A 55,976-nucleotide genomic window follows, 5' to 3' on the forward strand; every position below is an offset into this window, starting at 1 on the left:
GGGCCCGGAACGGCTGGTGACGATCGGAACCCTGCTGGTCGGCGCTTCGGCGCTCGCCCTCCTCGCCTATGCCCTCGCGGGCGGTTCCAGCGTCGTCGTCCTGCTCCTGATCATGCTGCCGGTGACGGCGGGGCTCGGCCTGCGCGGCGGTGTCGGCTTCGTCAAGTCGCTGGCTGCCTCCGCGCCCGACGAGGCGCGCGGCTCGGCGGCGCTGATGCTCGCCATCACGCTGCTGCCGACGATCGGCACCGCGCTGGTCGCGCCGTTCATACAGTACGGCCTGCCGGCGCTCGCGGTCGCCTTCGCGCTGATCACGCTGCCGGCCGTCGCCTGCATCTACCTGCTGCCGCGCTTCGAGGGCGCGACGAGCGCGAGCAGCGCCGCCGCCGTGCATCTCGGCTGATCTCCGGCGAGCGCAACCTTCCGCTGCGTGACCCGCATCACATCCGGCCGGCCCGATTTCTCCTATCAAGCCGACGTCGGCCATCACGGCCGAAGCCTGGAGAGGAGAACACCATGTCCCGGAACACGAACGGCCTGACCCGCTGGTGGCGCCAACGCCAGGCGCGCAACAGCCTGCTATCGATGGACGACCGCATGCTGCGCGACATCGGCGTCTCGCGCGGCGATATCGACGCCTATGTCAGCGGCGCGCGGCAGCGCTGATGGGCCAGCCGCTCCGCCCGCCTGATCAGAAGCCGCCCGAGGCGAAGGCGCGGCCCGCATCCAGAATGGCAGCGTCGGTCCCGAGCGCGGTCGTAACGCTGCCCCCCTTCTCGCTGTAAGGGGCGCCCTTGTAGCGGGGATCCCGCCACGGTCCGGTCGTGATCGTGATGCCGCGGAACACCAGCTCGCCATTGACTCGCGAGAGGTGCATGCCGCCGGACGAAGCGCCCGTCGCGTCGCAATCCGTGCGGAAGAACGAGGTCGCCGCCGCCGAGCGCGACTTGTCGATGGAGCGCCGCACGCGGCAGCCCTGCGCGACGGGAATGTCCTTGTCGACTTCCTTTTCCATGTCGGCCGGATGCGCGCTGATGACGACCAGCTTGTCGCCGTTTCGGACCGGCACGTCGGGCGCGACCGGGAACGGCACGGCGCCGGCCACCGGCTCGGCCAGCCGCACGATCGCCCAGTCATTGTTCGATCCCGCCTTCGGCCGCTTCGACCCGAATTTCGTGCCGTCGTCGACGACGAGGTCGATCATCGGCCCGCCGGGGCTCTGCGGCCGGAAGAAGCATTTCCAGCGCCGCTTGCCCGACGGCTCGAAGAAGACATGGGCGGCGGTCAGGATCTGCTGGTTGGTCAGGAACAGTGCGCCCGAGCCGACCGAAGGCGACGGCGACAGGCAGCCGACATAGCCCGAGACCTGTCGGATCCGGCTCATCTCGCCGCGCGACAGGCCGAGCGACAGCCCGATCACGGGGAGCGAATCGCGGTCATCCTTGCCGTCGATGATGTTGACCGGCGTGAGGTAGGGCGGCGTTCCGGCGACGGGGCCGGCGACCAGGGCCCGCCCGGCGGAAACCCCGAGATCGAGAGCCTGGGACGGCAAGGGAAGGCAGAGGGCGAGGCAGAAAAGGAGGGTGCGCATGGCGCGACATTGCCATGCCGCCCCGCCTGCGTCACCAGCGATGCACGCCTCGATCACCTTGCGTAAACATATTTGCAGCGAGTTTCGGTTCGCCACTTGTGGTCCAGCCGTTAAGCTGGCTCAATTCATGGGAGCATCTTTCCGACGCGTATCGAGACTGGGTTTTTGAAATGCAGTTGAGACCGGTCACCTACTATTCCGATTTCGTCATCTATCCGGTCACCCTGGCCGGCCTGGTCGCGGCGGCGATCTTCTGGCAGGGGTCGATCAGTCCATTGACCTGGATCGCCGCCTATGCGGTCGGACTGTCTGTCTGGACGCTGGCGGAATACCTGATCCATCGCGGCGTGCTGCACAACGTCGTCTATTTCCGAGAATTGCACGACCAACACCACGCGGCGCCGACCGACCTGATCGGCACGCCGATCTGGCTCAGCTTCGTCGTCATCGCGGCGGTCGTCTTCTGGCCGAGCTGGTATCTGTTCGGGCTCGGCATCGCCAGCGGCTTCACCGCCGGCGTCGTCACCGGCTATGTCGGCTACAGCTTCGTCCACCACGTGCTGCATCACTGGCATCCGCCGCATGGCAGCTACCTGTACAAGGTGAAGCGCCGCCACGCCCTGCACCACCACAACGACGTGGAGGGCAATTTCGGCGTCACGACCCTGTTCTGGGACCACGTCTTCGGCACGGCGATCCCCGACCGCCCCGGCCAGGCGGCTCGCGCCCGGCGCTGAGGCGTCGGAAGCCCGATCAGCCGTCGTTGGCGGAGCTCAGCTCCTCGGGCCGCTTGCCCTCGTCGCGCTGGGCGCGGCGAAGGCGGACGCCCGGACCGCCCTCGACCAGCTGCCCGTCATCCTCGAAGATCACGCCGGCGGCCGTGAGCGTCTCGCGGAGCAGGAGATCGACGCGGGGGCCGACCGTTTCGCCGCCCTCAAAGCGTTGCACCACGTCGAGCGAAACGCCGGACTTGAGCGCGAGGTCCTCGACACTCCAGCCCAGGCCTGCTCGCGCCATCCTGCATTGAACCACGTTCATGTCGCTGCACCATCGGGAGGCTTTTGGGAAAACCAGTAGACCACCGACGCGGGGGAACGGCAATGCGCCGGCTTGCCGTCCGCCCGGCCACGAGGCGTCACCGCGCTGCCGCGGCCGGTTGCGACGGCGCGGCGCGCGCGCCATGATGGAAGCCAGCCAGGAGGATCCATGTTCGAGCCCCCCTTTCTGACCGGTCGCCTGATCGCTGCGGCACGCGCGCTGACCGGCGTCAGCCTCGAGGTCCTGGCGCGCCGCGCCGGTCTCGACGTCGAGCACATGCGCCTCGCCGAGGACAGCGGCAGCGCGCTGCTCGAATCGGCGACGGACTCCGAGGCGATCCTCCATGCGCTGGAGCATTTCGGCGCGGTCCTCCTCCCCGAGGCAGATGGGTTCGGCGCCGGCGTCCGGCTGAAATTCACCCGCCAGGACGCCAAGCAGATCGCCCGCCTCGAAGGCGAAGGCGGCCCGGCTGGGGACGACGACGCGATCTAGGCAGCGTCATCCGCAGGTACCGTGCTAGATCGGGGCTCCCAGGCAGGAAATATCGAGGCAAGGTCGTGTGGAGATTCGGACGGAAGCCCCGCCTCCTTCTGCATGTTGGAACGCACAAGACCGGCACCACCAGCATCCAGAAGGTGCTGCACGATCATCGCCCCTATGACCGCGAGCGCGGCCTGTTCTATCCCGTGCCGCCGCGAGCGCTGATACCGTCCAGCCACCCCCATCACGATCTCGCGCATTGCCTTGCCGGCGACAGACCCGAGGAACGCGCGCGGGCAGCCATATTCCGTACCTACGTTCGCAAGGCCGCGCATCCGCAGGATCGCATCGTGATCAGCTCGGAACCGCTCTATCGCCATGTCCTCGGAATGGACTGGACCTCGGCATCCTGGTCGGATTCGTCCGCGTACTGGCCGGCGCGGGAGGCTTATCTGAAGCGCCTGCGCCGCTGGCTGTCGCCGTTTGACGTTTCCGTTCTGATGTTCGTCCGGGAGAAGCGCGCGTTTGCCATCTCGCTCGCGGCCGAAATGGCCCGCAAGCAGACCCTGTCGGTCAGCGCCGACGAGTTGATGACCATGCACAGCCCGCAACTCTTCGACTACGAGCGCCAGATCGCGCTCCTGTCGCGGCATGTCGGCCCGGTCAGCGTCGTCGACTATGACGATTCGGTCGCGCGCGGAGGAAGCGTCGTCGCCTTCTATGCGGCGCTCGGCCTCGAGCCGCCCCCGGGATCCGCGATGTTCGCGTGCGGGTGACGAACGAACTCGATGCCCCTGTCGCGGCCGACACGCAGGTCTAGGACCGGCGGAACGCCCTTAGCATCACGGTCGTGATCCCGAGACTGCCCGCCATCAGGAAGCCGATGGCCAGCAACGGACAGGCAACAGCGACCGCCTGCCACCAGGGCCAGCCCCAGCCATGGACCATCCCGTAGATCGCGACAACGATCATGGCGAACGAACCGAGCTGTCCTGCAAGGACCGCCACCACGAAGGCAAGGATCGAGGCGGCCGTTCCGAGGCCGAACCAGGCATCCAGGCCTTCAAAGAAGGCGAACGCCTGAAAGAGAAGCAGGCAGCCCCAAAGCCCGAAAACAACGATCCCGCCTATGACCTGCATGCTGCCCCCGTTGCGAATCGGCTGCGGGTCGCGCGCTCCCCTCATTGCGGGTTTCGCGGGTCGCATGCCCCAATTGCGCTCTGAAACGAAAAAGGCCGCCGGTTCGATGAACCAGGCGGCCTTTTGAAGTGGTGGGTGCACTAGGGATCGAACCTAGGACAAGCTGATTAAGAGTCAGCTGCTCTACCAACTGAGCTATGCACCCGAAAGCGACGCGGCGGGACCGATCTTTATAGATCTGCGGCTCGCCTGCCGAAATCGGTGGTGGGTGCACTAGGGATCGAACCTAGGACAAGCTGATTAAGAGTCAGCTGCTCTACCAACTGAGCTATGCACCCATCGTCTGGCGGCGTCGCAACCTGCGCTGCGGCGCCCCGGAACGAGGCGGTATGTAGCAAAGCGCTCCCGGCCTGTCCAGCCGCCCGTTCAACGGACTGTGGAAATCTTCCCGAATGCCGGCGCGGGACGGCATGAAACTGTCACGCAACCGTCATCCCGACGTCATCGGCCGCCGCTCTATTGCGCCGCGATCCAGGCGTCCGCGCCTCAGAGGGCCATGAAATGATTGGGGAAATCATGTTGAAGCCGATCCTGCGCGGCGCGCTCGCCGCCTCTCTCCTCGCCGGCACCGCGCTCGCCTCGAACGCCGCCGAGATGTTCAACCGCATCAGCACGTTCCACGTCGTCGACAATCTGCCCGGCGATGCCGATGCCGCCAAGGAGACCGTCGCCGAGATCATCACCGCGACCGAGGACGGCCAGACGCTGGTCTATACCGACAGCCCCGGCCAGCGCATCGGCCTGATCGACATCACCGACCCGAAGGCGCCGAAGCACGCCGGCACGGTGGCGCTCGACGGCGAGCCGACCTCGACCGTCGTGATCGGCGGCCGCGCCTATGTCGGCGTCGTCACGTCGAAGTCGAAGAGCGAGCCCTCGGGCCATCTCGCTGTCATCGACCTCGCCTCGAAGACGGTCAAGGCGACCTGCGACCTCGCCGGCCAGCCGGACTCGCTCGCCAGGAGCCCGGACGGCAAGTTCCTCGCCATCGCGATCGAGAACGAGCGTGACGAGGACATCCATGACGGCGCCATCCCGCAGCTGCCCGGTGGCTCGCTGCTGAGCTTCGCCGTCGGCGCCGACGGCGTCGATTGCGCCGCCAAGGCGACGATCGACGTGGCCGGCCTCGCCGCGATCGCGCCGGAGGATCCGGAGCCCGAATTCGTCGACATCAACGACCAGAACCAGGTCGTCCTGACGCTTCAGGAAAACAACCACATCGTCATCGCCGACCTCGCCACCGGCAAGGTCGTGAACCACTTCTCCGCCGGCGCCGTCGACCTCGACGGCATCGACGTGAAGAAGGACGGCGTGATCGACCTCTCCGGCAAAATGGAAAAGGTCGCCCGCGAGCCGGACGGCGTGCAGTGGATCGACGCGGAGCGCTTCGTCACCGCCAATGAGGGCGACTGGAAGGGCGGCTCGCGCGGCTTCACCATCTTCAGGACCGACGGCACCGTCGACTACGAGAGCGGCACCGCGCTCGAATACGAGACCGCCCGCCTCGGCCACTATCCGGAAAAGCGCAACAAGAAGGGCAACGAGCCGGAAGGCGCCGAAGTCGCCAGCTTCGGCGACGATCATCTGATCTTCGTCGGCTCCGAGCGCGCCTCGCTGGTCGGCGTCTACAAGGACGAGGGGGCCGGCAAGGCGCCGACGCTGCTGCAGGCGCTGCCGGGCGGCATCGGCCCCGAGGGCCTGCTCGCCATCCCCGCGCGCAAGCTCTTCGTCACGGCGTCCGAGAACGACCTGCGCGAGGACGGCCTGATCGGCTCCGTCGTGACGATCTACGAGCGCAGCGACGCGCCGGCCGCCTACCCGACCATCACCTCGGCCGACAAGGACGGCAAGCCGATCGCCTGGGCGGCGCTCTCCGGCACCGTCGCGGACGCCAGGGAAGCCGGCAAGCTCTACGCCGTCATCGACAGCGCCCAGTCGATCGGCCGCATCCTGACGATCGACGCCACCAACACCCCGGCGCTGATCACCGAGGAGATCACCGTCACCAAGGACGGCAAGCCGGTCGAGAAGCTCGACCTCGAGGGCATCGCGCTCTCGAGCGACGGCGGCTTCTGGCTCGCCTCGGAAGGCAATCCCGAGCGCGAAAAGAACAAGACCCAGTCCTCGCTCGTCCGCGTCGACGCCAAGGGCGTCGTGCAGGAGGAGATCGCGCTTCCCGAGGCGCTCGCGGCCCATGCCACGCGCTTCGGCTTCGAGGGCGTGACGGTGACCGGTTCCGGTGCCGACGAGACCGTCTGGGTCGCCGTGCAGCGTGAGTGGAAGGACGATCCGAAGGGCTTCACCAAGCTCCTCGCCTACAAGCCCGCGTCGAAGGAATGGGGCGCCGTGCACTATCCGCTCGACAAGGCGGAAAAGGGCTGGGTCGGCCTCTCCGAGCTCACCGCGGTGCCGGGCGGCCTCGTCGCCATCGAGCGCGACAACCAGATCGGCCGCGACGCGAAGATCAAGAAGCTGACCTTCGTCTCGCTCGACGGCGTCACCGCTGCCCCGCTCGGCGGCGAACTGCCCAAGGTCGCGAAGCAGGACCTCACCGACCTTCTGCCGCTGCTGCAGGCGACGAACGGCTATGTCCTCGACAAGATCGAGAGCTTTGCCCTCGACGCCGCCGGCAATGGCTACGCGATCACCGACAATGACGGCGTCGACGACCATTCCGGCGAGACGCAGTTCCTGCGCCTCGGCAAGATCGCCGTGCCGAAGTAAGACCTGGCCTCAGGGCCGGGAATGGCGGCGTCCTGCGCAAGCGGGACGCCGTTTTCGTTTGGGACCCGCCTCTCATGGCCGGACGGCCTCCCATGCTCGACCATCATCCTGAGGCGCCCGGCGAAGCCGGGCCTCGAAGGAGGGCCCAGTACCCACGCCCGCCTGGGGCGCGACTCCACCTAGGACCGGCGTCACGCTGGAGCCTCCTTCGAGGCTTCGCCCACGCGAAGCACCTCAGGATGAGGGCGGAGCGGATCGCGGGCGGCAAATCTCTACCTCTCCCAGAGGGAGAGGTCGACGGCCGGAGGCCGGCGGGTGAGGGGCTGCGACCTATCCAGGTGGTTCCCTACCCCCTCACCCGGAGCTTCGCTCCGACCTCTCCCTCAGGGAGAGGTGAAGGGAAGGCGGCGTGGCGGGCCTTGTCCAATTACGGGCCAGACACTCAGGATGAGGGCGGAGCGGATCGCGGGCCAGCTCTCCGACGCCCCCACGAACAAAAACGGCCGCGTCATCGACGCGGCCGCTTGCATTTCAGAGTGCCAAAAACCCGATCAGGCGTTGACGGCCTGGGCGTGCTGGCGCTGGCGCTTCACCATCAGCTTGTTCAGCGACGAGAGATACGCCTTGGCCGAGGCGACCATGGTGTCCGGGTCGGCGCCCTTGCCGGTGACCGACTTGCCGTCTTCCTCGAGGCGGACCGAGACCTCGGCCTGCGCGTCGGTGCCCTCGGTGACCGCGTGCACCTGGTAGAGCGACAGGTTCGCCTCATGCGGCACGATCGCCTTGATGGCGTTGAAGATCGCGTCGACGGGGCCGTTGCCGGTGACTTCCTTGGTGACGTGCGCGCCTTCGACGTCGAGGCTGATGATCGCCTTGGCGGCGGCACCGGTGCCGGCGATGACCGTCAGCGACAGCAGGCGGATCGACTCGGCCGCGGTCGCCACCTCGTCGCCGATCAGCGCCTCGATGTCCTCGTCATAGACGTGCTTCTTGCGGTCGGCGAGATCCTTGAAGCGCTTGAAGGCGTCTTCCAGCTGGTTGTCGCCGACCTCGTAGCCCAGTTCCTTCAGCTTGGAGCGGAAGGCGTGGCGGCCGGAATGCTTGCCCATGACCAGCGAGGTCGCCTTCACGCCGACGCTCTCCGGCGTCATGATCTCGTAGGTCTCGGCGTTCTTCAGCATGCCGTCCTGGTGGATGCCGCTCTCATGCGCGAAGGCGTTCCGGCCGACGATCGCCTTGTTGTACTGGACCGGGAAGGCCGAGACGTTCGAGACCAGCTTCGAGGCGCGGGTCAGCATGGTGGCATCGATGCGCGTGTCGTAGGGCATCACGTCGCGGCGGGTGCGGATCGCCATGACGATCTCTTCCAGCGCCGCGTTGCCGGCGCGCTCGCCGAGGCCGTTGATCGTGCACTCGATCTGGCGCGCGCCGCCGGCGATGCCGGCCAGCGAGTTCGCGACCGCGAGGCCCAAATCGTTGTGGCAATGGGTCGAGAAGATCGCCTTGTCGGAATCCGGCACGCGCTCGATCACCTCGCGGAACATCGCCGCGTATTCCTCCGGCACGGCGTAGCCGACCGTATCGGGCAGGTTGATCGTCGTGGCGCCGGCCTTGATGGCGGCGTCGACGGTACGGACCAGATATTCGATCGGGGTGCGGGTGGCGTCCATCGCCGACCACTCGACGTCCTCGACCAAATTGCGCGCCTGGGCGACGGTGGTCGAGATGATGTCGAGCACCTGCTCCTCGGTCTTGCGCATCTGGTGCGCCAGATGGATCGGCGAGGTCGAAACGAAGGTGTGGATGCGCGAACGCTTGGCGACGCGGACGGCTTCGCCGGCCCGGGCGATGTCGCCCGAAATGGCGCGAGCGAGGCCGGCGATGGTGACATTGTCACCGGCGCGCTTGGCGATCTCGTGCACGGCCTCGAAGTCGCCCTGGCTGGCGATCGGGAAGCCGGCCTCGATGATGTCGACGCCCATTTCCTCGAGCAGCTCGGCGACTTCCAGCTTCTCCTCGAAGGTCATCGAGGCGCCGGGGCACTGTTCGCCGTCGCGCAAAGTGGTGTCGAAAATGACGATCCGGTCCTTGTCGGAGGACGAATTCGTGGTCGCGGTCATGTTGGTCTTCCTTGTCGGCGGCCCGGCACGCGAATGGTGCTCAGGGCATGAATGGCGGAGGTCTTCGCGTTCATTCCCCTGAGTGCCCGCCCGTCACGGGGCAGCCGACGCTCAGGGGCGACTAAGGAGAAGAAGACCAAGGAGAGCGGACATGGCGCGGCCGGTCGCGTCGAACGCAACCTGCTCATCGGCACCATGGATCGAAAAGAGCTGCACGCTCTCGCCCTCGTCTTAAAGTCCGCGAACGGCGCGGCAGGTGCCTGCGCCAGACCAACAGACCTTTAGCAAAGGATTCGCGCTCCACGCAAGGCGGCAATCGCGCCGTCCGTTTCGGTTGCGCGAACTTTCGCCGGATTGCTATAGAGCGCCGACACCAGAGAACCGAGGCGCCCATGACCGTCGATCACGACCAGCCGAAAGGCGGCGGCAAGCTGCGCATCCTCGAGATCAATGTGGGCCTGTTCAAGCAGGTCGCGCCGGAACAGACCGATTTTTTCTGGGCGGGCCGCAAGCCCTACGGCAAGACCAACGTGCTGTTCGGCCCCTCCGCCTTCCTGCGCACGCTAAAGGCGCTGCGCGCCGGACAATACGACATCGTCGTCGTCGACGGCCCGCCGCTGCCGGCCTGGCACCCGCGCACCTGGCTGACGGCGCTGCGCGACTATCACATCCGCGCGCCCAAGGCGCTGTTCGCCATCGCCGCCGCGCGGCTGATGCATCGCTTCCACGACGTCCCGGTCGCCGTCATCGACATCAACGACAGTTTCGGCATCGGCACGCACCAGTTCGGCCTGATCGAGCGCTGCCACAGCTATTTCAAGCGCGAACTGACCGCCGACCGCTGGCAGGTGTTCTTCAAGTCGAGCCACTGGGACCTGCCCGGCCGCCGCTGGCGCTCGCAGAAGAGCTCGCAGCGCCGCATGGCCAAGCTGCGCCCCTTCCATCTCGGCTATCCGTCGCAGCCGACCATCGAGCCGACGACCGAAAAGACCTCGGACGTCTTCTTCGCCGGAGATCTCTGGCCGAACAGCACGGTCCGCACCGACGGCATCAAGGAGCTGCTGGCGCTCCGCGACGAGGGCTACGTCATCGACGTGCCGGACAAGCCGCTCGACCGCAAGACCTTCCACCAGCGCCTCGCCGCCGCCCGCCTCGCCTGGTCGCCGGCCGGCTATGGCTGGGACTGCTACCGCCATTACGAGTCGAGCGAGCTCGGCACCGTGCCGCTGATGAACTACCCGACCATAATGCAGCACCGGCCGTTCCGCGCAGGCGAGCACTGCGTCTACTACTCCGTCGAGACCGGCGGCCTCTCCCGCGCCGTCCGTGCCGCGCTCAAGGAGCCCGACCACCTGGCCGAGATGGCGAAGGCGGCGCGGGCCTACACGCTCGAGCACCACACGGCGCGCGCCCGCATCGAATATGTCGTGGCGACCGTGCTGGGCCGGAAGCTGGACGGCAGCCCGGCGGAGACGGAGTGAGCGGGCCGGGGCAGACGCTGTCCCCGACACCCTCCCCGTCATCCCTGCGCAAGCAGGGATCCACCCATCCGCGCCTGAAGCCTGTCGCGCCGAGAACCCAAGCGAGCGGCTGCGCCCTCACCGCGCCCGAAGCCAGGTCCCGTGCGAGCTCCGGCATGGATCCCTGCTTGCGCAGGGATGACGGGGGAGCGTGCGGAACGGTCTAGGGCCCGTGAACCGACAACTCGCCCTCAACGCCGAGTGCGTCGCGGCCGAGCTTCCTACATATCCAGCGTCCCGCGCGCGACCAGCACGGCGTCTCCGCCGATGCGGCTCGCATGCAGCGCGCCGCCCTCGATGTCGACCTCGAGGTGGATCAGGCTCGGTCGCTGCATCTCGAAGCCTTGCTCCATGACGAAGCGATGGGTCCCGGCGGGAAGCTGGTCGAAGGCGGCGACGGCGCCGGCGAAGGCAGCCGCCGCCGAGCCGGTCGCCGGGTCCTCGATGATCGCCTCGCCGAGCCAGAACATGCGGGCGTGGAACTGGTGGCCGAGGGCCAGCGTCTCGCGCGTGTAGAGATAGACCGCGCCGACGCCGGCCGGCATCGCCGCCTGCCAGTGCTGGGCCAGCGGCCTGGCGCGGGCGATCGCGGCGAGATCGCGCACCGGCATGAGGAGATAGGGCACGCCGGCGGAATAGACCGAAGGCCGATGATTCTCGAACCCGGTCTCCGACGGCAGCAGGCCGAGCATGGCCGCGAGCGCGTCGTCGTCGACGGGCGTCTCGACGCGGGTCGACTGGCGCGGCACGTCGAAGATCGCGTGGCCGGCCTTCGCCGACTGCAGCGCGACGGCGCAGCGGATGGCGCCGACCTTCTCCTCGACGACGAACACCGAATCCTGGCTGTTCGGCTCGCCGCCCGCGGCTTCGAGCGCCAGCAGCACGGCCGTGCCGACGGTCGGATGGCCGGCGAACGGCATCTCGTAGGCCGGGCAGAAGATGCGCAGGCTGGCCTTGTGGCCAGGCTTCGCCGGCGGTTGGACGAAGACCGTTTCGGCGAGGTTGAACTCGCGCGCGATCGCCAGCATGCGGTCGTCTCCGAGCCCCTCGCTGTCGAGCACGACGGCGAGCTGGTTGCCGGCGAGCGGCGCGTTGGCGAAGACATCGAGAAGGGCGTAGCGGCGGGACAAGGCTGCCTCACGGATCAGAAGGGGATGGACCGTCGCCAGTCATAGCACGGCCCGCGTCGGGCGGATCCTTGTGACGGCGTTCATAGCCCCGGACGCAGGCGCGTTTGATGAATGACGCATTCAGCGGGCATTCAGCCGGGCGGTCCTAGAACGGCTCCCAACAGCCCCCCACTCCACTTCAGGAGACGAGCATGAAGAAGATCGCAACGGCCGCCATGGCAGCCCTGATCGGCATCACCGCGGTCGTCGGCACGGCCGGGACCGCCTCGGCCGAGAACGGCCGCAACGCGGCGCTCGCCGCCGGCGCGGCCGTTGGCCTCGGCATCGGCGCCCTGCTCGCGGCGCCGCGCTATGACGATGGCTACGAGGTCCCGCCGCCGCGCTATGCCGCCCCGGCCTATGACGACGGCTATCGCGCCCCGCCGCCGCGCCGCGTCGCCCGCGCCAGCTGGCAGGCGCATGTCGACTGGTGCTACGACAATTATCGTTCCTATGACGAGCGCACCGACACCTATGTCGGCCATGACGGCTACGCCTATCGCTGCCGCGGCTCGTATTGAGGACGCCAGTCCTCCAACTCAGGTCGAAAGGGGCCCGCCGTCATCCGGCGGGCCCTTCGCGTTTCAGGTCACGCTGACCGGCTTCGAGCGCAGGCGGCTCGCCAGCGCCGGATCGGCGCGGCGGCAGAGCTGCGGCGGCAGGCCACGCAGGATCAGCTCGGCATCCGCGACCGCCATGCGGCCGATCGAGAACAGCGCGTCGGTCGTTCCGCCCGTCCGATGGGCGGAAAGCAAGAGCCCCTCGATCTGACGCACCGGGTCATCGGCCGGCACCGGCTCCTCGGGGAAGACGTCGGTCGCGGCGCGGATATGGCCGGAGCGGACCGCGTCGAGCATGGCCGGGAAATCGACCACCGCCGCGCGGCTCATCAGCAGGAAGGCGGCGCCCTTCTTCATCAGCGCGAATTCGCGGGCGCCGAGAAAGCCTTGGTTCTCGCCCGTCACGGCGGCGAAGACGAAGACGACCTGGCTGGTGGCGAGCAGGTCGTCGAGCGCGGCCGGCTGGCAGTCATGCCGCTCGATGATCTCGTCGGGCAGCCAGGGATCGAACACCTTGACCGGATTTCTGAACGGCCGGATCAGCTCGCGCAAATTCCGGCCGAGATCGCCGAGCCCGATGATGCCGACCGGCGCGCCGGCGAAGCGGAACGTCTCGGTGTTGGCGGCGAGACCGTATTCCTCTGTGCCAGCGCGGAACGCCCGGTCGGCCGCGGTGATGCCGCGGGCGAGGTCGATCGCCATGCCGAGAGCGGCCTCCGCGACCGGCGCGGCGAAGGCCGAGCCCGGCGTCAGCACCCAGATGCCGCGCTCCTGGCAGGCCTGATAGTCGATATTGGGCAGGAAGTTGGTCTCGACATTGATGACCGCCTTCAGCTTCTTCGCCCGGTCGAGCCGCTCGCGCGGCAGCGCCGTCTGGCCGAAGATCATGACGGTCTCCGGCAGGAGCGCGTCGACCTCGGCGTCCGACATCGGCGCTTCCTCGGAGATGACCAGCCGTCCCAGCTTCTCGAGCCGGGCGCGGACGTCGGGCTCCATGATCAGGTCGAGCGTCCGCGGCAGCGGATCGACCAGGATGATACCTTCGCTCAAGGCGTTTCCCCTCGTTATGGTTGGCGACAGCCTAGAGCGTTTTCGCGCGAAGTGGATACCGGTTCGCGCCAAGAAAGCGCGGCGCGACGACAAATCGGCCCGCCTCGGCGCTCCACCAGGCGGCGGACGGCTCGGACCACCCGCCCCCGGGCGCGAACCTTCAGGAAGGGAGGTCCGGCAGGTCCCGGCCCCGCCCCGGCGACCGCCCCTCGCTCATCGGTAGAGACCGCCCCGTCGCGCAACGTGTAGTCTTGGTTTCTATTTGGTTAATGAAGCAACGCATCCGACAAGGCATGTAGATTTGCAACCATGCCGGCAGACGATGCAGTCATAGTTTCGCCCCGATGCCCCGGGATATTCCGAACATCTGATTTCGGAAACAGGAGGCTTCATCGTGAGAAGCTTTGCTAAGGCGGCACTCGCCGGCATTCTTGGCGTCATGGCCGTCACGGCAACCGCGACGACGGCCTCGGCGGATCGCTGGCGCGGCGGCCCGCCGGCCCGGCACTATCACTATCACAATGACAATAGCGGCGCGGTGATCGGCGGTCTCGCTGCCGGCACGCTGCTCGGCCTCGGCATCGGCGCGATCGCCTCGCAGCCGCGCTATTACGACGACGGCTACGAGGTCCCCCCGCCGCGCGGCGTCGCCTGGCGCAACCATGTCGAATACTGCCTCGACCGCTACCGCAGCTACAACCCGAACACCGACACCTATATCGGCCGGGACGGCTACGAATATCGCTGCCGCGGCTCGTACTGAGCCGGCCGGTGCCCGGGGCTAACGCCCCGGTAACGCAGCGCTAACGGAAAAGCCCCGCGGGATCGCTCCCGCGGGGCTCTTTTTATGGCTCGGCGGCGGAGCGCCCCGCCGGCCCGCCCGCGGACGGACGAGCGGCGGGGCATCCGCCAGACGAATTAGTTGCGGGCCTTGTCGACCAGCTTGTTCTTGCCGATCCAGGGCATCATCTCGCGCAGCTTGGCGCCGACTTCCTCGATCTGGTGCGCGTCGTTGTTGCGACGGATCGCCTTGAAGCGAGCGGCGCCGGCGCGGTATTCCTGCATCCAGTCGGACGTGAACTTGCCGGTCTGGATGTCGGTGAGGACGCGCTTCATCTCGGCCTTGGTCTCGGCGGTGACGATGCGCGGACCCGTGACGTACTCGCCCCACTCGGCGGTGTTCGAGATCGAGTAGTTCATGTTGGCGATGCCGCCCTCATAGATGAGGTCGACGATCAGCTTCACTTCGTGCAGGCACTCGAAATAGGCCATTTCCGGCGCGTAGCCGGCCTCGACCAGCGTCTCGAAGCCGGCGCGGATCAGCTCGACCAGACCGCCGCAGAGGACAGCCTGCTCGCCGAACAGGTCGGTCTCGCACTCTTCCTTGAAGGTCGTCTCGATGATGCCCGAACGGCCGCCGCCGACGCCGCAGGCGTAGGACAGAGCGAGGTCGAGCGCATTGCCCGAGGCGTCCTGCGAGATGGCGACCAGGCACGGCACGCCGCCGCCCTTCTGGTACTCGCCGCGGACGGTGTGGCCCGGGCCCTTCGGGGCGATCATGACGACGTCGACGGTCTTCTTCGGCTCGATCAGGCCGAAATGGACGTTGAGGCCGTGCGCGAAGGCGATCGCGGCGCCGTCACGGATGTTGGCGGCGATCTCGTCCTTGTAGATGTCGGCCTGCAGCTCGTCCGGAGCGGCCATCATCATCAGGTCGGCCCAGGCGGCGGCTTCCGCGACCGTCATGACCTTGAAGCCGTCGGCCTCTGCCTTCTTGACCGTCGCCGAGCCGGAACGCAGGGCGATGACGACGTCCTTGGCGCCCGAATCCTTGAGGTTCAGCGCATGGGCGCGGCCCTGCGAGCCGTAACCGATGATCGCGACCTTCTTGGACTTGATCAGGTTGAGATCGGCATCGCGATCGTAATAAACGCGCATTGGGGTGTCCTTTCTATCCCGTCCGTTCGTTTCCCGCGCCGGTCCTCTCACGGGCCGGTCCGGTATCTTCTTCCCGGCCATGGAGCCGGAAGAATTCGTCAATCGCCTGCGCCGCGCGTGCGGCCGGCGCCTCGCCGTCGAGGCTGTCGCCGAGCAGCAGGCGCACATGCATGTCGCGCACGATCAGGCCGTACAGCGTGCGATAGGCCTCGCGCGTGTCGGCGAAGTCAAGCAGCCCTTCCCGCCGGCCGCTCTCCAGCAGCGCCGAGAGCCGCGTCTCGATCGGCTTGCGGCCATGCTCGCGCAACAGCAGGCCGAGATCGGCCTCGCCGCGCCGCGCCTGGCCGATCGCCAGCCGGTTCAGGGCGAGCGAAACGTCGCCCGCGAGCACCTTGAGCAGGCTGACGGCGATTCCCTCGAGCCGCGACCGCAGCGCCGCGCGGCCATTTGCGCCCGGCCCGGCGGCCTCGGCCTTCACCTTGCTCGACTGGAAGGTGATCATCGCCGCGAGCAACCCGTCGCGGTCGCCGAACCACTTGTAGAGGCTTTCCTTGGAGCAGTTGGCGGCGCGCGCCACGCCGGCCGTCGTCAGCGCCCGCTCGCCGCCCTCGACCAGCAGGCCGAGCGCGCTTTCCAGAACGGCGTTCTGGCGCGGCGTGTAGGCCTCGTTGCCGGTTGCGATGATTTCGGTGGAAGCCAAGCGGAGCGGTCTCTCGTCTACGGGCGGCTGCGTCGCACCGGCTGCCGGCGTCGCGATGCGGCGCGCCATGCTGCAGTGCAGCGTACCGTACGGTACGGTTCCGATGCAATATCGGAAGCATCGGAGCCGGTCAAGCCGCCGGCCGGTTGAAACACTGGAAACCGAAAGCATCGCCGCCGGAGGTGGACCGACACCGGGCCAGGCATGGCAAATCGGCGGCCAACGCCTATCTTGGTTGCCAAAGCGGCGCGCCCCTGTTGCGCCCCAATGGAGAAGTCCCGTGAAGAAGAAGATCGGTTTCCTGTCCTTCGGCCACTATCAGGCGGCGCCCGGCTCGCTCGCCCGCACGGCGCAGGATTCACTGCTGCAGGCGATCGATCTCGCCGTCGCGGCCGAGGAGATCGGCATCGACGGCGCGTTCTTCCGCGTCCATCATTTCGCCCGCCAGGCTGCCTCCCCCTTCCCGCTGCTCGCGGCGATCGCGGCGCGCACCAAGCGGATCGAGTTCGGCACCGGCGTCGTCGACATGCGCTACGAGAACCCGCTCTACATGGCCGAGGAAGCCGCCGCGACCGACCTGATCGGCAATGGCAGGCTGCAGCTCGGCATCAGCCGCGGCTCGCCCGAACCGGCGGAGCGTGGCTGGGAGGCCTTCGGCTATGATTCCGGCGAGGATCTCACCGGCGCCGATCTCGCGCGCGTGCACACCGAGATGTTCCGGCTCGCGATCCGCGGCGTCGGCATCGCCAAGGCCGACACCAAGATGACCGGCATGGTCGGCAAGCTGGCGATCCAGCCGCAGTCGCCGGGCCTGCCGGAGCGCATCTGGTGGGGCGCCGCCTCGCGCAAGACCGCCATCTGGACGGCCGAACAGGGCATGAACCTGATGAGCTCGACACTGCTCTTGGAAGACACCGGCGTGCCGTTCAGCGAGCTGCAGGCCGAACAGATCCAGGTGTTCCGCGAGGCCTGGGCCAAGGCGGGCTGGAAACACCAGCCCCGCGTCTCGGTCTCGCGCAGCGTGCTGCCGATCACCGATGACACGGACCGGCGGTATTTCGGCGCGCGCGACGGCTCGGACCAGGATCAGGTCGGCTATCTCGACAACAGCATTGCCCGCTTCGGCAAGAGCTATGTCGGCGATCCCGACATGATCGCCGCCGAACTCGCCAAGGACCAGGCCGTGCGCGATGCCGACACGCTGCTCCTGACCGTGCCCAACCAGCTCGGCGTCGAGTTCAACGCCAAGATGCTGAAGACAATCGCCGACCACATCGCCCCAGCCATCGGTTGGTCGCGGGCGGAACTGGAAGTCGCCTGAGGCGTCTCCCCCGACCTCTCCCCTCAAGGAGAGGTCGGGAACTTCGGCACGGAAACTTCGGCAAGCGAGGGCTCCGCTCGCCTAGCCGGCCATAAGCCGGCCGAAGACAGAGGCCGCGTCGTCGACCTCGACCAGCTTCTTGCCTTGGATCACCCAGACCCGCGTCGCCACGGCCTGGACAAAGGCCCGGTCATGGCTGACGAGAAGACAGGCGGCGCCGTGCTCGATCAGCTCGCCCTCGAGCATGTCCTGCCCGTCGATATCGAGGTGGTTGGTCGGTTCGTCCAGCAGATAGAAATTGGGGCGAGCCAGCCGCAATAGCAGCATCGCGAGCCTGGCCCGCTGCCCGCCCGAAAGCCGGACGAGCGGTGCGAGCTGGGCGTCGATGTCGATCCCCGCCCCGGCGAGCTGGGCCCGCGCCTGCGGGTCGGTCAGGGCGCTGCTCCGCTTCACGGCATCCCAGGGCGTCCGAAACCCGTCGAGCTGCGACAACGCCTGATCGGAATGGCCGAGCTCGAGGCTCGCCGCGCCGCGGATCTTCGGATCGTCCCCGCCCAGCGCCGCCTGCAGCCTTTCGACCAATCGCGTCTTGCCGGTTCCGTTGGCGCCGAGCAGCGCGACCCGGTCGCCCTTCTCGATCCAGAGCCGGCCCGTGCGAAACAGCAGCCTTCCGTCAGGCGTCGCGATCTCGGCGTCGTCGATCGTCACCAGCGCCCTGGCGTGCGTGCCGCTGTTGCTCAGGCGGATCGAGCCGGCCGAACGCTCCTGATGCGCGGGGCGCGCCCGCTCCTCCAGCTGGTCGGCTCGCTCGGAAAGCTGCCGGGTCTTGACCACCAGCAGGTCGGAACCGCTGTTGATGCCGATATTCTTGAGCTTGGCCGCCTGCTGCCGCAGCGCCCGGACCTTGCGCATGTCGTTCTCATACTGCCGGTCCCGCGCCGCGTCGCGCTCGTCCAAGGCCAGGCGGGCGCGAGCATAGGCGAGGGAAAAATCCTCGCTTTCCTCGGGGCGCAGGAACAGCGTGCGGTTGGTCACGTCGTCGAGGAAGGCGCGGTCATGGCTCGCCGCGACGACGGCGCAGTCGCGCGGCAGGCCGGCGAGAAACCGCTCCAGCACGCCGATCCGGCCGATATCGAGATGGTTGGTCGGCTCGTCGAGGAGCAGCAAATCGGGCTCGACCACGGCCGCCCTCGCAAGCAGCATGGTCCGCTGCCAGCCGCCGGACAGGTTTCGCACCGCGCGACCTCGAATGGCCTCGTCGACGGCGAGGTCATCGAGAAGGACATCCACCCGCCAGCTCTCGGTCTCGGCGACTTCCGGGGCCAGCGCATCGCGCACGGCGTCGTGCAGGCTGAGCGGCAGCAGGCGTTCGGGCGGCTCCTGCGGGGCAAAGGCGACGACGAGCCCCCGCATCCGCGTCACGGTTCCGCCCGTCGCCTCCTCCGCGCCGGCCAGGATGCGAAGCAGCGAGGATTTCCCGCGGCCATTGGCGGCGACGAGGCCGAGCCGGTCGCCCTTGGCGACGGAAAAGCTGAGGCCGGTGAAAAGAGAATGGGTGCGCGTGAGCGAGAGGGCTTTGACGGCGAGAAGGGACATCTGGGTCTCATGAGGTCAGACAGGCACGACGGAGCGTGCCGAAAAGGCTGACGACGAGACGACGATGCGTTCCCTTGTCAGCCCCGCGGGATAAGGCGCGGGGCGAAGACAGGCCCTCGGGTCCTGTCATGGAAGCGGCGATGCGACACCGGCTTCCCCTTCTCTGTTGAACCCGTGAGCAAGGATCGTATCAACCCGACATTGCGGCGACAAGGCCATCCGCGCGGGCAACAGGCCCGCCAAAAGCAGAAAGGCCGGATCCTGCGATCCGGCCCCTCTTCATTTCGGCAATGCCAGCCGCGCTCAGGTCGCGGCCGGGCCGCGCGTGATCGCGGCGACGCCGGTGCGCGAGACTTCCACCAGGCCGAGCGGCTGCATCAGCAGGATGAACTGGTCGAGCTTGTCGGTGCGGCCGGTCAGCTCGAACACGAAGCTCTCCGTCGTCGCGTCGATGACGCGGGCGCGGAAGGCGTCGGCGAGGCGCAGCGCCTCGACCCGGTCGTCGCCGGCGCCGCGCACCTTGATCAGCAGCAGCTCGCGCTCGATCGCCTTGCCGGTCACCGTCAGGTCGATGACCCGGTGCACCGGCACCATGCGCTCGAGCTGCGCCTTGATCTGCTCGATCACCTGGGCCGAGCCGGTGGTGACGACGGTAATTCGCGAGCGGTGCTTCTCGTGCTCGGTCTCCGAGACGGTCAGGCTCTCGATGTTGTAGCCGCGCCCCGAGAACAGGCCGATGACGCGGGCTAGGACGCCCGGTTCGTTGTCGACGAGCACCGAAAGCGTGTGCTGCTCGGTCTTATCCTTGCCTTCCTTGATCGCGTAGACGGATCCGGGCTGCATTTTCTTCTCCAAAAATTCGGTCGCCATCCGCTTCTAACGAACGCTCGCCGTCATCCCCGCGAAAGCGGGGATCCATCCGGCCGTGACGGTCCTCGGCCGATGGATCCCGGGCCTCGGCTCGCGCTTCGCCCGGGATGACGACAAGTTTGACTTGTCGAGAGACTAGACCAGCGCCTTGCCGGCGGCGTCGATGGCGTTGGCGATGACTTCGTCGGTCGCCTCTTCCGGCAGCAGCATCTCGTTATGTGCCTTGCCCGACGGAATCATCGGGAAGCAGTTGGCGAGATTGGCGACGCGGCAGTCGAACAGCACCGGGCCCTTGGCCGCGATCATCGCGTCGATCGCGCCTTCGAGCTCCGAGGCCTTCTCGCAGCGGATGCCGGTGGCGCCATAGGCCTCGGCCAGCTTGACGAAATCGGGCAGCGAGTCGGTGTAGGAGTGCGACAGGCGGTTGCCGTGCAACAGCTGCTGCCACTGGCGCACCATGCCCATGTACTGGTTGTTCAGGATGAACACCTTGACCGGCAGCTCGAACTGCATCGCCGTCGACAGCTCCTGGATGTTCATCAGGATCGAGGCGTCGCCGGCGATGTCGATGCAGAGCGCGTCGGGATGGGCCACCTGCGCGCCGATCGCCGCCGGCAGGCCGTAGCCCATCGTGCCGAGGCCGCCCGAGGTCATCCAGCGGTTCGGCTCGTCGAAGCCGAAATACTGCGCCGCCCACATCTGGTGCTGGCCGACTTCCGTCGAGACATAGACGTCCTTGCCCCGCGTCCGCTCATAGAGCGTGCGGATCGCGTGCTGCGGCAGGATCGTCTCGCTGTTCTGGCGGAAGCCCAGGCTGTTGCGGGCGCGCCAGCGGTCGATCTCGCCCCACCAGCTCTTCAGCGCCGCCTTGTCGGCCTTGTGGCCGGCGGCCTTCCAGGCGGCGAGCATCGCCTTCAGGACATGCGCGACGTCGCCGATGATGCCGATGTCGGCGCGGACGTTCTTGTTGATCGAGGACGGATCGATGTCGACATGGATCTTCTTCGAGCCGGGCGAGAACGCGTCGAGCCGGCCGGTGATGCGGTCGTCGAAGCGCGCGCCGATGTTGATCATGACGTCGCAGTCATGCATCGCGTTGTTGGCTTCATAGGTGCCGTGCATGCCGAGCATGCCGAGCCACTGCTTGTCCGACGCCGGATAGGCGCCGAGGCCCATCAGCGTCGACGTGATCGGGAAGCCGGTCAGCTGGACGAACTCGCGCAGCAGGGCGGAGGCCTCGGGGCCGGAATTGATGACGCCGCCACCGGTATAGAAGATCGGCTTCTTGGCCTTGGCGATCAGCTCGACCGCCGCCTGGATCGCGGCCGGATCGCCCTCGACCTGCGGGCGATAGGTCTTGTGCTCGACATGGCTCGGCCCCTCATAGGTGCCGGTGGCGAACTGGACGTCCTTCGGGATGTCGACGACGACGGGGCCGGGACGGCCGGAGCGCGCGACATAGAAGGCCTCGTGCAGGATGCGGGCGAGGTCGTTGACGTCCTTGACCAGCCAGTTGTGCTTGGTGCAGGGGCGCGTGATGCCGACCGTGTCGGCCTCCTGGAAGGCGTCGGAGCCGATCAGGTGCGTCGCGACCTGGCCGGTGATGCAGACCATCGGGATCGAATCCATCAGCGCGTCGGTCAGCGGCGTGACCATGTTGGTGGCGCCGGGGCCGGAGGTGACGAGCGCGACGCCGACCTTGCCGGTCGAGCGGGCATAGCCCTCGGCCGCGTGGCCGGCCCCGCCCTCCTGGCGGACGAGGATGTGCTCGACCTTGTCCTGCTGGAAGATCTCGTCATAGATCGGCAGTACGGCGCCGCCGGGATAGCCGAAGAGGTGCTCCACGCCCTGGTCGATCAATGCCTGAACGACCATCTCTGCGCCGGTCATCTGCCGTGTCATCGTTTCGCTCCGTCGCGGATTTTCATCGCCGTATCCGCCTTTTCGTCTGTGTTCCGTCAAGCCAATAAAAAAGGCCCTCTCGGGGCCCATTTTCGCGCACTACCTATCGTGACGGCTTCAGGCCATCAGGCAGTGCGCTCTCTAAGTACAATAACGTCGCGGCGGATCATGTCCGGCCCCTTCAAATTGGAATTGCGCGGAAGATGGCGCAGCCCGCGCGAGCCGTCAACCCCCGGAGAAGAAAATTGCGCGGATAGGGGGTTGGGATTGCGGGAAATTAGGGAGAGAGAGAGACCAAAGGACGACCAATTGGACAGCAAATACCAAGTCGTGCATTTCTACAAAATCAGTCCGCCAAATCTATTTGAGAAGCTGGCCACCCTCACCATTTAATTCCACGAAACGGCAACGCACGATATGACTGAAGAATTTGATACAGATTATATATTCATCGGAACCGTAATTCCCGAACGCGCCCAGATATCAACGGAATTCAAGTGCGATATGGTTCACGTATATTCCGACAAACCGCTATTCGCCCATGTAAACATAATTTTGAATCACATAACAGTATGGATATCAAGCAATTATTCTTGGGATATATTTGACTTACGCAACATCGTTTCCTATCTCGTCCAGGGCGAATTGTCGATGATAGGGTATCTACGTGGGTACGCATACGACACGGAAATAACCCGCGTAATCAACAAGAAACGAGAAATTGATTATGTTTTTGGAATCGGCATTCCGTGCCTCGAAACCAGCCGACAATCAACATCCATAGACAGAGAGCTACCCAAGTTAAGAGAGCTTACCACAGGCAAAAACGGAGTACTTATTAACCGCTGCTTAAATGATCTGAAATCGGCGATAAAATATGCCGACGACACTGCATTTTATTGCTACAGATCTATAGAAACATTGGTTAATCACTGCGCAACCCTCAATGACACGCAAGGACGATCGAAATCGTCGCAATGGGATATGTTTCGGGAAGCCTCACAAGCTTCCAAAGAACATATTTTAACCATAAAAAAATACGCCGACCCAGCTCGTCACGGAAACATTACAGAAGAAAATGACGTTGATCGTGAATACATTCTCACCAAGACATGGGAGATTGTCGACCCTTACGTTGAGTACGTCATAAATAATAGATAGTTATTATTAGATATTCAAGTATATCTACTTATATACTATACTCTATAAGAAATACACCAATAGATTCCCAGCACTTCAGCCCCCCCCTTGGCAGTCGATCACTACCAAGGCGAACGTATTCATCACGCTCACGCCATAGTGCCACCTCGGCATCCGGACCCCAGCCGAGGCATTCTGACAACAACTGTTGCACTTCAAATATGAATCGCCCCCCCCCCCGCTACTCAGCCGGAGCCACGCTCGGCGCATGCCGGGCCGACGCAGCAGACGACGGCGGCACCTCGCCCGCCTCCTCCACCAGCCCCGCCTGCCCTTCCGCCGCCACCGACGGCGGGAGCTTCGTTCCCCGCGCCTTTTCGCGCCAGAGGGTCAGGATGCCGGAGTCGATGACCGGCACGACCGACCGCCCTCCCCCTTGTGGGGAGGGTTGGGGTGGGGGTACCGGCTCGGCCTCGCCGGATGCGGTCACTAGACAACGATGAGGCGGCTATCCGAGACAAGATTTCGGGAGCGGCAGGGCGAGGCAGAATTCCCAGTTCCGGCGCCAGTACCCCCTCCCCGACCCTCCCCACAAGGGGGAGGGAGCAGATAGAGCCTTCCTACTCCGCCGGAACCACGCTCGGCACATGACGGAGCGGGGCAGCGGCCGCCGGCGTCGCCTCCTGAGCCTCCTCCACTAGCCCCGCCTGCCCCTCCGCCGCCACAGACGGCGGGAGCGGCGTGCCGCGCGCCTTTTCGCGCCAGAGGGTCAGGATGCCGGAGCCGACGATCAGCACGATGCCGACGAGCATCGGCCATTCCAGGTGGATCTTGAACACGAAGGTGTCGATGGCGATCGCCCACAGCATCTGGCTGTACTGCGTCGGCCCGACCAGTGCCGCCGGCGCCCGGAAGGCGGCCATCATCAGGAGGATGTTGCCGAGCGCGCAAAGAATGCCGTAGCTCGCGAGCCAGCCGATCTGGGTGACGTTCGGCAGCGCGAAGGCCGGGATCATGGCGATGCCGCAGATGAAGAAGGTGCCGAGCACGCCCGCGCCGTAGAGCGAGATGCTCTTCTCGCGCGGGCCGACGGCGCGGAAGACGACGATCGAGATGGCGCCGCCGAGGCCGCCGGCGATGGCGCCGAGATGGCCGATCGAGAGCTCGCGAAAGCCGGGGCGCAGCACGATCAGGACGCCGATGAAGCCGATGATCACGGCGCTCCAGCGTTTGAGCCCGACCTGCTCCTTCAGGAACAGGACCGACATGATGGTGACGAAGGCCGGCAGCAGGAAGATGAGCGCGAAGGCTTCCGCCATGGAGAGATGGGTGAAGGCCGTGACGCTGCCGATCGCCGCCATGCCGTTGGCGGCGAAGCGCACCAGCCAGAGCGACCGGTTGGTCGTCGTCACGATGTCGGCCCAGCGATCGCCAGGCTTCTTCAGGAAGGGGATCGCCGCGAGGCCGAACAGCGAGCCGATGAAGGCGATCTCGTAGGCTGGCAGGCCGCCATCGATGAACTTGACGCTGGCGTCGGAGAAGGCATAGGCGGCGAAGGCGGCAAAGCCGAGCAGAAGGCCCTTCAGGACGGGATCGGAGGACGACACGGACGGGAGGCTTTCTGGCGCGAGACTGTCGGGTTGGGCCGCCCTTCCCCCGGTTGCGCCGGCCGGCGCCCCTCCCCCGGACGCGAACGGCGCGCCCGCTCTCGCGGGCACCGGGCAGATCGAGCCTGCCGGGCGCAGCCTGTAGCAGAAGCAGACGACGCCGCCATGACAATTCGATGAACCACGACGGGAAAATCGCGCCCTGACGCAGCCGCGGCGGCGGAGCTGCCGGGACGGAAAACCCTGCCGAAGCCGCCCGCAGGGACGGCTCCGGCAGGGCCGGTCCCGCCGCTCGGCCCTGGGGGCGGAGCCGCGCGGCAGTTCCTTGTCGCGCCTTCTTCACGCGAACCGGCGTCCGCGTCGCTCCGCGACCGTCATTCGACCATCAGCACGCGGAGCCGCGGCGCCAGCGGCCGGATGATCTCGACATGGACGATGCCTTCGCGGCGCATCGCCTCGAGCCGCGCCGTCACCTCGTCGACGAGCGCGAGCATGGCGCGACGCTGCTCGTCGTTGAGCGAGCCGCCGCTTTCGGCCCTGGCGCGGATCGTTGAAAGCTTGGCGCGGAACTCCGCCTCCGGCAGCGAGGCGATATAGCCGGTGACGGTGGCGCCGAGCGCGACGCGCCAGGTCTCGCGGGTGAAGCCGGCATGGGCGATGCGGCCCTCGCTCTCGGCGTCGGCCTCGAACCAGTCGTCGGCCGCCTGCTCGTCATAGGCGAGCCGGCCGAATTCCGGCGCCAGCGCCTGCATCAGCTTCACGACGACGATCGCCTCCTGCCGGGTCAGCGCCTTGGCCGGCGAGACCGAAAGGGCGATCGCCAGGAACGGCAGCGAGCCCGCGAGCGCCAGCGCCGCCCGCCGAAGCCGCCTCCGGCGTGGATAGGATTGGCTCAGCATGCTTCCCGCATCTCCGCCTCGGCCTTGTGGCTCGCCTGCTGCTGCATCAGCGAGCCACCCACGGAGGCCGCCTGCGCCGCCACCATGCCGCCCGTGCCGCCATAGCCGCCGAGCCCGCCGACCATCGACAGAGCTCCGCCGACCATCGCGGCGCCCATCTGCGCGTCGGCCGCCTTCTTCGCCGCTTCGGCGCAGGCCTGCGCCGAGCCTCGCGCCGCCACCTGACGGGCCGGCGCGGCCTTCGCGCCCTTGCCGGCCGGGCCGGCGGGGGCGACCGAGGCGGTCTCGGTCGTCTGGCTGCAGCCGGCGAGCGCTAGCCCAAACGCCAGCATCCATATCTTTCGCATTCCTCACTCCCATGTCTGGGCAAAGGCGGACGGGGCGATCCCGGCCCTCTCGGGTCCGCTCGCCTGTCGCCTCATGCCAATTGTCCGGAGCCCCCCGGCCCGTCGCGGTTGGCGGTCGATGTCGCCGCTCGGCACCCGCTCTACGACGCCGCCTCGGGTGCGTCTTGGCGCGGGGCGAACGGATGCTGCGGCAAGCGAACTCCGCGCATCTTTTCCGAAGCAAAAGGAAGAAAAAGCGAAATCGCGCGGGCGGCTCAGCCGGCGCGTTCGCGCAGCGCCCCGGCGCGGATGTCGGAGGGCGTGCAGCCATAGCGAGCGCGAAAAGCGCGGTTGAAATGGGAGAGATCCTGGAAGCCGGCCTCATAGGCGATGTCGGCGATCGAGCCCGCCTGTCCCTCGCGCAGCCGCTGCATGGCGAACTCCAGCCGGCAATCGCGCAGATGGGCGGTGAAGCTGTCGCCCTCAGCCGCGAAGAGCCGCTGGATGTAGCGCGGCGTGACGCCTTGGCGCCGCGCCACCTGGCCGATATCGAGCGCCGGATCGGCGAGCCGAGCCCGGATCTCCTGCTTGACCAGCGCCAGCCGGGCCGCGCCAACGCCGGCGCCGCCGCGCGCGCTGTCGCCGGCGACGACACCGCCGAGGAGGTGGGCGACGAGCTCGTAGAGATGCCGGGAGGCGAGCCCCGCCCCCTCCGGCGCGTCGGGCGGGCTGGCGCGCAGGAGTTCGGCATAGCCGGCGAACAGGCTCATGCCGGGCGCCGTCGCGGGAATGATGTAGCAGCTGCGTTCATCGATGCGCGGCACCAGCCGGGCCAGCCGGGCGCGGTTCAGCGCGACGACCTTGAGCAGCGTCTCCGGGATCCGGCATTCGAGCGCGATGGCCTGGTTGACGACCATCAGGTCCCCCGCCGCGACGAGCAGGGGCGGCTTGCCCTCGATCGAAACCCAATGGTCGCTGGTGTGAATCATCAGCTGATAGTCGTCACGGCCATCGCCGAGCAACGCCCGCGAGCGCGCGCCGCGCAAGGCGGGATAGCGCGCGTCCGCGACGATCGCCGCGTCGGGCAGCGCCAGCGCAGCGAGGTCGACATCGAGGCGGTCGCGCTCGACGGGATGGAACTCCATGCCGACGACGTGGCGCGCCACGAAATCATGCACGAAGGCGAGGCGGTGGCGTTCCGGGACGGCGCGGGTCGAAAGACGCTGCATGAGGAAGTCCACGTGACAGGAACGGAGGGCGTTGGCCGGGCCCCCGACACCCGCGCCTTCCGTTCGGGAAGGCGCGCATTAGTCCAAAAGATTGACCATAAGGTCAAGAGTCCGGGGTGTGACCGTCATCTCAGGTCCGTCTCGGGATAGGCGCCGCTTGGACGGCAGCGCTCCGGCCCGGCGCAGAGGAAGACGATGGTGCCGTCCGGCCAGCAGGCGTCGCGGTCGAAGCGCGCCTCCGGCACCGTGGCGATCAGCAGCCGGAAGGCGATGGCGCCTTCGCCCGCCTTCGGCAATGCCGCATAGACGCCGAGGCCATCGCGGCCGATGCGCTGGATCGAGCCGGCGAAGATGGCGCCGGGGCTGGCATAGCCGCCGACGAGATCGATGCCCGCCTTGCAGAGCGTGAAGCCGGGCGGCGCGTCGAACTTGACGTAGTAGCTGGCGCCGCGCTGGAGGACGACCCGCGCCGTGCCGCGATAGGCGCCGGAGACAATTTCGGGCTTGATGAACCGCGCCGCGGCGCGGGCCGGATCCGGATCGTCGCCGCAGTCGAAGCCGAGCGCCCGGCAACCGGACAGCGCGGCGATGTCCGCCCGCTCCGCGTCGAGCTGACGCCAGGACACGACGCGCGCCACGCCGGGTCCGTCACCTAGGCGAAAATCCTCCAGATAGACGCGCGGCAACTCCTTGGCCGAAACCGACGCCACCGGCGCAGCCAGGACAAGCAGAGCGACGAGCCATCCGCGCATGCGATGCACTCCCGCCAAACCGGGGGCGCGCTTCAGGCCAGTCGGGACACGGGCGTCGCGCCGGCCCTCAGAGCGTCTTCTTGAACCACGCCGCCGTCTTGGCGATCACGCTGTCGGCCATCGCCTGGTCGTCGCCGAGGCTGCCGAAGATGTGATCGCCTTCCGGCACGATCCAGACCTCCTTAGCCTCGCCCTTCGCCAGCTTGGCGAAGCCTTCCGGATAGGCGGCGGAAAAATCCTTCGACCCTGCGATGGCGAGATAGGCGCCCGGATATTTCGCGATCGCCGCGTCGATCTTATGCGTCGCGAGGCTGTCGAAGAAGCCCTTCTTCAGCACGATGGTGCGCCAGCCGAGATCGAGGCCGACCACGCCTTCCGTCTCGGCGGTGGCGACCGCCTTGTCGCCGACCGCGCCCTTCATGTCTTTCGCGAAATCGCCGACAGAGGACCAGGTAACCAGCGACTTGAAGCGATCCGGCTCGTCGGCGGCGAGCAAGGTGGCGACACCGCCGCCGAGCGAGAAGCCGAGCACGCCGAGGCGCTTCGGATCGATGCCCTCCTGCCTGGCGAGGTAGGCGGCCGCGACCTTGGCATCGGCGAGCTGGCCGTCGATCGTCGTGGCGCCGGTGTCGCCGTCGCTCTTGCCGAAGCCGCGGAAATCGATGCGCAGCGAGGCGATGCCCTCCTTCGCCAGCGCCTCGGCCTCGCGCGCATACATGGCGCCGACCTCGTCGCGCGAGGAGCCGAAGCCGTGCAGCATCAAGACCGCCGGAGCGCTGGCCGCGCCGTCCGGCCGGTTGAGCGTACCGGCGATGCCGCCCTCGAGCGTCACGACGCTCTCTCCGGCCGATGCGGCAGCCGGTAGCGACAACAGGGCGATGAGGGCGAACGAGGCGGGCAGCAGACGCATGTCGACATTCCTTGCGCGATTCCACGATTCTCCCGCCAGCAAATCCCCCATCCCCGCCGACGTCAACGGCGCGTCACGGGAACCACATTTGATCGAGATCATGGATGGGCGGGCACAAAACGAATTTGCTCACCCGGCCAATTGTGCTCAGGATGACGTGTCGACAAGTCCATCAAGGAGGTCGTGATGAAGACGATGAAAGCTGCCGTGGTCCGAGAGTTCGGCAAGCCGCTGACGATCGAGGAAGTCCCGATTCCCGAAATGCGGCATGATCGCATCCTGGTGAAGGTCGAGGCCTGCGGCGTCTGCCATACCGACCTGCACGCGGCCGAGGGCGACTGGCCGGTCAAGCCGAAGCCCCCCTTCATCCCCGGCCATGAGGGCTCCGGCTTCGTCACCGCGGTCGGCCGCGACGTTCGGGGTGTCAAGGAAGGCGACCGCGTCGGCGTGCCATGGCTCTACACCGCCTGCGGCCATTGCGAACATTGCTTCTCCGGCTGGGAAACGCTCTGCAACGAGCAGCAGAACACCGGCTATTCGGTCAATGGCGGCTATGCCGACTATGTGCTGGCCGATCCGAACTATGTCGGCCACATCCCGACCAAGCTCGATTTCGGCGCCGCCGCGCCAGTCATGTGCGCCGGCGTCACCGTCTACAAGGGCCTGAAGGAGACCGAGGCCAAGCCGGGCCAGTGGGTGGTGATCTCCGGCGTCGGCGGGCTCGGCCACATGGCCGTGCAATATGCCAAGGCCATGGGCATGCATGTCGCCGCCGTCGACGTCAGCGAGGACAAGCTGAAGCTGGCGCGTGAGCTCGGCGCCGAAGTGACCGTCAACGCCACCGAGGGCGACCCGGCCGCCGCGATCAGGAAGGCGACGGAAGGCGGCGCGCATGGCGTGCTGGTCACGGCCGTGTCGCGTCCCGCCTTCGCGCAGGCGCTCGGCATGGTGCGCCGGCGCGGCACGCTGGCGCTGGTCGGCCTGCCGCCGGGCGACTTCCCGATGCCGATCTTCGACGTCGTGCTGAACCGCATCACCGTGCGCGGCTCGATCGTCGGCACGCGGCAGGACCTGGTGGAATCGCTCGATTTCGCCGCCGAGGGCCTCGTCACGCCGCACTACAGCTGGGACAAGCTCGACAACATCAACGCGATCTTCGACCAGATGCGCGCCGGCAAGATCGACGGCCGCGTCGTCATGCAGATCGCCAACTGATCTCCGGGAGCGCCGCGCCGGGAACGTGGCGCTCCCAATCCGCCATCTGGTTGCGGAACCAGGTGCCCTGCCGCTTGGCGTAGCGGCGCGTCTCCATCTTGGCGCCCTCGATCGCCTCGTCGAGCGAGAGCTCGCCGGCGAGGTAGGCACCGAACTCGCGAATGCCGATCGCCTTCATCGCCGGCAGCGCCGGGTTGAGCCCGAGCGCGATCAGCGCCTCCGCCTCGGCGATGCCGCCGGCCTCCACCATGCCGTCGAAGCGCCGGCCGATGCGCTCGTAGAGCACCGTCCTTTCCGGCTCGAGCACGATGCGCCGCACCGCAGCCGCGTCGACCAGCGGCGGCGCGCCCGTTTCCCTCTGCCAGTCTCCGATCGAGCGGCCGGTCGCTTCCACCACTTCCAGCGCGCGGGTCACCCGCGTGCGATCGAGCGGCGCCAGACGAGCGGCGCTCTCCGGATCCAGCTTCTCAAGCGCGGCATACAGGGCCGGCACGCCCTCGGCATCGGCGCGCGCCTCGATGGTTGCCCGCAATTCGGCCGGGATCGGCGGGATCGACGAGAGCCCCTCGGTGAGCGCCTTGAAATAGAGCCCGGTGCCGCCGATCACGATCGGCAGCGCGTCGTCGCGCCACGCCGCCTCGAGCGCCATCTTCGCATCCTCGCGCCAGCGCGCGACCGAATAGCGCTCGGCGGCCGCGACATGGCCGTAGAGCCGGTGCGGCGCCTGCGCCTCCTCATGCGCATCCGGGCGGGCGGAGAGGATGCGGAGCTCACGATAGACCTGCATCGAATCGGCGTTGATGACGACGCCGCCATGCTTCCGCGCCAGCGCCAGCGCCAGCGCCGACTTGCCGCTCGCGGTGGGCCCGGCTATCAGGACGGCAGGTCCGTTTTTCTCTGAATTCAGGTTCCCCATGCCGTCCGATACCGCTCCGTTCGAATTTGTCGCCACGTTCATAGCACGGCCCGAACACGCGGCGTCGCTTTCGGAGGTCGTCGACGAGGCGGCCGACCTGCCGGGCGCGGGACGGCCCGACTGGCTCGCCGACGGCGAGGCCTGCGACATCCCGCTTCCCCCTGCCGAGAACGGCCTCGGCGCCATCCGCGCCGATCTCTACGAGATGATCGACGGCCGCCCCGTCGACGTGGTGACGCAGCCGATCGCCGGCCGGCGCAAGAAGCTCCTCATCGCCGACATGGATTCGACCATGATCGGCCAGGAATGCATCGACGAGCTCGCCGACATGGTCGGTCTGAAGCCGCATGTCGCCGAGATCACCGAGCGCGCCATGCGCGGCGAGATCGCCTTCGAGCCGGCGCTGCGCGAGCGCGTCGCGCTGCTGAAGGGACTGGAGCTCTCCGTCGTCGAGACAGTGCTGGCCGAGCGCATCACGCTGATGCCGGGCGGCCCCGAGCTGATCCGCACCATGAAGGCGAACGGCGCCTATGCCGCGCTGGTCTCGGGCGGCTTCACGCTGTTCACCGGCCCGGTCGCCGCGATGATCGGCTTCGACGAGAACCGCGCCAACATCCTGAACCACACCGACGGCGCGCTGACCGGCACGGTCGAGGAGCCGATCCTCGGCCAGGAGGCGAAGCTCTCGGCGCTGATGGATCTCGCCCGCCGCTTCTCGCTCTCCAAGATCGAGACGCTGGCGGTCGGCGACGGCGCCAACGATCTCGCCATGATCCGTGCGGCCGGGCTCGGTGTCGCCTATCATGCGAAGCCCAAGGTCGCCGCAGAGGCGGCCGCCCGCATCGACCACAACGACCTAACCGCCCTGCTCTACGTGCAGGGCTATCGCCGGAGCGAGTTCAGCGAATGAAGCCGATCGAAACGCCCCGCCTTCGCCTCCGCCGCTGGCGGGACGCCGACCGCGCCGCCTTCGCCGCCATGAGCGCCGATCCGGCAGTCATGGAATTCTTCCTCGCGCCGCTCAGCCGCGCCGAGGCCGATGCCTTCATCGATCGGGTCGAGGCGCATTGGGAGGCGCGCGGCTATGGCAATTATGCGCTGGAAGAGCGCGACACCGGCGCCTTCGTCGGCTTGACCGGCCTGCTCGATGTCTTCCCCACGGCGCATTTCGCCCCTTCGGTGGAGATCGGCTGGCGGCTCGCCAAGCCATACTGGTCGAACGGCTATGCCCGCGAGGCGGCCGAAGCCGTCCTCGCGGCGGCCTTCGCCGAGCATGATTTCCCCGAGATCGTCGCCTTCACCGCGACGCCGAACACCCGCTCGGCCGGACTGATGCAGCGCCTCGGCATGACGCGCGACCCCGCCGACGATTTCGAGCATCCGGGCGTTCCGGAAGGCCACCCGCTCCGGCTGCACGTGCTGTATCGGCTGAAGCGGGAGGAATTCGAGGGTCGGTAGCCCGGCCTCGCTGCCAAGGCTCCCTGACCGTATCCCTGGACAAGGCCATCATCCTGAGGTGCCCGGCGAAGCCGGGCCTCGAAGGAGGGTCCAGGGAACACCGGGCTGATCTCGCCAGACCCGAACCGAGCGCTCCGCTGGATCCTCCTTCGAGGCTTCGCTTACGCGAAGCACCTCAGGATGAGGGCGGAGCGACCCCATGCGCGGGCGCAACGACCTGGCGCCGCCCCCTACTCGTCCAGCTTCAGCGGCACGAAGCGCAGCTCGCCCGCCTTGTTGGCGATCAGGAACAGGGCCGAGCGGCGGCCGTCCTTCTTCAGCGCCTCGACACGCTTCGTCACGTCCTCGGGGAGCGCGACGGGCTCCTGCGACACCTCGACGACGACCTCGCCGACCGTGATGCCCTTTTCCGCCGCGGCGCTGCCGGCGGCGATCTGCGTGATGACCACGCCCTTGACCTCGGGTGCGATCGAGAACTGGCCGCGCAGTTCCGGCGTCAGCTCGGAGAGCGTCAGGCCGAGCAGTTCCGTCACCACCGGCTTGGGCGGCTCCACGGGTTCCTGCGACGCCTTGTCCTCGGCCTTCTCGGCCGCCTCGGTCAGGCGCCCGACCTTGACCTTCAACGTCATCTCCTTGCCCTTGCGGATGACGACGACGTCGACCTGCTTGTCGATGTTCGAATCCGCCACAAGGCGCGGCAGGTCGCGCATTTCGGTGATCGGCTTGCCGTCGAAGGAGAGGATGACGTCGCCGGGCTGGATGCCCGCCTCGGCCGCCGGGCCCTTCTCGGTGACGCCGGCAACCAACGCGCCGCGCGCGGCGCCCATGCCGAGGCTCTCGGCAATCTCGTCCGTCACCTGCTGGATGCGCACACCGAGCAGGCCGCGCCGCGTCTCGCCGAATTCGCGCAATTGCTGGATCACATGCACGGCGGCGTCGGAGGGAATGGCGAAGCCGATGCCGATCGAGCCGCCCGACGGCGAGATGATCGCCGTGTTGATGCCGATGATCTCGCCATTCATGTTGAACAGCGGTCCGCCGGAATTGCCGCGGTTGATGGCGGCGTCGGTCTGGATGAAATTGTCGTAGGGACCGGAATTGATGTCGCGGTTGCGGGCTGAGACGATGCCGACCGTGACCGTGCCGCCGAGGCCGAACGGATTGCCGATCGCCATCACCCAGTCACCGACCCGCATGGCGTCGGAGGAGCCGAACTTCAGCGCCTTGAGGGGCTTCGCCGGATTCGGCTTGACCTGCAGCACGGCGATGTCGGTCTTCTCGTCGCGGCCGAGCAGGGTCGCGGTCAGCTTCGAGCCGTCGTTGAAATTGGCGACGATCTCGTCGGCGCCCTCGATGACGTGGTTGTTGGTGACGATGATGCCAGCGGCGTCGATGACGAAGCCCGAGCCGAGCGACTGCACCTTGCGCGGCGGCGAATTGTCCGCGCCGTCCTTCTGCTTGTTGAAGAACTCGTCGAAGAATTCCTGGAAGGGCGAGCCCTCGGGCGCCTGCGGGGCCGGAATGCCGCGCGAGCCCTCGATGGTCTGCGACGTCGAGATGTTGACCACGGAATCGACCAGCCCGGCAGCGAGATCGGCCACGGAATCGGGCCCCTGCGCGTAGGCAGCCGGCATGGCGGCCGGCACCGCGGCGGTCAGCAGGGCCCCGAGGGCGGCTGCGAGGCACAGGCGATAGGTTCTGGATTTGGCCGCGGCCATCTGCGTCTCTCCTCTGGCATCGGCGTCGAGCATGCCACGACGGCGACCTGGATTCATCTAGCGCATCAGGCGGCGTCGCGAAGGGTCAGGCGCGCACCAGCCAAACGACCGCCACGCCCAGCGCCAGCGCGACCAGCCCGCAGCCGCGAAGACCATTGTCTGATGCGGCAATGCCTTGCCGCATCAGAAGTTTCGTAAACGACGGTGCCACCGCATAGACCCCGCCATCGATGACGAGGACGAGGCCCAGCGCGGTGACGAAATCCGTCACGGCGCCGCGGCGGGCGCCGGCTCAGCCGGAGCCGGAGCGGCGGCCGCGGGAGCCGCCGCCGGGGCAGGACGGCCCGGCGTGGCGTTCTGCGGCACCGGCAGGGCGTTGCCGCTCGGATCGGTCAGGTAGCGGAAGAAGGGCGAGGACGGCGAAATCACCATCCGAGTCGTGCCGCTCTTCATGCCGTCCTGGTAGGCCTGCATCGACCGGTAGAACGAGAAGAAGTCCGGATCCTGCTCGAACGCCGCCGCGAAGATGCGATTGCGCTCGGCGTCGCCGTCACCCTTGATCTCCTCGGCCTGGCGGTTGGCGTCGGCGACGATGACGGTCGCCTGCCTGTCGGCCTGGGCGCGGATGGTCCGGGCCGCCTGCTCGCCCTGCGCGCGGATGTCCGTCGCCTCGCGCTGGCGTTCCGTCTGCATGCGCTGGTAGACGGCCTGGCTGTTCTCCGGCGGGAGGTCGGCGCGACGGATGCGGACGTCGACGACGTCGACGCCGAGGCTGCGGCCCTCGCGCTGCACCTGCTCGGTGATCTGGCGCATCAGCGGCGCGCGACCGTCGCGCACGATGTTGCTGAAGTCCATCTGGCCGGCCGCGCCGCGGATCGCCGAGTTCAGGATCACGGCGAGCCGCGATTCCGCGACCTGCACCGAACCGGCCGCCTGGTAGAACAGCAGCGGATCGGTGATCTTGAAGCGACCGAAGGCGTCCATCACGAGACGCTTGCGGTCACGCGCGATGACCTCGATCGGCGGCGAGTCGATGTCGAGCAGGCGCTTGTCCAGGAACACGACATTGTCGATCAGCGGAACCTTGGCATAGAGGCCCGGCGACGTGACGACGCGAACGGGATTGCCGAAACGCAGCACCAGCGCCTGCTGGGTCTGGTCGACGATGAACAGGCCCGTGTAGCCGATGATCGCGACGATGATGATGATGACGAGGCCGAGCCCGCCGAAAATGCGACCCATCACTGCGAGCCTCCCTGCTTGGCGGCTGCGGGCGCGCCCTGCAAGGCAGGCAACGGCATGTACGGCACCACCCCACTTCCCTTCTCGTCGACGATGATCTTGTCCATGTCGGCGAAGACGCCGGACAGCGTGTCGAGATAGATGCGCTCACGCGTCACGGCGGGCGCCGCCTTGTACGACTCGTAGACCTTGGAGAAACGGTCGGCCTGACCGGTCGCCTCGGCGACGATCTGGTCGCGATAGGCGTTGGCCGCCTCGACGATCTGCGAGGCCTGGCCGCGCGCGCCGGGAATGACGCGGTTGGCGTAGGTCTGCGCCTCGTTCTGGACGCGGTCCTGGTCCTGCTCGGCCGCCTGCACGTCGCGGAACGAGTCGATGACCTCCGCCGGCGGACCGACGTTCAGGAGCTGCACCTGGGTGATCTGGATGCCGGCGCCATACTGGTTCAGCTTGGCCTGCATCAGTTCCTGGGCCGACGTCTGGATGCCGAGGCGCTCCTCGGTCAGCACGCGGTCGATATTGGACCGACCGATGATCTCGCGCATGACGCTCTCGGCGGTCGCCTTCACCGTGCCTTCGGGGTTCTGGATGTTGAACAGGAAGTCGCTCGCATTGTCGATGACCCAGAAGACGGCGAAATCGACGTCGACGATATTCTCGTCGCCGGTCAGCATCAGGCTTTCCTGCGGCACGTCGCGGCCACTCGAGGCCGTATTGCGATCATCCTGGATCGTGCCGACCGTCGTGCGGTTCACGCGCGTGACCTGCGGCGTGTACACGGCCTCGATCGGGTAAGGCAGCCGGAAATTCAGGCCGGGAGGCGCGCTGCGCTGGTACTCGCCGAAGCGCAGAACCACGCCCTGCTCGTCCGGCTCGACGCGGAAGGTGAAGAAATTATAGGCCAGGAACGCGGCGACCACTGCCAGGATGGCGATGAACAAGATCGGATTGAAGCCGCCACTGGATCCGCCGCCACCGGGCAGAACCTGTTTCAGCTTATCCTGGCTGCGGCGAAGGAGTTCCTCGAGATCCGGCGGATTGGGGCCGTTGCCGCGCGGGCCCTGGCCCCAGGGGCCGCCATTGCCGCCGCCCTTCCATCCGCCGCCCGTCTGGTTGCTCCAGGGCATCTTCGCTCCTTAGTTGTCGATCAATAGGGAAGGCGTACCTGCCCCCGCCCATCGAAGCAAGAGAGCCCCGGAGATGCGGCCACTGCAGGGCCTCAGCAGGGCAGGAAGTGGTGTGCCGGGCCCGCGCTTTCAACGCGTTCCCGGCGAATATCCACCAGCTAGATCATGTTCCGCGACGCGAATAGATCACGAAGCGGCTCGGCGCGCTGTCGGCCGGCCCGGCCGGAACGTCCTCGCTGGCCACGACGTCCCAGACGGCCGGATCGATCTCCGGGAAGTGGGCATCGCCGTCCGGCGTCGCCGCGACATGGGTGATGTAGAGCCGCTCCGCCCGCCCGATGAATGCACGGTAGATCTCGCCACCGCCGACCACCATCACCTCCTCGGCCGATCCGGCCGCCGCGAGCGCGGCGTCGAGATCCGGCACCACGGTCACGCCGTCGGCGGCGAACGCGTCGTCGCGCGAGACCACGATGTTCTGCCGGTTCGGCAACGGCCGTCCGATCGACGCGAAGGTCTTGCGCCCCATCACCACCGGCTTGCCGGTGGTGATCGCCTTGAAGCGCTTGAGATCGGTCGACAGCTTCCACGGCATGTCGCCATCACGCCCGATGACACCGTTTTCGGCGACCGCCGCGATGAGGGAAAGCCGCGCCGTCATTCCGCCTGCGGCAGCGCCGCCCCCTTGGACGCGCCCTTGGCCACGCCCTTCGCCTTCTTGGCATCGTCGTCCGCCGGCGCCTTGCCGCCGGCCGAGATCCGGTCGACGGTCGCCAGCAGCAGCGCTGAAAGCACGAAAGTCATGTGCAGGATGGTCGACCACATGATCTTGTCGTTGGTGTATTCGTTGGCGTTCAGGAACACCTGCAGCAGGTGGATCGACGAGATCGCGACGATCGACGACGCCACCTTGATCTTCAGGCTGCCGGAATCGAGCTTGCCGAGCCAGGAGAGGTCATGGCCCGCGTCGTCGAAGCGGCTGACATAGTTCTCGTAGGACGAGATCATCACCATGACGACGAGGCTCGCCACCAGCGCGGCATCGATCAGGCCGAGCATGGCAAGGATCATGTCGGATTCGTCGTAGACGAACACGTTCATGGCGACCTTCCAGAATTTCGCCAGGAAGGAGGCGGCGTAGAGAACGAGGGCGGCGCCGAGGCCACCGTAGAAGATCACCAGCAGCCATCGGGCCGACATGATGAGCTTTTCGATCGAGGTCTCGAAGGATTTCAAGGGAGAAAGCTCCATGGGTGCAATGGCCGCATATACGGATCACAGGGCCGCTTCGCCAACCCTCCCTGCCTGCAAAATCGTGCCGCCGAGACGATTCAGTGCCTCGCCCTCGACGCGGCAGCGCTGCCACTCGACCAGGCGGCGCGCGCCCTGCGCCTCGTAGAAGGCGATCGACGGCGCGTTCCAGTCGAGCACCGACCATTCGTAACGCCCGAGCCCCTCGGCGACGCAGCGCTGCGCGAGGCTCGCCAGCAAGGCCTTGCCGATGCCGTGACCGCGAAAATCCGGCTGCACGAACAGGTCCTCGAGATAGATGCCGTGGCGGCCCTGGAAGGTCGAGAAAGTGTAGAACCAGAGCGCGAAACCGGCCGGTTCGCCCTGCCACTCGGCGATCGAGCAGAACACGCGCGGGGCCGGCCCGAACAGGGCTGCGTCCAGTGCGGCGGCATCGGTCTCGACCTCGTGCGCCAGTCGCTCGTATTCGGCCAGCGCCTTGACGAATTCGAGCACCAGCGGCGCGTCGCCGGGCTTCGCGGCGCGGAGGGTCAGGGTCATCTCGGTTCCTCGTCAGGGTTCGCGCGGGGCGAGGATCATGATGTCGAGATCCTGCCGCGGCTCGAAATCGGTCATCACCACCTCGAACTGCGTCGGGCTGATCTTCTTCACGCCCTCGGCGCAGAACGAGACCAGGTTCTTCGGCGCGCCCTTGTCGACCACGAGGCGGAACCTGGCGATCGGCCCGGCCCAGTTGCTGCCGGTGCGCAGGATGTAGCCGATGCGGTTCTCGAACAGGTTGTTGCCGCCATCGGCGGTCAGGCCGGCCCGCGCCGCCTTCAGGAAGGCCTCGTCCATGCAGTATTTCTGCCGATAGGGCTCGAACCAGGGCTCGGACTGCGCTTCCGGCGCGACGAAGGAGACGTCGGCGCTCTGGCCGACGCTCGGCTTGTAGCTGTGCTCGACCGCCAGCTTCCTGCCTGCCGGAAAAGTCTGCTCGCGATAGAACACCGTCGACAGCAGCCAGTTCGGGGCGAGATGCTTCACCATCCCGTTGCCGTCATTGTCGTATTCGTCGATCGCGGCAAGGCCGAGCCGCACCAGCCTGTCCTTGTCGGCCTGCGGCAGCGCGTCGAGCGCCTTGCGCGTCTCGTCGAGATGCAGCGCCAGCGGCACGCCGAGCTCTTCCAGAAGCGCCGTCTGGTCGATGCCGAGCGCAAAGGCGCGCTGCTGCGCCTTGGTCTCGACCGGCTTTCCCTCCACCAGCGTCTTGAAGCCGAGGAAGTTCACGGGCTCCTCGACCGGGATCGAGGCCATGAAATCGATGCTGCCCTGGATGACCGGCAGCGGAAACGCGACGAGCGTGGTGATGTCGTGGTCGGCGTGGTTCTCGAAGGTGTAGCGGACGCGGACCTCGTCGAGCGAGATGAAGAGATCCTCCGACTGCATCTCGATGTCCTCGGTGAGGACGTAGACGAGGCCGCCGGCGGCGAGCGCCGCGGTCGAGTCGTTAGCCGACGCCGGCACGGCCGGCATCGCGGCGGCGAACATCAGGGCAAGGCCGGTGACGGCGAGGCGGGTCTCGAGGGCGCGCATGGCAGAAGGCTCCAGCCGTTCACGATACGTCCGGTCTAGCAGGCGGCGCCGCCGACGGTCGAGCGCTCCGCCCGGCCGTCGTGATGCCGGTCACACGGCGATCGGCGCCTTGATGGCCGGGTCGGGATCATAGCCGACGAGCTCGAAATCGGCGTAGCGGAAATCCTCGATGCGACGGACGTCCGGATTGATCTTCATCGTCGGCAGCGGCTTCGGCGTGCGCGAGAGCTGCAGCCGGGCCTGGTCGAGGTGATTGAGGTAGAGATGAGCGTCGCCGAAGGTGTGGACGAAATCGCCGGGCTTCAGTCCCGTCACCTGCGCCACCATCATCGTCAGCAGCGCATAGGAGGCGATGTTGAACGGCACACCGAGGAAAATGTCGGCCGAACGCTGATAGAGCTGGCAGGAGAGCCGCCCCTCCGCGACGTAGAACTGGAAGAGGCTGTGACAGGGCGGCAGCGCCATGTCGTCCACCTCGGCCGGGTTCCAGGCCGAGACGATCAGCCGGCGCGAATCCGGCTTGTTGCGGATCATCTCGATGACGTTGGCGAGTTGGTCGATCGTACGCCCGTCCGGCGCCGGCCAGGAGCGCCACTGCGCGCCATAGACCGGGCCGAGGTCGCCATTCTCGTCGGCCCACTCGTCCCAGATCGAGACGCCGTTTTCCTTCAGGTAGCGGATGTTGGTGTCGCCGGCGATGAACCAGAGCAGTTCGTGGATGATCGACTTCAGATGCGCCTTCTTGGTCGTCACCAGTGGGAAGCCGGCGCCGAGATCGAAGCGCATCTGGTGGCCGAACACGGAGAGCGTGCCGGTGCCGGTGCGGTCTTCCTTGCGGACGCCGGTGTCCAGCACGTGCTGCATGAGGTCGAGATACTGGCGCATGGATGGGTCCGGACGATTCGATTCGAGGTTTTCGCGATCATACAGCCGCGCGGCGGCCGGATCAGGGATTTGCACGAAACCCGGCTCTGCGATCAACTGCGGCGAGCCGGTGCCGGGCATGACGATTCCGGAACGGACGCAGGAGCGACCGCATGTCCCAGACCATCGCCAATCCCGATGTCTATCTGCATGTCCGCGTCATCATCGGCATCATCCTGGGCCTGAGCGTCTCGCGCCTGCTCAACGGCGTCAGCCGCTTCGCCCAGCATCCGCTCCGCAACAAGGTGTTCGCGACGCATCTGATCTGGGTGACGTTCGCCTTTCTCTGCGTCGTGCATTTCTGGTGGTTCGAGTTCTATCTCACCTCGGTCCACCTCTGGACGTTCGAGCTCTATATTTTCATCATCATCTACTCGAGCCTCTACTTCGTCCTCTGCGCCATCCTGTTTCCCGACAGCCTGGCGGAGTATTCCGGCTATGACGACTACTTCATGTCGCGGCGGAAGTGGTTCTACGGGCTGATCGCCGTGATCTTCCTGGTCGATCTCGTCGACACCGCCATCAAGGGCAGCGCCCACTTCCACTCCTTCGGCATCGTCTATCCGGCCCGCAACCTGATCTATGCGGGCATGGCGATCGTGGCGATGTTCGTCAGCGACAAGCGCTTCCATCTCGCGATCGCCATCTGCGCCCTCGCCTTCCAGGTGTTCTGGATCCTGCGCGCCTTCTCGACGCTGCAGTAAGACGCCGGCCTATTCGGCCGGCGCCTCGACGATGCGTCCCCGCCGGCCGAGCGTCAGCTGGCCGAGCGTGAAGGCGATGATGCCGCAGGCGGCGATGCCGCTCACCATCGGCAGCGCCGTGCCGTCGATGAAGAGCCCGACCAGCGCCATCATCAGCGCGCCGGTCACCATCTGCAGCGTGCCCATCAGCGCCGATGCGGTGCCGGCGATCTCGCCATGCTCGTCGAGCGCGAGCACGGCCGAGGTCGGGATGACGAGGCCGAGGAAGCCGTTGCCGATGAACAGCATGCCGATCAGCACGAACAGGCCGTCGATGCCCGCCGCCATCAGCAGCGCCAGGATCACCACGGCAGCCGCGAAGCCGGTCACGGCGAAGCGCATGACGCGGGCGAGCCCGTAGCGCCCGCCGAGCCGGCCGTTCAGCTGCGAGAAGCCGAAGAACGAGATCGCGTTGACCGAGAAGGCCAGGCTGTACTGGGTCGGCGTCAGCCCATAGTGCTGGATCAGCACGAAGGACGAATTGGCGAGATAGATGAAGAAGCTCGACATGCCGAAGGCGCCGATGAACACCAGCCCGAGGAAATGGCGGTCGCGCAGCAGCAGCCAGTAACCCGACATCGCGCTGCCGATGCCGCTCTCGACCCGCTGCTCCGGCGGCCGCGTCTCGGGCAGCGCGAAGGCGAGCAGCAGGATGCCGAGCAGCGACGCCACCATCATCAGCCAGAAGATCGCGCGCCAGGAAGCGATTGCGGTCACGCCGGTGCCGGCCAGCGGCGCCAGGATCGGTCCGATCGAGAACACCAGCATCAGCAGCGACATCAGCCGCGCCGCCTCGTTGCCGGTATGCAGGTCGCGCACGACGGCGCGCGGCACCACCATGCCCGCGCAGGCGCCAAGCCCCTGCACGAAGCGGAAGGCGATCAGCGTCTCGACATTCGGCGCCAGCGCGCAGCCGATCGAGGCGCCCGCGAACAGGACGAGCCCGAAATAGAGGGGCGGCTTGCGGCCGAGCATGTCGGCGAGCGGCCCATAGACCAGCTGCCCGACGCCGACCGAGACGAAGAACGCCATCAGACTGCCCTGGATGGCCTCGATCGACGCGCCGAGATCGGTGCTGATGGTCGGCAGCGCCGGCAGGTACATGTCGATGGCGAAGGGGCCGATGACGCTGAGCAGGCCGAGGATGACCGCGTAGCGCAGCATGGAGGAAGTCATGGGGGCACCGTGAAAGCGACGAAAGGAACTCCGCCAACGGAAGCCGTTGCGAAGCGGGATTCTCTCAGATTTTGGACAGCCGACCGGGCCGCAGCGCCGCGATCATTTTGTAGTGGTTAACACACTAATGATGGAGCCGCCCTGCTTCGTCAAGCGCTCATTGCCGAAACCGGGCCGCCTTTTCCCATGGCAACGCGACGGCATCCGCGCCAGCGCGACCCGGCAAAGGCGTATTCCGGTGTACATTCCGCCGCTTAGGGCGACGCGCTCGCCGACCCACCCTTTTCAGCCCGGTTTCGATCGCCTATATCTGTCGTGCCGGCGCAAGTCGGCTATGGCGATAAACGGTCATCGAAATAAACCCATCGGACCCGGGGGCGGTACCCGGCGCCTCCACCCAAGCCCATCCATCGCAGATGGGTTTCGGCGGGGGCGAAATAGGATCGACGAGGGCGTAAAGGGTGTTCTTTCGCTCGGCATGGTACCGCCGTTATCGGACCAAATCTGTAGTTGCCAACGACAACTATGCTCCGGTGGCTGTTGCCGCGTAAGCGGTACCGGTACCGAAATAAAAGTCCTTGCGGGTAGCACCGTGTAGGCGGGGTCCGGAGGCACCTGGCAACAGAAGCCTCCACTTCTCTCCCCTTCCCGAAACTGTCGAATTTCTCGCCGCGCCCGTCCTGGCGCATGCGGCCGCGCCCAGAATCACCGCCTTCCACGGATGATGGCGGCCTTTTCGCGCGCTCCGCCCGGCACAGCCTTGACTTCTGGGGGCCGGAGATCGAGTTTTCAGCGCAACAAGGCTCGTCAGGGAGCCGGTATTAGCGCGGGTCCGCGGCATTGCCGCGCCGGGTGCCTGTTCGACCCCGACCGCATGATTCTGGATAGTCGCCGTTCATGGCCGAAGATCTCATCCGCTACGACATTCTGGCCCAGGACGCCCTGCGCGGCGTCGTCCGCAAGGTGCTGGCCGAGGTGGCCAAGACCGGCCTGCCGGGTGACCATCATTTCTACGTCACCTTCGAGACGCGGGCGCCCGGTGTGCGGATCTCGACGCGGCTGATGACCGACTATCCCGAGGAAATGACGATCATCATCCAGCACCAGTACTGGGACCTGTCGGTCAGCGAGCACGCCTTCGAGATCGGCCTGTCGTTCAAGGGCGTTCCGGAGCGCCTGCTGATCCCGTTCACGGCGCTGAAGTCCTTCGTCGATCCCTCGGTCCAGTTCGGACTGCAGTTCGAGACGGCGACCCTCGACGAGGAAGGCGCCGAGCTCGAGGCGGAGATGGACGAGGTCGAGACCGATCCGCTGGTGCTCGACACCCCGGCCCCGGCCGACGAGCCCGCCGCGGAGCCTGGCGAAAAGCCGGCCGCCGAGGTGGTACGGCTCGACGCGTTCCGCAAGAAGAGCTAATCCCCTTCCGGACTGCTTACTGACGACGCCGCGCCCGCGGCTGTGAAAGGCTGACTACATGACCACGACCCGCATCGAAACGGATACTTTTGGCCCGATCGAAGTGGCAAGCGACCGCTATTGGGGCGCCCAGGCGCAGCGTTCGCTCGGCAACTTCAAGATCGGCCTCGAGAAGCAGCCGCTGCCGATCGTGCGGGCCCTCGGCGTGATCAAGCGCGCCGCGGCCGAGGTCAATGCGAAGCTCGGCCGTCTCGACCCCGAGATCTCCAAGGCGATCGTCGCCGCCGCGCAGGAGGTCATCGACGGCAAGCTCGACGATCACTTCCCGCTCGTCGTCTGGCAGACCGGCTCGGGCACGCAGTCGAACATGAACGCTAACGAGGTCGTCTCGAACCGCGCGATCGAGATGCTGGGCGGCGTGATGGGCTCCAAGAAGCCCGTCCACCCCAATGACCACGTCAACATGAGCCAGTCGTCGAACGACACCTATCCGACGGCGATGCACATCGCCGCCGCCGAGGAGATCGTCCACCGCCTGCTGCCGGCGCTGAAGCACCTGCATGCAGCCCTCGACGCCAAGGCGAAGGACTGGGCGGCGATCGTCAAGATCGGCCGCACCCACACCCAGGACGCCACGCCGCTGACGCTCGGCCAGGAATTCTCGGGCTATGCCCAGCAGGTCGAGAACGGCATCAAGCGCATCGAGATGACGCTGCCGGACCTGATGCAGCTCGCCCAGGGCGGCACCGCCGTCGGCACCGGTCTGAACGCCCCGATCGGCTTCGCCGAGGGCGTCGCCAGCGCGATCGCATCGATCACCGGCCTGCCCTTCACCTCGGCGCCGAACAAGTTCGAGGCGCTGGCCGCGCATGACGCGATGGTGTTCTCGCATGGCGCGATCAACACGGTCGCCGGATCGCTGTTCAAGATCGCCAACGACATCCGCCTGCTCGGCTCCGGCCCGCGCGCCGGCCTCGGCGAGCTGTCGCTGCCCGAGAACGAGCCTGGCTCGTCGATCATGCCGGGCAAGGTCAACCCGACCCAGTGCGAGGCGCTGACCCAGGTCTGCGTGCAGATCTTCGGCAACCAGGCCGCCATCACCTTCGCCGGCAGCCAGGGCCATTTCGAGCTCAACGTCTACAACCCGGTGATGGCCTACAACTTCCTGCAGTCGGTGCGCATCCTCGCCGACGCGGCCGTCTCCTTCACCGACAATTGCGTCGTCGGCATCGAGCCGCGCCTCGACAACATCAAGGCGGGCGTCGAACGCTCGCTGATGCTCGTCACCGCGCTCGCCCCGAAGATCGGCTACGACAACGCCGCCAAGATCGCCAAGACGGCGCACAAGAACGGCACGACGCTCCGCGAGGAGGCCGTCGGCGGCGGCTATGTGACGGATGCGGAGTTCGACGCCATCGTCCGCCCCGAGGACATGATCGCGCCGAACTGAGGTGCAGTGACCTCCGTCACACTACGGATCTGGACAATTCGTCCTCCATGCGCACTGATAGCGGCATGGAGGACGAACGGCGCGCCGGGACGATGACGCCGGCCCTCCAGCAAGCGTCGGCATCCGCCATGCGCCCGCGCGCAACGCGCATGCAGGTTGGCGACGGGTCCAGAAGGAGGCTTGTCATGAGCGCCGAGATCATCAATCTGAACCGCGTCCGCAAGGAAAAGGCCCGCCGCGAGAAGGCGGCCGTCTCGGAAGAAAACCGCGTCCGCTTCGGCCGCACCCGCGCCGAGAAGGCGCTCGACCGCATCGCCGCCGAGAAGGCGCGCCGTCACCTCGACGATCACCAGCGCGAAGACGGCACCGATCCGACTGTCGCATGAAGAAGCGCTCGGTCTCGATCGCCGGCCACCAGACCTCCATCTCGATTGAAGAACCCTTCTGGCAGGCGCTGCGGATGATCGCCGCGGCGCAGGGCCAGAGCCTCGCCGGCCTGATCGCGACGATCGACGGCGAGCGCCGGGCCGAGACGAACCTCTCCTCCGCCATCCGCCTCGCCGTCCTCGCCTGGTACCAGGAGAAGCTCGGCGTGCCGGAGAACGCCCCCCTCAGTTCGGAATAGACGCCGGCGGCATCAGCACCATGGGTGCGCCCGGATCCTGGCCCGGGGACGGCAGCTGGAACTGCTGCGGCCGCGCCTGGGGGCGCGGCGCGGGCTCGTCGAACTTCTTCAACAGAGACTCGATCCCATCGATGTCGAACTGTCCGCGCTGGGCCGCCTCGGCTGCGGCCTTGCGCGCCTGCTCCTCCTTCTGGAGACGGGCGGCTTCCGCCTTGCGGGCGGCCTCGGCCTTCTTGGCCGCGGCGGCTTCGGCGGCTGCCTTGTCGGCAGCTTCCTTGGCCGCCTTTTCGGCGGTCTCCTTGGCAGCGCGGTCCGCCGCTTCCTGAGCGGCCTTGGCAGCTTCCTCGGCCGCCTTGCGGGCCTCCTCGGCCTTGCGCTCGGCCTCGGCCCGGCGCTCGTCATCGTCGCGGGCGGCGCGGACGAGGCGACGGAGCTTTTCCTTCTCGACGATCTCGGCCTGCAGCTTCTCGATCCGCTCGACCTCGCGCTCGAAGGCGCGCACGGCGAGGAAGCCGGCCAGCGGAGCCACGTCGATGCGCCGCGTCGGGTCGGCGAGCGGCCCGGAGAAGACGAGCCCCACCTGCGGCACCGCCCCGCTGACACGATCCGCGCCCGGATCGATGGTCAGCGTCCATTGGCTGTCGATCGTCTCGGCATTCAGGTCGATGGTCGCGCCGCCGATCATCGTCGCGCTGGCATTGGCGACGTTCAGGTTCTGGACCCGCATCGTGCCGGCGGCGATGGTGAACGCGCCCTCGACATGGTCGAAGGCCAGCGTGCCCGCGTCGAGATAGCCGGCGAACAGCTTGCGCAGTTCGGCCTCACCGATCTCGCGGCCCGCATTCGATGCGCGGATGACGGCGCCGAACGCCTCGGGATTGACGAAACGCGCCGAACCGGCGCCGACGCGGAGCGAGCCGCCGCCCGAGAGCGACGAGACGATGCCGGCGGCCGAGCGCCCCGTTCCCTCGAACTGGCCGGAGAGGTCGAAGCTTCCTTCGGCGACCGAGCGGCCGTCGCGCTGCCAGACGACGTCGGCGAGCGCAGCGCCCGTGACCGAAACCTGGCCGGACACTGAGGCATCGCCTTCCGGATTGACGATCGACAGCGAGCCCGTCGCCTTGCCGCCGGCGAAATCGCCATGCGTCAGCCGGAGCTCGGTCCGATCGCCGGAGAAGTTGGTCTCCAGCGCCGCGTTGGAGATGGCGATGCCGTCCGCGACGAGAAGCCGGTCGGCGGAGAGCCGGAAGACGGCGTCGAAGCCGTTCAGGACCGGCCGGGCGAAAGTGGCCTTCGACCAGATCGCGTCGGTGCCGACGAGCAGGTCCTGCGGCAGGCCGAACGCCAGCGCGGCCGCCCGCGACAGGTCCGCCTCGTCGACGGCGACGTCGCCCTTCAGCTTCCAGCGCCCGGCCTCGCGGCCGAAGTCGATCGAGCCGCTCGCCTGCACCTCGCCGAGGCGGGCATCGCGAAAGAACAGCGTCGCCACCCCGTCCTTGATGTCGAGCGAACTCGTCGCCTCGATCGGCAAGGCGTCCTGGATGCCCGGCAGGGCCAGTCCCGCCAGCGACAGCGCCGGCGTGGCGTCCGCGCCATGCGCCGTCACCGAGCCCTCATAGGTCGGCAGGCCCGCCACATCGACGCCGAACTTGCCGTCGGCCGTGTAGGCCAGGCCGGCGAACTCGCCCTTGAGCGTCGCGGCCGCGCCCTCGGCCAGCGTGCCCTCGCCCTCGATCTCCAAGCGCGCGCGGCCGGGCTGGTCGAACGACAGCGCGTCAAAGCCGAGCTGGCGCAGCAGCTGGCCGGCATCGCCATTCTCGATCGCCGCCGAGAGCTTCAGCCGTCCGTCCCGCCATCCGGCCGGCGTGCCGACGAAGCCGAGCGCGGTATCGATCGCGGTGCCGCCGGCCGTGCCGTTCAGCGTCAGGTTGGCATGGGTGACGCCGTCGCTGGCGCGGGCATTGATCACGGTCGCGAGCTTGGCTGGCCCCAGCTGCGGGGCCGTCGCCCTGAACCAGCCGGCGAGCTCGGAGCCCGGCCAGAGGCGGTCGACGAGCCGCGCGGTTCCGGTGAGGTCGGACGCCTCGATCGAGGCGGAGATCTGGCCGCCCGGCGCGCCGGTCAGGTCGGCGATGCGGCCGCTCGCCGTGATGGCGGCGCCGGCGAGGTCCCCGATCGACAACTTGTTGGCGACCAGCACGCCGTCCGCGAAACTCCCGTCGGCCGTCACCTGCTCGAGCCGCGTGTCGCCGACCTCGAGCTCGCCCGTCGAGATCTTGACCTGGAAGGCATCGGCGATGCTGTCGGCATGGCTGAGGCTCTGCCCGGCGAACAGTTCGCCGAGCGCGATCAACTGGTCGAAATCGAGGCGGTTGGCCTTGAGATCGACGGAGAGATCCCGCCGGCCCGCGCCGGCCGCCTGCTGCCAGCTGATGCCGCCGCGCACGTTGGAATCGCGGGTACGCGCCGCCATGCCGGTAATGTTGACCGATCCGGGCGCGAGATGGAGCTGGCCCGACATGTCGAAGGGCTGCAGCTGCGGCCGCGCGCCCGTCCGGTTGCCGCGCCACCAGGTGGCGAACACGGCCGGCTGCTCCGAGGTGAGGCGAACCGCGCCATCGAAGGAAGACTCCGGCTCGGTCGCGAGTACGCCGTCAGCGGCGAGACGGGTCTTGCCGGGGAGATCGGCGCCAAGCTCCTCGATGCCCCAGCCATGCTCGGCCGTCACCGCGTCGAAGCGCAGGTTCTGGATCACCGAGCCGCCGATGACGATGCCGGGTATGTCGAAGCCGATGCGGCCGGGAATGGCCGGCACCGGCAGTTCGGCGAGCCCCGCCACGACGGCGCGCGCGGCCATGTCGACATTGGCCGGCTCGTTCGGTCCCTTGCCGATCGAGCGGTCGAGATCGAGTTGGCGCGCCTTCAGCACGGCGTCGAACCGCATCGCCTTGCCGAGATCGACGGTCGACGTGCCGGACAGGCTATAGGGCCGATCCTCCGGCCCGAGCGAAAGCGTGATCGCCGGCAGCTTCAATTGCTCCGGCCGCAGCTCGAAGCTGCCGGAGGTGCGCCAGTCGGGCGAACGGCGCGCCGCGCCCTCCACGTCATCGGCGACATGGGTGAGCGAGAAGCCGCCGGACCAGGTCAAGCCGGCCGCGTCGAGCGCGAGCGGGCCCTCGGCCGACACGGCGACCGGCAGGCTGGCCGGATTGGCCTCGACCTTGACGCGGATCGAGCCGTCGGCGTCGCGACGGCCCGTCGCGACGCGGAACGTCGACGGGACGCCATCTGCGACGAGGCCGCCCTCGATCTTCCAGGGACCGAGCAGAGAGCGGGCATCGACCGCCGCGTTGATGCCGGTGAGCGCGACCGAACGGCCGGTGCGCGCGTCGCGATAATCGATCGAGCCGTCCTGGACGTCGACCCGCTCCAGCGTCACCGCGTCGGGATCGAGCGCCTTCGACGCCTCCGAGCGGCGCAGCCAGTCCGGCGTGCCCTCTCCATCGACGGTCACCTGCAGGCGCGGCCGGGTGATCGCCATGTCGACGACCTTGAACGTGCCGGAAATCAGGGGAATGAGCTCGACCCGGACGGCGAAGCGTTCGACCTGCATCATCGGCTGCTCGGGCGTGCCGCCGACCCGCACATCGGTGAAGACGAGCGACGGCATCGGCAGCAGCGACGCGTCGGCGGTACCGGCAACGGTCACGGGCTGGCCGAGGATCTTCTCCGCCTCGCGCTCGAAGGTCGAGCGGAACGCGTTCCAGTCGACGAACCAAGGGATCACCAGCGCCGAGACGAGCACGGCGATGATGATGCCCCCGATGATCAGGTACAGCCTGTTCAGATCAGCCTCCGCCTTGCCGGCCCGCGTCCCGTCCCGGCCGCATCAAACCTCCGGAAAGACCTTGCCGGGGTTCAGGATCCCGAGCGGATCGAGCGTCGCCTTGATCATGCGCATGACGTCGAGGCCGTGGCCATGCTCCTTGATCAGATATTTGCGCTTGCCCTGGCCGACGCCGTGCTCGCCGGTGCAGGTGCCGTCCATGCCGATGGCGCGCTCGTTCATGCGGCTGATCACCGCCTCGGCCTTGGCGACCTCTTCCGGATTGCCGGTGTCGACAAGGAGCTGGGTGTGGAAATTGCCGTCGCCGACATGGCCGACGACGGGGCCGATCAGGCCGCTCGCCGCGATGTCGGCGCTGGTCTCGGTGACGCATTCCGCCAGCCGCGAGATCGGCACGCAGACGTCGGTCGAGACGCTCTGGATGCCGGGCCCGACGCGCAGGCCCTTCACGGCGAAATAGGAATCGTGACGCGCCTGCCAGAGCTTGGTGCGGTCCTCCGGACGGGTCGCCGAGGCGAACTCGCCGCCGCCGAATTCCTGGGCGATCGCCGCGAACTGCTCCGCCTGCTCGGCCACCGAGGCGGGCGAGCCGTGGAACTCGAGGAAGAGATGCGGCGTCTCGGGCAGGCCGAGCTTGGCGAATTCGTTGGTGGCGCGGATCATCATCGCGTCGCCGAGCTCGATGCGGGCGATCGGAATGCCGCTCTGGATGGTCAGGATCGCCGCATTGCAGGCGTCCTCGACCGTCGCGAACGAGCAGACGCCGGCGGCCACCGCCTCCGGCAGGCCGTGCAGGCGCACCGTCACCTCGGTGATCACGCCGAGCGTGCCTTCGGAACCGACCAGAAGCCGGGTCAGGTCGTAGCCGGCCGAGCTCTTCTTGGCGCGGCTGCCGGTGCGCACGATCGAGCCATCGGCCATCACCGCCGTCAGGCGGACGACGTTCTCGCGCATCGTGCCGTAGCGCACCGCGTTGGTGCCCGAAGCGCGCGTCGCCGCCATGCCGCCCAGGCTGGCGTCGGCGCCAGGGTCGATCGGGAAGAACAGGCCCTGGTCGCGGATGTAGTTGTTGAGCTGGATGCGGGTGACGCCGGCCTCGACGGTGACGTCGAGATCCTCGGCATGCACGGCGATGATCTTGTTCATCTGCGACAGGTCGATGCAGATGCCGCCCGCCGGCGCGTTGACGTGGCCTTCCAGCGACGTGCCGGTGCCGAACGGGATCACCGCCACGCGATGCTCGGCGCAGATCTTGACGATCTCGGAGACTTCCTCGGTCGACTGCGCGAACACGACGGCGTCGGCCGGCTGGTTCGGAAGCCAGGTCGTGGTGTTGGCGTGCTGGCGACGAATCTCCGCGCCCTGGGTGAAGCGATCGCCGAAGCGCGCCCGCAGCCGATCGAGCGCCGCCGCCAAGGCTCCTTCGTCACGCGCATCCCCGCTGCGCAGCGCCGAAACTGTCATCCTGAAATGCCTCCACACGAACTCAAGGCCTGCCGGCCATGCTGGCCGCAACCTAGCAAAACCATGCTGCTGCGCCAAAGACTTCCTGAGATATTTGTCAGCCCGCGACGAAGCATCCGCGCGGGTAGAACGAAACGATCGCGGCGGGCCGGGAGCGCGGGTGGGCCGCCCGTCAGGCCGGCCCGGAAAACGCGATCTTGCCCGTCCGCCCCGGCCGTCCGCTGGCCGTCGCCGCGCCGGCAGGATCGGAAAGATCGAACCGCGCCTCCAGGCCGAGCCGGAGCCCTCCCGAGGCGGCGAGACTGACGAGTTCGCCGATCAGGCGTCCAAGCTCGGCGTGATCCGTCTCGGCCGAGCGCCGCGCGCCCCAGAAGCCCTTGACCGAGATGCCCCGGAAGATGAGATCCCCCGAATTGATGACCAGAGGCTCGTTCGACATGGCGCCGAACGACATCAGCATGCCGTCCTTGGCCAAAAGGCCGGCGAGCCGCCCGCCATCCTTGCCGCCGACGGAATCGACGGCCCGCACGATCGGCGCGTCGCCGACCAGCGCCCGCACACGATCCTCCCAGCCCGGCGTCTCGGTCGAGACGGCGTTGTCGATGCCGAGCGCCGCGAGCTCCTGAAGGCCGGCGTCGCGACGGACCAGGCTGACGACATGGACGCCCCGCGCCTTCGCCAGCATGGCGACGATCTTGCCGACGGCGCCATTCGCCGCGTTCTGGATCATCCATTGCCCGGGCTCGATCGCGAGATCCTCGAGCAGCATCAGCGAACTCAGCGGCATGGCGATGAGCTGGCAGCCCGTCTCGTCGTCGACCGCATCCGGCAACGGCACCGCGCGCGCCGCCGGTGCCAGGAAATAGTCTCCCCACGTGCCGCTGATGCCGGCCAACACGACGCGCTGACCGACAGCCGGCGCCGCGACGCCCGGGCCGAGCGCATCGACGACGCCAAGCGCCTCGCTGCCCCCCACTGCGGGCAGGGCCGGCTTGTGACCATAGGTGCCGCGAATGATCCAGATATCATGATTGTGGATCGGCGACAGCACCATGCGCACCCGGATCTCGCCGGGACCCGGTTCCGGCTTCGGCCGCTCGGCCGGAGCCAGGACATCGGCCGGATCGCCAAAGCGTTCGAACTGGGCAACACGCATGGGGGTTCTCCTTTTCTATCGGCATGAGGTAAGGCGCCGTGTCACTCGCGCCAAGGGTGAAAAGGCCGGTCCAGGCCTCGACAGGCATGGCCATTTCCGCAGGAAGCTGGCATGGAGGACCGCCACGGTCCATATTTGTTCTCATGTCCAAGCCTTCCGAATCGACTGCCATGACCGCTCCCTTCGACAGCTCCGCCCCTGCCCCGCGCCCCGGCGGCATCGCTGCGCGCGCGCTCGGCCGGGCGGCGGCGCCCGACTATGTCGCCCGCCTCAACCCCGAGCAGCGCCTGGCGGTGGAGACGACGGAAGGGCCGGTCCTGGTGCTCGCCGGCGCCGGCACCGGCAAGACCCGCGTCCTGACGACGCGCATCGCCCACCTGCTCGCGACCGGCAAGGCCTATCCGAGCCAGATCCTCGCCGTCACCTTCACCAACAAGGCGGCGCGCGAGATGCGCCACCGCATCGGCGAGCTGATCGGCCCCTCGGTCGAGGGCATGAACTGGCTGGGCACCTTCCACTCGATCGGCGTCAAGATCCTGCGCCGGCACGCCGAGCTGGTCGGGCTCCGCTCGGATTTCACCATTCTCGACACCGACGACCAGATCCGCCTGATGAAGCAGGTGATCCAGGCCGAGAACATCGACGAGAAGCGCTGGCCGGCGCGCCAGCTGGCCAACCTGATCGACAGCTGGAAGAACCGCGGCCTGACGCCGGACGACGTGCCGCCGGGCGATGGCGGCTCCTTCGCCGACGGCCGGGGCGTCAAGCTCTACCGGGCCTACCAGGCACGGCTGAAGACGCTGAACGCCTGCGACTTCGGTGATCTGCTTCTGGAAAACCTGCGCCTGTTCCGCGAGCATCCCGACGTGCTCCGGGACTATCACCAGCGCTTCCACTACATGCTGGTCGACGAGTACCAGGACACCAACGTCGCGCAGTATCTCTGGCTGCGCCTGCTGGCGCAGGGCCGCAAGAACATCTGCTGCGTCGGTGATGACGACCAGTCGATCTATGGCTGGCGTGGCGCCGAAGTCGACAACATCCTCCGCTTCGAGAAGGATTTTCCGGGCGCCGTCGTCATCAAGCTCGAGCGCAACTACCGCTCGACCTCGCACATCCTCGGCGCCGCCTCGCACCTGATCACCCACAATGAGGGCCGGCTCGGCAAGACTCTGTTCACCGACGCGACCGATCCCGACGCGTCGCGCGTCCGCGTCGCCTCGGCCTGGGATTCGGAGGAAGAGGCCCGCGCCATCGGCGAGGAGATCGAGGCGCTGCAGCGCAAGGGCCACAAGCTGAACGACATGGCGATCCTGGTGCGCGCCTCGTTCCAGATGCGTTCCTTCGAGGAGCGCTTCGTCACCATCGGCCTCAACTACCGCGTCATCGGCGGTCCGCGCTTCTACGAGCGGCAGGAAATCCGCGATGCGCTCGCCTATCTGCGCGTCGTCGCGCAGCCGGCCGACGACCTCGCCTTCGAGCGCATCGTCAACGTGCCGAAGCGCAGCATCGGCGAAACGACGGTGCGGTTGCTGCACGACCATGCGCGGGCCCGCAACATCCCGATCCTCCAGGCGACCGAAGAGCTGATCGATACCGAGGAGATCAAGTCCTCCAAGACGCGCGCCGCGCTGCGCGACCTGCTCGCCTCCTTCGCGCTCTGGCGCTCGAAGCTCGACCAGATGAAGCATGGCGAACTGGCCGAGATGATCCTGGAGGAGAGCGGCTACACCGACATGTGGCAGCAGGACCGCTCCGCCGACGCGCCCGGCCGGCTCGAAAACCTGAAGGAACTGATCCGCTCGATGGAGGCATTCGAATCCCTCGGCGGCTTCCTCGAGCACATCGCCCTCGTCATGGACACGGACAACGCCGAGAACCAGGACGCCGTCTCGATCATGACGCTGCACTCGGCCAAGGGTCTCGAATTCGAGACCGTGTTCCTGCCCGGCTGGGAGGAAGGCCTGTTCCCGCACCAGCGCTCGCTCGACGAAAGCGGCCGCGCCGGCCTCGAGGAGGAACGCCGCCTCGCCTATGTCGGCATCACGCGGGCCAAGCAGCGCGCCATGATCTGGTTCGCCTCGAACCGCCGCATCCACGGCCTCTGGCAATCCAACGTGCCGTCGCGCTTCCTCGACGAACTGCCGGAGAAGCATGTCGAGGTGATCGAGCAGACCTCGAACTATGGCGGCTACAATGTCGGCGGCTACGGCAATTACGGCGCCAGCCGCTTCGACCGCGCCGACAGCTTCAACAACACCTATTCGACCCCCGGCTGGCAGCGCGCCCAGGCGAACAAGGCCTCGGCGCAGGCGCACGCGCGCGCGGCGCCGCGCCAGATCGAGGGCGAACTCGTCGCGAAATCAACCGGTTCCGGCTCGAAGTACAAGCTCGGCGAGAGGGTCTTCCATCAGAAGTTCGGCTATGGCGCGATCGTCGAGATCGAGGGCAACAAGCTCACCGTCGCCTTCGAGAAGGCCGGCACCAAGAAGGTGGTCGACAGCTTCGTGACGAAACACTAGGCGAAGATACTTCCAGCCTTGAGGCATCAGCACCCTCTTTCACCTCTCCCTCAGGGAGAGGTGAAAGCTAGGTTCCCCCAGACTTCTCTCGTTCTAGCCCGGCTGCAGGCGCATCAGCCCCGCCTCGGTCGGCCGGAAGCCGCAGCCGTGGTAAAAGGCCGCGAGATGCGGCTCGAAATCGACATGCAGCCAGGAGGCGCCGCGTTCCGCCGCCAACTCTGCCGCGCGGCGCACCAGGCGCGTGCCGAGGCCGGTGCGGCGGTGGTCCGGGTGCACGGTCGGATCGAGCAGGAAGGCGTGCACGCCGCCATCCCAGGCGACGTTGACGAAGCCGACCAGGACGTCATCGGCATAGGCGCCGAGATGGACGAGGCTGCGCGACAGGATCGCCTGCGGATCCGCCGGTCCCTCGGCCTGCCATGCCGCCCGCCAGAGCCGATCGAGCGCCGCGGCGTCGGGAAAGGGATCGACGCGGATTTCGGTTTCGGCCATGAAGCACATTCCCAATTCGGTTCAGAGGCGGATATGAAGACATCATCCGCCGCCAGACAAGGTTCACGCCATTGACCCTCATCGCCTCCCTCAACCTTGCCAAGGAATCCGACGCGACCCGCCTGATCGAGGCGATCGGCGAGGACGAGGCGCTCGGCTTTCCCTCCGCCGCGACGACGGAGCAGGCTGACCAGAGCTGGACCGTCGACGTCTATTTCGAGGAAGCGCCCGACGAGGCGGCGCTCGCCCGCGTGCTCGCCACAGCGCTTGGCCCCGAGGCCGGCCGGTTCGTCGTCTCGGACCTTCCCGACGAGGACTGGGTGGCGAAGTCGCTGGAGGGCCTGAAGCCGGTCCGCGCCGGCCGTTTCCTCGTGCATGGCAGCCACGACCGCGACAAGATCCAGCCGGGCGACATCGCCATCGAGATCGAGGCGGCCGAAGCCTTCGGCACCGGCCATCACGGCACGACGGCGGGCTGCCTGGAGGAGATCGACCGGCTCGGCCAGTCGCATGACTACAAGAGCATCCTCGATCTCGGCACCGGTACGGGCGTGCTCGCCATCGCCATCGCCAAGGCCTGGCAGAAGCCGGTGCTCGCGACCGACATCGATCCGATCGCCACCCGCGTCACCGCCGAGAACGCCGCCCTCAATGGCGTCGGCGAACTGATCGACGCGGCGACGGCGGAAGGCTTCGGCAATCCCGTCCTCGCCGTCCGCGCGCCCTATGACCTGATCGTCGCCAACATCCTCGCGGGTCCGCTGATCGCGCTGGCGCCGGAAGTCGTCGCCCACCTCGCGCCGAAGGGGACGGTGCTGCTGTCGGGCCTGCTGACGGCGCAGGGACCGTCCGTCGCCGCCGCCTACGAGGCCGAGGGCCTGAAGCTAACGCGCACCGGCGAACAGGAAGGCTGGCTGACGCTGACGCTGGAGCGGTAGAGGGCAAGCTCCGGGCTCTACGTTAGCCCACGCTCGCCGTCATCCTCGCGAAAAGCGAGGATCCATGCATCCGGGTCCC

General features: G+C 67.3%; 54 protein-coding genes, 2 tRNA genes and 1 other RNA gene (1 of these 57 only partly in view). 22 read left to right on the forward strand and 35 right to left on the reverse strand.

What is annotated here, in order from left to right; genetic code table 11:
• Positions 1–403, forward strand: partial view of an MFS transporter gene (locus G539_RS25140; protein ID WP_051231521.1) — the final stretch only. It extends 845 nt beyond the left edge of the window; 403 of the gene's 1,248 nt are visible here — the last part of the coding sequence; the start codon falls outside the window, past its left edge; its stop codon occupies positions 401–403.
• Between the two features lie 113 nt (positions 404–516).
• Positions 517–666 (forward strand): DUF1127 domain-containing protein, encoded by a 150-nt coding sequence (locus tag G539_RS26775; protein WP_084640043.1) that lies wholly within the window; start codon positions 517–519, stop codon positions 664–666.
• Between the two features lie 25 nt (positions 667–691).
• Here the strand turns inward: G539_RS26775 and G539_RS0116220 are convergent, their stop codons facing one another.
• Entirely contained in the window at positions 692–1,591 is a 900-nt protein-coding gene (locus tag G539_RS0116220; RefSeq protein ID WP_029076125.1) for a trypsin-like serine peptidase, read from the reverse strand.
• A gap of 170 nt (positions 1,592–1,761) precedes the next feature.
• On the opposite strand from G539_RS0116220, the gene G539_RS0116225 reads away from it, so the two are divergent.
• Positions 1,762–2,328, forward strand: a complete 567-nt coding sequence (locus tag G539_RS0116225; RefSeq protein WP_029076126.1) for a sterol desaturase family protein — start codon at positions 1,762–1,764, stop codon at positions 2,326–2,328.
• Between the two features lie 16 nt (positions 2,329–2,344).
• Here the strand turns inward: G539_RS0116225 and G539_RS0116230 are convergent, their stop codons facing one another.
• A complete protein-coding gene (locus G539_RS0116230) occupies positions 2,345–2,629 on the reverse strand; it encodes a helix-turn-helix domain-containing protein (protein WP_029076127.1) in 285 nt (94 codons plus the stop codon).
• A gap of 168 nt (positions 2,630–2,797) precedes the next feature.
• On the opposite strand from G539_RS0116230, the gene G539_RS0116235 reads away from it, so the two are divergent.
• Both G539_RS0116235 and G539_RS0116240 read left to right on the forward strand, forming a co-directional pair.
• Entirely contained in the window at positions 2,798–3,121 is a 324-nt protein-coding gene (locus G539_RS0116235) for a hypothetical protein (RefSeq protein ID WP_029076128.1), read from the forward strand.
• Between the two features lie 143 nt (positions 3,122–3,264).
• Positions 3,265–3,885: a hypothetical protein gene (locus G539_RS0116240; RefSeq protein ID WP_156912002.1), complete on the forward strand. Its 621-nt coding sequence runs from the start codon at positions 3,265–3,267 to the stop codon at positions 3,883–3,885.
• 40 nt (positions 3,886–3,925) lie between these two features.
• Here the strand turns inward: G539_RS0116240 and G539_RS0116245 are convergent, their stop codons facing one another.
• From G539_RS0116245 to G539_RS0116255, 3 genes are all read right to left on the reverse strand, one after another.
• The gene (locus tag G539_RS0116245) at positions 3,926–4,249 is read right to left on the reverse strand and encodes a hypothetical protein (RefSeq protein ID WP_156912003.1); all 324 of its coding nucleotides are present in this window, start codon (positions 4,247–4,249) and stop codon (positions 3,926–3,928) included.
• Positions 4,250–4,378: 129 nt separating this feature from the next.
• Positions 4,379–4,454: transfer RNA gene (locus G539_RS0116250), tRNA-Lys, on the reverse strand.
• A 57-nt stretch (positions 4,455–4,511) separates the two neighbouring features.
• Positions 4,512–4,587, reverse strand: a tRNA-Lys gene (locus G539_RS0116255).
• A gap of 238 nt (positions 4,588–4,825) precedes the next feature.
• Here G539_RS0116255 and G539_RS0116260 point away from each other — a divergent pair.
• A complete protein-coding gene (locus tag G539_RS0116260) occupies positions 4,826–7,033 on the forward strand; it encodes an esterase-like activity of phytase family protein (RefSeq protein ID WP_029076131.1) in 2,208 nt (735 codons plus the stop codon).
• A 551-nt stretch (positions 7,034–7,584) separates the two neighbouring features.
• Here the strand turns inward: G539_RS0116260 and G539_RS0116265 are convergent.
• A complete protein-coding gene (locus G539_RS0116265) occupies positions 7,585–9,153 on the reverse strand; it encodes a 2-isopropylmalate synthase (RefSeq protein ID WP_029076132.1) in 1,569 nt (522 codons plus the stop codon).
• A 392-nt stretch (positions 9,154–9,545) separates the two neighbouring features.
• On the opposite strand from G539_RS0116265, the gene G539_RS25145 reads away from it, so the two are divergent.
• Entirely contained in the window at positions 9,546–10,634 is a 1,089-nt protein-coding gene (locus G539_RS25145) for a glycosyltransferase family protein (RefSeq protein WP_051231525.1), read from the forward strand.
• 260 nt (positions 10,635–10,894) lie between these two features.
• Here the strand turns inward: G539_RS25145 and G539_RS0116275 are convergent, their stop codons facing one another.
• Positions 10,895–11,803, reverse strand: coding sequence for a PhzF family phenazine biosynthesis protein (locus G539_RS0116275; protein WP_029076133.1), 909 nt, complete (start codon positions 11,801–11,803; stop codon positions 10,895–10,897).
• A gap of 191 nt (positions 11,804–11,994) precedes the next feature.
• Between G539_RS0116275 and G539_RS0116280 the strand changes: the two genes are divergently transcribed.
• Positions 11,995–12,363, forward strand: a complete 369-nt coding sequence (locus G539_RS0116280) for a BA14K family protein (protein ID WP_029076134.1) — start codon at positions 11,995–11,997, stop codon at positions 12,361–12,363.
• Between the two features lie 63 nt (positions 12,364–12,426).
• On the opposite strand, the gene G539_RS0116285 is transcribed toward G539_RS0116280, so the two are convergent.
• A complete protein-coding gene (locus tag G539_RS0116285; RefSeq protein WP_029076135.1) occupies positions 12,427–13,452 on the reverse strand; it encodes a hydroxyacid dehydrogenase in 1,026 nt (341 codons plus the stop codon).
• Positions 13,453–13,846: 394 nt separating this feature from the next.
• On the opposite strand from G539_RS0116285, the gene G539_RS25150 reads away from it, so the two are divergent.
• Entirely contained in the window at positions 13,847–14,215 is a 369-nt protein-coding gene (locus G539_RS25150) for a BA14K family protein (protein ID WP_156912004.1), read from the forward strand.
• A gap of 155 nt (positions 14,216–14,370) precedes the next feature.
• On the opposite strand, the gene ilvC is transcribed toward G539_RS25150, so the two are convergent.
• Both ilvC and G539_RS0116300 read right to left on the reverse strand, forming a co-directional pair.
• Positions 14,371–15,390, reverse strand: coding sequence for a ketol-acid reductoisomerase (gene ilvC, locus G539_RS0116295; protein WP_029076136.1), 1,020 nt, complete (start codon positions 15,388–15,390; stop codon positions 14,371–14,373).
• A gap of 13 nt (positions 15,391–15,403) precedes the next feature.
• Complete coding sequence (locus G539_RS0116300; RefSeq protein ID WP_029076137.1) at positions 15,404–16,090, reverse strand: TetR/AcrR family transcriptional regulator; 687 nt, start codon at positions 16,088–16,090, stop codon at positions 15,404–15,406.
• A 280-nt stretch (positions 16,091–16,370) separates the two neighbouring features.
• On the opposite strand from G539_RS0116300, the gene G539_RS0116305 reads away from it, so the two are divergent.
• A complete protein-coding gene (locus G539_RS0116305) occupies positions 16,371–17,411 on the forward strand; it encodes an LLM class flavin-dependent oxidoreductase (RefSeq protein WP_029076138.1) in 1,041 nt (346 codons plus the stop codon).
• Positions 17,412–17,492: 81 nt separating this feature from the next.
• Here the strand turns inward: G539_RS0116305 and G539_RS0116310 are convergent, their stop codons facing one another.
• The 3 genes from G539_RS0116310 to G539_RS0116320 form a co-directional block, all read right to left on the reverse strand.
• Positions 17,493–19,007: an ATP-binding cassette domain-containing protein gene (locus G539_RS0116310; RefSeq protein ID WP_029076139.1), complete on the reverse strand. Its 1,515-nt coding sequence runs from the start codon at positions 19,005–19,007 to the stop codon at positions 17,493–17,495.
• A 303-nt stretch (positions 19,008–19,310) separates the two neighbouring features.
• Positions 19,311–19,850, reverse strand: a complete 540-nt coding sequence (ilvN, locus tag G539_RS0116315) for an acetolactate synthase small subunit (protein ID WP_029076140.1) — start codon at positions 19,848–19,850, stop codon at positions 19,311–19,313.
• Positions 19,851–20,012: 162 nt separating this feature from the next.
• Positions 20,013–21,779, reverse strand: coding sequence for an acetolactate synthase 3 large subunit (locus G539_RS0116320; RefSeq protein WP_035831489.1), 1,767 nt, complete (start codon positions 21,777–21,779; stop codon positions 20,013–20,015).
• 417 nt (positions 21,780–22,196) lie between these two features.
• On the opposite strand from G539_RS0116320, the gene G539_RS27130 reads away from it, so the two are divergent.
• A complete protein-coding gene (locus G539_RS27130) occupies positions 22,197–22,940 on the forward strand; it encodes a DUF8168 domain-containing protein (protein WP_156912005.1) in 744 nt (247 codons plus the stop codon).
• A 220-nt stretch (positions 22,941–23,160) separates the two neighbouring features.
• On the opposite strand, the gene G539_RS27135 is transcribed toward G539_RS27130, so the two are convergent.
• The 7 genes from G539_RS27135 to G539_RS0116350 all read right to left on the reverse strand — a co-directional run bounded on the left by G539_RS27135 (position 23,161) and on the right by G539_RS0116350 (position 28,642).
• Positions 23,161–23,337, reverse strand: a complete 177-nt coding sequence (locus G539_RS27135) for a hypothetical protein (protein WP_210162825.1) — start codon at positions 23,335–23,337, stop codon at positions 23,161–23,163.
• A 202-nt stretch (positions 23,338–23,539) separates the two neighbouring features.
• Positions 23,540–24,526: a DMT family transporter gene (locus tag G539_RS0116325; RefSeq protein WP_029076142.1), complete on the reverse strand. Its 987-nt coding sequence runs from the start codon at positions 24,524–24,526 to the stop codon at positions 23,540–23,542.
• A gap of 374 nt (positions 24,527–24,900) precedes the next feature.
• Positions 24,901–25,425, reverse strand: a complete 525-nt coding sequence (locus G539_RS25155; RefSeq protein WP_051231529.1) for a hypothetical protein — start codon at positions 25,423–25,425, stop codon at positions 24,901–24,903.
• Positions 25,419–25,772 carry a hypothetical protein gene (locus tag G539_RS0116335; RefSeq protein WP_156912006.1) on the reverse strand — a complete coding sequence of 118 codons (354 nt, stop codon included), beginning with the start codon at positions 25,770–25,772 and terminating at the stop codon, positions 25,419–25,421. Before G539_RS0116335 ends, G539_RS25155 begins: the two co-directional genes overlap by 7 nt.
• A gap of 254 nt (positions 25,773–26,026) precedes the next feature.
• Positions 26,027–26,980 (reverse strand): helix-turn-helix transcriptional regulator, encoded by a 954-nt coding sequence (locus G539_RS0116340; protein WP_029076144.1) that lies wholly within the window; start codon positions 26,978–26,980, stop codon positions 26,027–26,029.
• A 125-nt stretch (positions 26,981–27,105) separates the two neighbouring features.
• Positions 27,106–27,732: a hypothetical protein gene (locus G539_RS0116345; RefSeq protein WP_029076145.1), complete on the reverse strand. Its 627-nt coding sequence runs from the start codon at positions 27,730–27,732 to the stop codon at positions 27,106–27,108.
• 67 nt (positions 27,733–27,799) lie between these two features.
• Entirely contained in the window at positions 27,800–28,642 is an 843-nt protein-coding gene (locus G539_RS0116350) for an alpha/beta hydrolase family protein (protein ID WP_029076146.1), read from the reverse strand.
• Positions 28,643–28,825: 183 nt separating this feature from the next.
• Between G539_RS0116350 and adhP the strand changes: the two genes are divergently transcribed.
• Positions 28,826–29,857: an alcohol dehydrogenase AdhP gene (gene adhP / locus G539_RS0116355; protein ID WP_029076147.1), complete on the forward strand. Its 1,032-nt coding sequence runs from the start codon at positions 28,826–28,828 to the stop codon at positions 29,855–29,857.
• On the opposite strand, the gene miaA is transcribed toward adhP, so the two are convergent.
• Positions 29,838–30,773 (reverse strand): tRNA (adenosine(37)-N6)-dimethylallyltransferase MiaA, encoded by a 936-nt coding sequence (gene miaA, locus G539_RS0116360; protein WP_051231531.1) that lies wholly within the window; start codon positions 30,771–30,773, stop codon positions 29,838–29,840. The two genes, adhP and miaA, sit on opposite strands and share 20 nt — an antisense overlap.
• On the opposite strand from miaA, the gene serB reads away from it, so the two are divergent.
• Entirely contained in the window at positions 30,772–31,683 is a 912-nt protein-coding gene (gene serB, locus G539_RS0116365; protein ID WP_029076149.1) for a phosphoserine phosphatase SerB, read from the forward strand. The genes miaA and serB overlap by 2 nt on opposite strands.
• Positions 31,680–32,231 carry a GNAT family N-acetyltransferase gene (locus tag G539_RS0116370; RefSeq protein WP_029076150.1) on the forward strand — a complete coding sequence of 184 codons (552 nt, stop codon included), beginning with the start codon at positions 31,680–31,682 and terminating at the stop codon, positions 32,229–32,231. Before serB ends, G539_RS0116370 begins: the two co-directional genes overlap by 4 nt.
• A gap of 230 nt (positions 32,232–32,461) precedes the next feature.
• On the opposite strand, the gene G539_RS0116375 is transcribed toward G539_RS0116370, so the two are convergent.
• The 9 genes from G539_RS0116375 to G539_RS0116415 form a co-directional block, all read right to left on the reverse strand.
• Positions 32,462–33,949 (reverse strand): DegQ family serine endoprotease, encoded by a 1,488-nt coding sequence (locus G539_RS0116375; protein ID WP_051231784.1) that lies wholly within the window; start codon positions 33,947–33,949, stop codon positions 32,462–32,464.
• Between the two features lie 85 nt (positions 33,950–34,034).
• Positions 34,035–34,220, reverse strand: coding sequence for a DUF2065 domain-containing protein (locus G539_RS0116380; protein ID WP_029076152.1), 186 nt, complete (start codon positions 34,218–34,220; stop codon positions 34,035–34,037).
• Entirely contained in the window at positions 34,217–35,191 is a 975-nt protein-coding gene (gene hflC, locus G539_RS0116385; RefSeq protein WP_029076153.1) for a protease modulator HflC, read from the reverse strand. The genes G539_RS0116380 and hflC overlap by 4 nt, the downstream gene beginning before the upstream one ends.
• Entirely contained in the window at positions 35,191–36,318 is a 1,128-nt protein-coding gene (gene hflK / locus G539_RS0116390) for an FtsH protease activity modulator HflK (protein ID WP_029076154.1), read from the reverse strand. The genes hflC and hflK overlap by 1 nt, the downstream gene beginning before the upstream one ends.
• A 163-nt stretch (positions 36,319–36,481) precedes the next feature.
• Entirely contained in the window at positions 36,482–36,979 is a 498-nt protein-coding gene (locus G539_RS0116395; protein ID WP_029076155.1) for a dihydrofolate reductase, read from the reverse strand.
• Positions 36,976–37,554 (reverse strand): TIGR00645 family protein, encoded by a 579-nt coding sequence (locus G539_RS25160; RefSeq protein ID WP_084640116.1) that lies wholly within the window; start codon positions 37,552–37,554, stop codon positions 36,976–36,978. The genes G539_RS0116395 and G539_RS25160 overlap by 4 nt, the downstream gene beginning before the upstream one ends.
• A gap of 39 nt (positions 37,555–37,593) precedes the next feature.
• Positions 37,594–38,109 (reverse strand): GNAT family N-acetyltransferase, encoded by a 516-nt coding sequence (locus tag G539_RS0116405; RefSeq protein ID WP_029076156.1) that lies wholly within the window; start codon positions 38,107–38,109, stop codon positions 37,594–37,596.
• A gap of 12 nt (positions 38,110–38,121) precedes the next feature.
• The gene (locus tag G539_RS0116410; protein ID WP_051231533.1) at positions 38,122–39,144 is read right to left on the reverse strand and encodes a DUF4424 domain-containing protein; all 1,023 of its coding nucleotides are present in this window, start codon (positions 39,142–39,144) and stop codon (positions 38,122–38,124) included.
• A gap of 90 nt (positions 39,145–39,234) precedes the next feature.
• A complete protein-coding gene (locus G539_RS0116415; protein ID WP_029076158.1) occupies positions 39,235–40,029 on the reverse strand; it encodes a thymidylate synthase in 795 nt (264 codons plus the stop codon).
• 152 nt (positions 40,030–40,181) lie between these two features.
• Between G539_RS0116415 and G539_RS0116420 the strand changes: the two genes are divergently transcribed.
• Complete coding sequence (locus G539_RS0116420) at positions 40,182–40,772, forward strand: hypothetical protein (protein WP_029076159.1); 591 nt, start codon at positions 40,182–40,184, stop codon at positions 40,770–40,772.
• Positions 40,773–40,781: 9 nt separating this feature from the next.
• On the opposite strand, the gene G539_RS0116425 is transcribed toward G539_RS0116420, so the two are convergent.
• Positions 40,782–41,987 carry a multidrug effflux MFS transporter gene (locus G539_RS0116425; protein WP_029076160.1) on the reverse strand — a complete coding sequence of 402 codons (1,206 nt, stop codon included), beginning with the start codon at positions 41,985–41,987 and terminating at the stop codon, positions 40,782–40,784.
• Positions 41,988–42,265: 278 nt separating this feature from the next.
• Between G539_RS0116425 and ssrA the strand changes: the two genes are divergently transcribed.
• The 5 genes from ssrA (at position 42,266) to G539_RS0116445 (ending at position 45,478) form a co-directional block, all read left to right on the forward strand.
• Positions 42,266–42,623, forward strand: a transfer-messenger RNA (tmRNA) gene (gene ssrA / locus G539_RS26780).
• A gap of 261 nt (positions 42,624–42,884) precedes the next feature.
• Positions 42,885–43,403: an SspB family protein gene (locus G539_RS0116430; protein ID WP_029076161.1), complete on the forward strand. Its 519-nt coding sequence runs from the start codon at positions 42,885–42,887 to the stop codon at positions 43,401–43,403.
• A gap of 58 nt (positions 43,404–43,461) precedes the next feature.
• Positions 43,462–44,853 carry a class II fumarate hydratase gene (fumC, locus tag G539_RS0116435; RefSeq protein ID WP_029076162.1) on the forward strand — a complete coding sequence of 464 codons (1,392 nt, stop codon included), beginning with the start codon at positions 43,462–43,464 and terminating at the stop codon, positions 44,851–44,853.
• A 185-nt stretch (positions 44,854–45,038) separates the two neighbouring features.
• Positions 45,039–45,239 (forward strand): DUF4169 family protein, encoded by a 201-nt coding sequence (locus tag G539_RS0116440; RefSeq protein WP_029076163.1) that lies wholly within the window; start codon positions 45,039–45,041, stop codon positions 45,237–45,239.
• Complete coding sequence (locus G539_RS0116445; RefSeq protein WP_029076164.1) at positions 45,236–45,478, forward strand: ribbon-helix-helix domain-containing protein; 243 nt, start codon at positions 45,236–45,238, stop codon at positions 45,476–45,478. Before G539_RS0116440 ends, G539_RS0116445 begins: the two co-directional genes overlap by 4 nt.
• Here G539_RS0116445 and G539_RS26335 read toward each other — a convergent pair.
• The 3 genes from G539_RS26335 to G539_RS0116460 all read right to left on the reverse strand — a co-directional run bounded on the left by G539_RS26335 (position 45,465) and on the right by G539_RS0116460 (position 51,945).
• The gene (locus G539_RS26335) at positions 45,465–49,325 is read right to left on the reverse strand and encodes an AsmA family protein (RefSeq protein ID WP_342665074.1); all 3,861 of its coding nucleotides are present in this window, start codon (positions 49,323–49,325) and stop codon (positions 45,465–45,467) included. The genes G539_RS0116445 and G539_RS26335 overlap by 14 nt on opposite strands.
• 42 nt (positions 49,326–49,367) lie before the next feature.
• The gene (locus G539_RS0116455; RefSeq protein WP_029076166.1) at positions 49,368–50,789 is read right to left on the reverse strand and encodes an FAD-binding oxidoreductase; all 1,422 of its coding nucleotides are present in this window, start codon (positions 50,787–50,789) and stop codon (positions 49,368–49,370) included.
• Between the two features lie 172 nt (positions 50,790–50,961).
• Positions 50,962–51,945: a zinc-binding dehydrogenase gene (locus tag G539_RS0116460; protein ID WP_029076167.1), complete on the reverse strand. Its 984-nt coding sequence runs from the start codon at positions 51,943–51,945 to the stop codon at positions 50,962–50,964.
• A 170-nt stretch (positions 51,946–52,115) separates the two neighbouring features.
• On the opposite strand from G539_RS0116460, the gene G539_RS0116465 reads away from it, so the two are divergent.
• Positions 52,116–54,467, forward strand: a complete 2,352-nt coding sequence (locus tag G539_RS0116465; RefSeq protein ID WP_156912007.1) for an ATP-dependent helicase — start codon at positions 52,116–52,118, stop codon at positions 54,465–54,467.
• A gap of 93 nt (positions 54,468–54,560) precedes the next feature.
• Here G539_RS0116465 and G539_RS0116470 read toward each other — a convergent pair whose 3' ends face one another.
• A complete protein-coding gene (locus G539_RS0116470) occupies positions 54,561–54,959 on the reverse strand; it encodes a GNAT family N-acetyltransferase (RefSeq protein ID WP_029076169.1) in 399 nt (132 codons plus the stop codon).
• A gap of 71 nt (positions 54,960–55,030) precedes the next feature.
• Here G539_RS0116470 and G539_RS0116475 point away from each other — a divergent pair, with 71 nt between their 5' ends.
• Positions 55,031–55,897, forward strand: a complete 867-nt coding sequence (locus tag G539_RS0116475; RefSeq protein ID WP_029076170.1) for a 50S ribosomal protein L11 methyltransferase — start codon at positions 55,031–55,033, stop codon at positions 55,895–55,897.
• Positions 55,898–55,976: the final 79 nt, after the last annotated feature.

The sequence above is a fragment of the Kaistia adipata DSM 17808 genome (assembly GCF_000423225.1).
GTDB classification, from domain to species: domain Bacteria; phylum Pseudomonadota; class Alphaproteobacteria; order Rhizobiales; family Kaistiaceae; genus Kaistia; species Kaistia adipata.

What these genes read in the sequence shown, in the direction of transcription:
- G539_RS0116335 (WP_156912006.1), bottom strand. Translation starts at nt 25,772, where the DNA reads ATGCGAAAGATATGGATGCTGGCGTTTGGGCTAGCGCTCGCCGGCTGC.
- G539_RS0116340 (WP_029076144.1), bottom strand. Translation starts at nt 26,980, where the DNA reads ATGCAGCGTCTTTCGACCCGCGCCGTCCCGGAACGCCACCGCCTCGCC.
- ilvC (WP_029076136.1), bottom strand. Translation starts at nt 15,390, where the DNA reads ATGCGCGTTTATTACGATCGCGATGCCGATCTCAACCTGATCAAGTCC.
- serB (WP_029076149.1), top strand. Translation starts at nt 30,772, where the DNA reads ATGCCGTCCGATACCGCTCCGTTCGAATTTGTCGCCACGTTCATAGCA.
- G539_RS25155 (WP_051231529.1), bottom strand. Translation starts at nt 25,425, where the DNA reads ATGCTGAGCCAATCCTATCCACGCCGGAGGCGGCTTCGGCGGGCGGCG.
- G539_RS0116350 (WP_029076146.1), bottom strand. Translation starts at nt 28,642, where the DNA reads ATGCGTCTGCTGCCCGCCTCGTTCGCCCTCATCGCCCTGTTGTCGCTA.
- G539_RS0116230 (WP_029076127.1), bottom strand. Translation starts at nt 2,629, where the DNA reads ATGAACGTGGTTCAATGCAGGATGGCGCGAGCAGGCCTGGGCTGGAGT.
- G539_RS0116395 (WP_029076155.1), bottom strand. Translation starts at nt 36,979, where the DNA reads ATGACGGCGCGGCTTTCCCTCATCGCGGCGGTCGCCGAAAACGGTGTC.
- G539_RS0116225 (WP_029076126.1), top strand. Translation starts at nt 1,762, where the DNA reads ATGCAGTTGAGACCGGTCACCTACTATTCCGATTTCGTCATCTATCCG.
- G539_RS0116345 (WP_029076145.1), bottom strand. Translation starts at nt 27,732, where the DNA reads ATGCGCGGATGGCTCGTCGCTCTGCTTGTCCTGGCTGCGCCGGTGGCG.
- G539_RS0116455 (WP_029076166.1), bottom strand. Translation starts at nt 50,789, where the DNA reads ATGACAGTTTCGGCGCTGCGCAGCGGGGATGCGCGTGACGAAGGAGCC.
- fumC (WP_029076162.1), top strand. Translation starts at nt 43,462, where the DNA reads ATGACCACGACCCGCATCGAAACGGATACTTTTGGCCCGATCGAAGTG.
- G539_RS0116370 (WP_029076150.1), top strand. Translation starts at nt 31,680, where the DNA reads ATGAAGCCGATCGAAACGCCCCGCCTTCGCCTCCGCCGCTGGCGGGAC.
- G539_RS27130 (WP_156912005.1), top strand. Translation starts at nt 22,197, where the DNA reads ATGACTGAAGAATTTGATACAGATTATATATTCATCGGAACCGTAATT.
- G539_RS0116280 (WP_029076134.1), top strand. Translation starts at nt 11,995, where the DNA reads ATGAAGAAGATCGCAACGGCCGCCATGGCAGCCCTGATCGGCATCACC.
- G539_RS0116375 (WP_051231784.1), bottom strand. Translation starts at nt 33,949, where the DNA reads ATGGCCGCGGCCAAATCCAGAACCTATCGCCTGTGCCTCGCAGCCGCC.
- G539_RS0116415 (WP_029076158.1), bottom strand. Translation starts at nt 40,029, where the DNA reads ATGCGCCAGTATCTCGACCTCATGCAGCACGTGCTGGACACCGGCGTC.
- ilvN (WP_029076140.1), bottom strand. Translation starts at nt 19,850, where the DNA reads ATGCAGCCCGGATCCGTCTACGCGATCAAGGAAGGCAAGGATAAGACC.
- hflC (WP_029076153.1), bottom strand. Translation starts at nt 35,191, where the DNA reads ATGGGTCGCATTTTCGGCGGGCTCGGCCTCGTCATCATCATCATCGTC.
- hflK (WP_029076154.1), bottom strand. Translation starts at nt 36,318, where the DNA reads ATGCCCTGGAGCAACCAGACGGGCGGCGGATGGAAGGGCGGCGGCAAT.
- G539_RS0116465 (WP_156912007.1), top strand. Translation starts at nt 52,116, where the DNA reads ATGACCGCTCCCTTCGACAGCTCCGCCCCTGCCCCGCGCCCCGGCGGC.
- G539_RS0116245 (WP_156912003.1), bottom strand. Translation starts at nt 4,249, where the DNA reads ATGCAGGTCATAGGCGGGATCGTTGTTTTCGGGCTTTGGGGCTGCCTG.
- G539_RS0116235 (WP_029076128.1), top strand. Translation starts at nt 2,798, where the DNA reads ATGTTCGAGCCCCCCTTTCTGACCGGTCGCCTGATCGCTGCGGCACGC.
- G539_RS0116410 (WP_051231533.1), bottom strand. Translation starts at nt 39,144, where the DNA reads ATGCGCGCCCTCGAGACCCGCCTCGCCGTCACCGGCCTTGCCCTGATG.
- G539_RS0116310 (WP_029076139.1), bottom strand. Translation starts at nt 19,007, where the DNA reads ATGTCCCTTCTCGCCGTCAAAGCCCTCTCGCTCACGCGCACCCATTCT.
- G539_RS0116260 (WP_029076131.1), top strand. Translation starts at nt 4,826, where the DNA reads ATGTTGAAGCCGATCCTGCGCGGCGCGCTCGCCGCCTCTCTCCTCGCC.
- miaA (WP_051231531.1), bottom strand. Translation starts at nt 30,773, where the DNA reads ATGGGGAACCTGAATTCAGAGAAAAACGGACCTGCCGTCCTGATAGCC.
- G539_RS0116405 (WP_029076156.1), bottom strand. Translation starts at nt 38,109, where the DNA reads ATGACCCTGACCCTCCGCGCCGCGAAGCCCGGCGACGCGCCGCTGGTG.
- G539_RS0116220 (WP_029076125.1), bottom strand. Translation starts at nt 1,591, where the DNA reads ATGCGCACCCTCCTTTTCTGCCTCGCCCTCTGCCTTCCCTTGCCGTCC.
- G539_RS0116420 (WP_029076159.1), top strand. Translation starts at nt 40,182, where the DNA reads ATGTCCCAGACCATCGCCAATCCCGATGTCTATCTGCATGTCCGCGTC.
- G539_RS0116425 (WP_029076160.1), bottom strand. Translation starts at nt 41,987, where the DNA reads ATGACTTCCTCCATGCTGCGCTACGCGGTCATCCTCGGCCTGCTCAGC.
- G539_RS0116430 (WP_029076161.1), top strand. Translation starts at nt 42,885, where the DNA reads ATGGCCGAAGATCTCATCCGCTACGACATTCTGGCCCAGGACGCCCTG.
- G539_RS0116440 (WP_029076163.1), top strand. Translation starts at nt 45,039, where the DNA reads ATGAGCGCCGAGATCATCAATCTGAACCGCGTCCGCAAGGAAAAGGCC.
- G539_RS26775 (WP_084640043.1), top strand. Translation starts at nt 517, where the DNA reads ATGTCCCGGAACACGAACGGCCTGACCCGCTGGTGGCGCCAACGCCAG.
- G539_RS0116320 (WP_035831489.1), bottom strand. Translation starts at nt 21,779, where the DNA reads ATGACACGGCAGATGACCGGCGCAGAGATGGTCGTTCAGGCATTGATC.
- G539_RS0116265 (WP_029076132.1), bottom strand. Translation starts at nt 9,153, where the DNA reads ATGACCGCGACCACGAATTCGTCCTCCGACAAGGACCGGATCGTCATT.
- G539_RS25145 (WP_051231525.1), top strand. Translation starts at nt 9,546, where the DNA reads ATGACCGTCGATCACGACCAGCCGAAAGGCGGCGGCAAGCTGCGCATC.
- G539_RS0116470 (WP_029076169.1), bottom strand. Translation starts at nt 54,959, where the DNA reads ATGGCCGAAACCGAAATCCGCGTCGATCCCTTTCCCGACGCCGCGGCG.
- G539_RS0116460 (WP_029076167.1), bottom strand. Translation starts at nt 51,945, where the DNA reads ATGCGTGTTGCCCAGTTCGAACGCTTTGGCGATCCGGCCGATGTCCTG.
- G539_RS0116445 (WP_029076164.1), top strand. Translation starts at nt 45,236, where the DNA reads ATGAAGAAGCGCTCGGTCTCGATCGCCGGCCACCAGACCTCCATCTCG.